46 protein-coding genes, 1 tRNA gene, 2 rRNA genes and 6 pseudogenes (2 of these 55 running past the window's edge) are annotated in these 57,671 nt (G+C 54.2%); 40 read left to right on the forward strand and 15 right to left on the reverse strand.

Annotated features, from left to right (window positions below; genetic code table 11):
- From ACSYTG_RS05005 to ACSYTG_RS05015, 3 genes are all read left to right on the forward strand, one after another.
- Window positions 1–2,719 (forward strand): 23S ribosomal RNA (locus tag ACSYTG_RS05005) (it extends 22 nt beyond the left edge of the window).
- A gap of 112 nt (window positions 2,720–2,831) precedes the next feature.
- Window positions 2,832–2,947, forward strand: a 5S ribosomal RNA gene (gene rrf, locus ACSYTG_RS05010).
- A gap of 54 nt (window positions 2,948–3,001) precedes the next feature.
- A tRNA-Met gene (locus ACSYTG_RS05015) sits at window positions 3,002–3,078 on the forward strand.
- A gap of 381 nt (window positions 3,079–3,459) precedes the next feature.
- Here the strand turns inward: ACSYTG_RS05015 and ACSYTG_RS05020 are convergent.
- Window positions 3,460–3,937, reverse strand: a pseudogene (locus tag ACSYTG_RS05020) (metallophosphoesterase); the annotation flags it as partial.
- A gap of 306 nt (window positions 3,938–4,243) precedes the next feature.
- Here ACSYTG_RS05020 and ACSYTG_RS05025 point away from each other — a divergent pair.
- The 3 genes from ACSYTG_RS05025 to ACSYTG_RS05035 all read left to right on the forward strand — a co-directional run bounded on the left by ACSYTG_RS05025 (window position 4,244) and on the right by ACSYTG_RS05035 (window position 5,948).
- Window positions 4,244–4,705 (forward strand): deaminase, encoded by a 462-nt coding sequence (locus ACSYTG_RS05025; RefSeq protein WP_489784205.1) that lies wholly within the window; start codon window positions 4,244–4,246, stop codon window positions 4,703–4,705.
- A gap of 117 nt (window positions 4,706–4,822) precedes the next feature.
- The gene (locus ACSYTG_RS05030; protein WP_489784206.1) at window positions 4,823–5,242 is read left to right on the forward strand and encodes a hypothetical protein; all 420 of its coding nucleotides are present in this window, start codon (window positions 4,823–4,825) and stop codon (window positions 5,240–5,242) included.
- 37 nt (window positions 5,243–5,279) lie between these two features.
- Window positions 5,280–5,948, forward strand: a complete 669-nt coding sequence (locus ACSYTG_RS05035; protein WP_489784207.1) for a dTMP kinase — start codon at window positions 5,280–5,282, stop codon at window positions 5,946–5,948.
- Here ACSYTG_RS05035 and ACSYTG_RS05040 read toward each other — a convergent pair.
- The 5 genes from ACSYTG_RS05040 to ACSYTG_RS05060 are packed head-to-tail and all read right to left on the reverse strand — an operon-like array spanning window position 5,940 to window position 10,892.
- Complete coding sequence (locus ACSYTG_RS05040; protein WP_489784209.1) at window positions 5,940–6,281, reverse strand: MazG nucleotide pyrophosphohydrolase domain-containing protein; 342 nt, start codon at window positions 6,279–6,281, stop codon at window positions 5,940–5,942. The two genes, ACSYTG_RS05035 and ACSYTG_RS05040, sit on opposite strands and share 9 nt — an antisense overlap.
- Before the next feature lie 4 nt (window positions 6,282–6,285).
- The gene (locus tag ACSYTG_RS05045; RefSeq protein WP_489784210.1) at window positions 6,286–7,602 is read right to left on the reverse strand and encodes a DegT/DnrJ/EryC1/StrS family aminotransferase; all 1,317 of its coding nucleotides are present in this window, start codon (window positions 7,600–7,602) and stop codon (window positions 6,286–6,288) included.
- Entirely contained in the window at window positions 7,593–8,336 is a 744-nt protein-coding gene (locus tag ACSYTG_RS05050; RefSeq protein WP_489784211.1) for an SDR family NAD(P)-dependent oxidoreductase, read from the reverse strand. Before ACSYTG_RS05050 ends, ACSYTG_RS05045 begins: the two co-directional genes overlap by 10 nt.
- Complete coding sequence (locus ACSYTG_RS05055) at window positions 8,329–10,260, reverse strand: patatin-like phospholipase family protein (RefSeq protein WP_491706445.1); 1,932 nt, start codon at window positions 10,258–10,260, stop codon at window positions 8,329–8,331. The genes ACSYTG_RS05050 and ACSYTG_RS05055 overlap by 8 nt, the downstream gene beginning before the upstream one ends.
- Window positions 10,257–10,892 (reverse strand): nucleoside/nucleotide kinase family protein, encoded by a 636-nt coding sequence (locus tag ACSYTG_RS05060; protein WP_489784213.1) that lies wholly within the window; start codon window positions 10,890–10,892, stop codon window positions 10,257–10,259. Before ACSYTG_RS05060 ends, ACSYTG_RS05055 begins: the two co-directional genes overlap by 4 nt.
- A gap of 559 nt (window positions 10,893–11,451) precedes the next feature.
- Here ACSYTG_RS05060 and ACSYTG_RS05065 point away from each other — a divergent pair.
- Window positions 11,452–11,610 (forward strand): annotated as a pseudogene (locus ACSYTG_RS05065) (integrase core domain-containing protein); the annotation flags it as partial.
- Between the two features lie 8 nt (window positions 11,611–11,618).
- Here ACSYTG_RS05065 and ACSYTG_RS05070 read toward each other — a convergent pair.
- The 3 pseudogenes from ACSYTG_RS05070 to ACSYTG_RS05080 form a co-directional block, all read right to left on the reverse strand.
- Window positions 11,619–11,843, reverse strand: a pseudogene (locus ACSYTG_RS05070) (IS630 family transposase); the annotation flags it as partial.
- 226 nt (window positions 11,844–12,069) lie between these two features.
- Window positions 12,070–12,736: pseudogene (locus ACSYTG_RS05075) on the reverse strand (IS256 family transposase); the annotation flags it as partial.
- Between the two features lie 16 nt (window positions 12,737–12,752).
- Window positions 12,753–13,070: pseudogene (locus ACSYTG_RS05080) on the reverse strand (SAM-dependent methyltransferase); the annotation flags it as partial.
- Window positions 13,071–13,154: 84 nt separating this feature from the next.
- On the opposite strand from ACSYTG_RS05080, the gene ACSYTG_RS05085 reads away from it, so the two are divergent.
- On the forward strand, window positions 13,155–13,388 hold the full coding sequence (locus tag ACSYTG_RS05085) for a type II toxin-antitoxin system Phd/YefM family antitoxin (RefSeq protein ID WP_489784214.1): 234 nt from the start codon (window positions 13,155–13,157) through the stop codon (window positions 13,386–13,388).
- A complete protein-coding gene (locus ACSYTG_RS05090) occupies window positions 13,385–13,771 on the forward strand; it encodes a type II toxin-antitoxin system VapC family toxin (RefSeq protein ID WP_489784215.1) in 387 nt (128 codons plus the stop codon). The genes ACSYTG_RS05085 and ACSYTG_RS05090 overlap by 4 nt, the downstream gene beginning before the upstream one ends.
- Before the next feature lie 270 nt (window positions 13,772–14,041).
- Here the strand turns inward: ACSYTG_RS05090 and ACSYTG_RS05095 are convergent, their stop codons facing one another.
- The gene (locus tag ACSYTG_RS05095) at window positions 14,042–14,791 is read right to left on the reverse strand and encodes a hypothetical protein (RefSeq protein WP_489784216.1); all 750 of its coding nucleotides are present in this window, start codon (window positions 14,789–14,791) and stop codon (window positions 14,042–14,044) included.
- A gap of 240 nt (window positions 14,792–15,031) precedes the next feature.
- On the opposite strand from ACSYTG_RS05095, the pseudogene ACSYTG_RS05100 reads away from it, so the two are divergent.
- Window positions 15,032–15,467 (forward strand): annotated as a pseudogene (locus ACSYTG_RS05100) (IS630 family transposase); the annotation flags it as partial.
- 167 nt (window positions 15,468–15,634) lie between these two features.
- On the opposite strand, the gene ACSYTG_RS05105 reads toward ACSYTG_RS05100, so the two are convergent.
- Complete coding sequence (locus ACSYTG_RS05105) at window positions 15,635–16,528, reverse strand: RelA/SpoT-related domain-containing protein (RefSeq protein ID WP_489784218.1); 894 nt, start codon at window positions 16,526–16,528, stop codon at window positions 15,635–15,637.
- Window positions 16,525–18,645 carry an NACHT domain-containing protein gene (locus tag ACSYTG_RS05110; RefSeq protein WP_489784219.1) on the reverse strand — a complete coding sequence of 707 codons (2,121 nt, stop codon included), beginning with the start codon at window positions 18,643–18,645 and terminating at the stop codon, window positions 16,525–16,527. The genes ACSYTG_RS05105 and ACSYTG_RS05110 overlap by 4 nt, the downstream gene beginning before the upstream one ends.
- A gap of 365 nt (window positions 18,646–19,010) precedes the next feature.
- Between ACSYTG_RS05110 and ACSYTG_RS05115 the strand changes: the two genes are divergently transcribed.
- The 13 genes from ACSYTG_RS05115 to ACSYTG_RS05175 all read left to right on the forward strand — a co-directional run bounded on the left by ACSYTG_RS05115 (window position 19,011) and on the right by ACSYTG_RS05175 (window position 34,733).
- A complete protein-coding gene (locus ACSYTG_RS05115; RefSeq protein ID WP_489784220.1) occupies window positions 19,011–19,280 on the forward strand; it encodes a helix-turn-helix transcriptional regulator in 270 nt (89 codons plus the stop codon).
- Window positions 19,281–20,120: a replication initiator protein A gene (locus ACSYTG_RS05120; RefSeq protein ID WP_489784221.1), complete on the forward strand. Its 840-nt coding sequence runs from the start codon at window positions 19,281–19,283 to the stop codon at window positions 20,118–20,120.
- A gap of 1 nt (window position 20,121) precedes the next feature.
- Window positions 20,122–20,484, forward strand: coding sequence for a DUF3363 domain-containing protein (locus tag ACSYTG_RS05125; RefSeq protein ID WP_489784224.1), 363 nt, complete (start codon window positions 20,122–20,124; stop codon window positions 20,482–20,484).
- Between the two features lie 375 nt (window positions 20,485–20,859).
- Window positions 20,860–21,144, forward strand: a complete 285-nt coding sequence (locus ACSYTG_RS05130) for a hypothetical protein (protein ID WP_489784222.1) — start codon at window positions 20,860–20,862, stop codon at window positions 21,142–21,144.
- Window positions 21,145–21,369: 225 nt separating this feature from the next.
- A complete protein-coding gene (locus ACSYTG_RS05135; RefSeq protein WP_489784223.1) occupies window positions 21,370–23,541 on the forward strand; it encodes an AAA family ATPase in 2,172 nt (723 codons plus the stop codon).
- Window positions 23,522–24,496: an HNH endonuclease family protein gene (locus ACSYTG_RS05140; RefSeq protein WP_415574890.1), complete on the forward strand. Its 975-nt coding sequence runs from the start codon at window positions 23,522–23,524 to the stop codon at window positions 24,494–24,496. Before ACSYTG_RS05135 ends, ACSYTG_RS05140 begins: the two co-directional genes overlap by 20 nt.
- A gap of 117 nt (window positions 24,497–24,613) precedes the next feature.
- Window positions 24,614–25,671, forward strand: a protein-coding gene (locus ACSYTG_RS05145) for an IS630 family transposase (protein ID WP_148299137.1) whose coding sequence is annotated in 2 segments (ribosomal slippage) — window positions 24,614–25,106 and window positions 25,106–25,671 — 1,059 coding nt in all. Because the reading frame shifts where the segments join, the coding sequence is not laid out codon by codon here.
- Window positions 25,672–26,144: 473 nt separating this feature from the next.
- On the forward strand, window positions 26,145–26,999 hold the full coding sequence (locus ACSYTG_RS05150; protein WP_489783970.1) for a TolC family protein: 855 nt from the start codon (window positions 26,145–26,147) through the stop codon (window positions 26,997–26,999).
- Between the two features lie 11 nt (window positions 27,000–27,010).
- Window positions 27,011–27,337, forward strand: coding sequence for a hypothetical protein (locus ACSYTG_RS05155; protein WP_491706446.1), 327 nt, complete (start codon window positions 27,011–27,013; stop codon window positions 27,335–27,337).
- Window positions 27,228–28,160: an MFS transporter gene (locus ACSYTG_RS05160; RefSeq protein ID WP_491706447.1), complete on the forward strand. Its 933-nt coding sequence runs from the start codon at window positions 27,228–27,230 to the stop codon at window positions 28,158–28,160. Before ACSYTG_RS05155 ends, ACSYTG_RS05160 begins: the two co-directional genes overlap by 110 nt.
- 536 nt (window positions 28,161–28,696) lie before the next feature.
- A complete protein-coding gene (locus ACSYTG_RS05165; RefSeq protein ID WP_264802378.1) occupies window positions 28,697–31,081 on the forward strand; it encodes a TonB-dependent siderophore receptor in 2,385 nt (794 codons plus the stop codon).
- A gap of 367 nt (window positions 31,082–31,448) precedes the next feature.
- Complete coding sequence (locus ACSYTG_RS05170; RefSeq protein WP_086646422.1) at window positions 31,449–32,231, forward strand: AraC family transcriptional regulator; 783 nt, start codon at window positions 31,449–31,451, stop codon at window positions 32,229–32,231.
- A 282-nt stretch (window positions 32,232–32,513) separates the two neighbouring features.
- Window positions 32,514–34,733, forward strand: coding sequence for a TonB-dependent siderophore receptor (locus ACSYTG_RS05175; protein ID WP_415436884.1), 2,220 nt, complete (start codon window positions 32,514–32,516; stop codon window positions 34,731–34,733).
- A gap of 74 nt (window positions 34,734–34,807) precedes the next feature.
- Here the strand turns inward: ACSYTG_RS05175 and ACSYTG_RS05180 are convergent, their stop codons facing one another.
- Entirely contained in the window at window positions 34,808–35,584 is a 777-nt protein-coding gene (locus ACSYTG_RS05180; protein ID WP_489783972.1) for an acid phosphatase, read from the reverse strand.
- Between the two features lie 221 nt (window positions 35,585–35,805).
- Between ACSYTG_RS05180 and ACSYTG_RS05185 the strand changes: the two genes are divergently transcribed.
- The 3 genes from ACSYTG_RS05185 (at window position 35,806) to ACSYTG_RS05195 (ending at window position 40,609) form a co-directional block, all read left to right on the forward strand.
- On the forward strand, window positions 35,806–36,606 hold the full coding sequence (locus ACSYTG_RS05185; RefSeq protein WP_278741026.1) for a deaminated glutathione amidase: 801 nt from the start codon (window positions 35,806–35,808) through the stop codon (window positions 36,604–36,606).
- 11 nt (window positions 36,607–36,617) lie between these two features.
- Complete coding sequence (locus ACSYTG_RS05190; RefSeq protein ID WP_489783973.1) at window positions 36,618–39,137, forward strand: excinuclease ABC subunit UvrA; 2,520 nt, start codon at window positions 36,618–36,620, stop codon at window positions 39,135–39,137.
- Window positions 39,138–39,412: 275 nt separating this feature from the next.
- A complete protein-coding gene (locus ACSYTG_RS05195; protein WP_489783974.1) occupies window positions 39,413–40,609 on the forward strand; it encodes an MFS transporter in 1,197 nt (398 codons plus the stop codon).
- A 91-nt stretch (window positions 40,610–40,700) separates the two neighbouring features.
- Here ACSYTG_RS05195 and ACSYTG_RS05200 read toward each other — a convergent pair whose 3' ends face one another.
- A complete protein-coding gene (locus ACSYTG_RS05200) occupies window positions 40,701–41,657 on the reverse strand; it encodes a GGDEF domain-containing protein (protein WP_095349790.1) in 957 nt (318 codons plus the stop codon).
- A 534-nt stretch (window positions 41,658–42,191) separates the two neighbouring features.
- The gene (locus tag ACSYTG_RS05205) at window positions 42,192–42,809 is read right to left on the reverse strand and encodes a YceI family protein (protein WP_095349791.1); all 618 of its coding nucleotides are present in this window, start codon (window positions 42,807–42,809) and stop codon (window positions 42,192–42,194) included.
- Between the two features lie 197 nt (window positions 42,810–43,006).
- On the opposite strand from ACSYTG_RS05205, the gene ACSYTG_RS05210 reads away from it, so the two are divergent.
- The 14 genes from ACSYTG_RS05210 to hypA form a co-directional block, all read left to right on the forward strand.
- Window positions 43,007–44,371 carry a sensor histidine kinase gene (locus ACSYTG_RS05210; protein WP_095349792.1) on the forward strand — a complete coding sequence of 455 codons (1,365 nt, stop codon included), beginning with the start codon at window positions 43,007–43,009 and terminating at the stop codon, window positions 44,369–44,371.
- 7 nt (window positions 44,372–44,378) lie between these two features.
- Window positions 44,379–45,377: an NADH-quinone oxidoreductase subunit B family protein gene (locus tag ACSYTG_RS05215; RefSeq protein WP_165925963.1), complete on the forward strand. Its 999-nt coding sequence runs from the start codon at window positions 44,379–44,381 to the stop codon at window positions 45,375–45,377.
- An 8-nt stretch (window positions 45,378–45,385) separates the two neighbouring features.
- Window positions 45,386–46,861 (forward strand): nickel-dependent hydrogenase large subunit, encoded by a 1,476-nt coding sequence (locus tag ACSYTG_RS05220; protein ID WP_489783975.1) that lies wholly within the window; start codon window positions 45,386–45,388, stop codon window positions 46,859–46,861.
- The gene (hypF, locus tag ACSYTG_RS05225; RefSeq protein WP_489783976.1) at window positions 46,861–49,170 is read left to right on the forward strand and encodes a carbamoyltransferase HypF; all 2,310 of its coding nucleotides are present in this window, start codon (window positions 46,861–46,863) and stop codon (window positions 49,168–49,170) included. The genes ACSYTG_RS05220 and hypF overlap by 1 nt, the downstream gene beginning before the upstream one ends.
- A gap of 174 nt (window positions 49,171–49,344) precedes the next feature.
- A complete protein-coding gene (locus tag ACSYTG_RS05230) occupies window positions 49,345–50,424 on the forward strand; it encodes a hydrogenase small subunit (RefSeq protein WP_025825895.1) in 1,080 nt (359 codons plus the stop codon).
- Window positions 50,421–52,241 (forward strand): nickel-dependent hydrogenase large subunit, encoded by a 1,821-nt coding sequence (locus tag ACSYTG_RS05235; protein ID WP_095349795.1) that lies wholly within the window; start codon window positions 50,421–50,423, stop codon window positions 52,239–52,241. Before ACSYTG_RS05230 ends, ACSYTG_RS05235 begins: the two co-directional genes overlap by 4 nt.
- 13 nt (window positions 52,242–52,254) lie before the next feature.
- Window positions 52,255–53,016 (forward strand): Ni/Fe-hydrogenase, b-type cytochrome subunit, encoded by a 762-nt coding sequence (gene cybH, locus ACSYTG_RS05240; RefSeq protein ID WP_086646434.1) that lies wholly within the window; start codon window positions 52,255–52,257, stop codon window positions 53,014–53,016.
- Window positions 53,017–53,234: 218 nt separating this feature from the next.
- A complete protein-coding gene (locus ACSYTG_RS05245) occupies window positions 53,235–53,885 on the forward strand; it encodes a HyaD/HybD family hydrogenase maturation endopeptidase (protein WP_489783977.1) in 651 nt (216 codons plus the stop codon).
- A 3-nt stretch (window positions 53,886–53,888) separates the two neighbouring features.
- Window positions 53,889–54,257, forward strand: a complete 369-nt coding sequence (locus ACSYTG_RS05250) for a HypC/HybG/HupF family hydrogenase formation chaperone (RefSeq protein WP_278741045.1) — start codon at window positions 53,889–53,891, stop codon at window positions 54,255–54,257.
- Between the two features lie 6 nt (window positions 54,258–54,263).
- On the forward strand, window positions 54,264–54,674 hold the full coding sequence (locus ACSYTG_RS05255; RefSeq protein WP_489783978.1) for a thioredoxin domain-containing protein: 411 nt from the start codon (window positions 54,264–54,266) through the stop codon (window positions 54,672–54,674).
- On the forward strand, window positions 54,671–55,561 hold the full coding sequence (locus ACSYTG_RS05260) for a hydrogenase expression/formation protein (protein WP_489783979.1): 891 nt from the start codon (window positions 54,671–54,673) through the stop codon (window positions 55,559–55,561). Before ACSYTG_RS05255 ends, ACSYTG_RS05260 begins: the two co-directional genes overlap by 4 nt.
- Window positions 55,558–56,400 carry a [NiFe]-hydrogenase assembly chaperone HybE gene (gene hybE, locus ACSYTG_RS05265; RefSeq protein ID WP_489783980.1) on the forward strand — a complete coding sequence of 281 codons (843 nt, stop codon included), beginning with the start codon at window positions 55,558–55,560 and terminating at the stop codon, window positions 56,398–56,400. Before ACSYTG_RS05260 ends, hybE begins: the two co-directional genes overlap by 4 nt.
- Before the next feature lie 2 nt (window positions 56,401–56,402).
- Window positions 56,403–57,407, forward strand: coding sequence for a hypothetical protein (locus ACSYTG_RS05270; RefSeq protein ID WP_489783981.1), 1,005 nt, complete (start codon window positions 56,403–56,405; stop codon window positions 57,405–57,407).
- On the forward strand, window positions 57,400–57,671 hold the 5' portion of the coding sequence (hypA, locus tag ACSYTG_RS05275) for a hydrogenase maturation nickel metallochaperone HypA (RefSeq protein ID WP_489783982.1). The gene runs 70 nt beyond the window's last position; the window shows 272 of its 342 coding nt (coding positions 1–272); it begins with the start codon at window positions 57,400–57,402; its stop codon lies off the right edge, out of view. The genes ACSYTG_RS05270 and hypA overlap by 8 nt, the downstream gene beginning before the upstream one ends.

Below are 57,671 nucleotides of genomic sequence, written 5' to 3' on the forward strand. Positions count from 1 at the left end.
CGGTGGATGCCTTGGCACCAGGAGGCGACGAAGGACGTAGCACGCTGCGAAAAGTTGTGGGGAGCCGCGAGCAGGCATTGATCCGCAAATATCCGAATGGGGCAACCCACCCAGCGATGGGTATCATCATCTGAATACATAGGGTGATGAGGCGAACCCGGGGAACTGAAACATCTCAGTACCTGGAGGAAAAGACATCAATTGAGATTCCGCTAGTAGTGGCGAGCGAACGCGGAGCAGGCCAGTGGTCTTTAGAAGAGAAGCAGAACGATCTGGAAAGGTCGGCCATAGTGGGTGATAGTCCCGTATGCGTAGTGCTTTTAAAGATCCTTGAGTAGGGCGGGGCACGTGAAACCCTGTCTGAACATGGGGGGACCACCCTCCAAGCCTAAATACTCCCTGGTGACCGATAGTGAACAAGTACCGTGAGGGAAAGGTGAAAAGCACCCCGACGAGGGGAGTGAAATAGACCTGAAACCGGATGCCTACAAGCAGTCGGAGCCTCTTATGGGGTGACGGCGTACCTTTTGTATAATGGGTCAGCGAGTTTCTGTTTGCAGCGAGCTTAAGCCGATAGGTGTAGGCGTAGCGAAAGCGAGTCTGAATAGGGCGCATAGTTGCTGGCAGAAGACCCGAAACCGAGTGATCTAGCCATGGCCAGGCTGAAGGTGCGGTAACACGCACTGGAGGGCCGAACCCACGCCTGTTGAAAAAGTCGGGGATGAGCTGTGGCTAGGGGTGAAAGGCCAATCAAACTCGGAGATAGCTGGTTCTCCGCGAAATCTATTGAGGTAGACCGTCAGGTGTTGACCCCGGGGGGTAGAGCACTGGATGGGCTAGGGGGGCCCAAAGCCTTACCAAACCCAACCAAACTCCGAATACCCGGAAGTTTAGCCTGGCAGACAGACAGTGGGTGCTAAGGTCCATTGTCGAGAGGGAAACAGCCCAGACCACCAGCTAAGGCCCCTAAATCGTGGCTAAGTGGGAAAGGATGTGGGGATTCCATAACAACCAGGAGGTTGGCTTAGAAGCAGCCATCCTTTAAAGAAAGCGTAATAGCTCACTGGTCTAATAGAAACCCTGCGCCGAAAATGTAACGGGGCTCAAGCCACGTGCCGAAGCTGTGGGTGCATACTATGTATGCGCGGTAGCGGAGCGTTCCGTAGGTCTGTGAAGGAAGCGGGGTGACCCCTTCTGGAGATATCGGAAGTGCGAATGCTGACATGAGTAGCGACAAACAGTGCGAGAAACACTGTCGCCGAAAGTCCAAGGGTTCCTGCGCAAGGTTAATCCACGCAGGGTTAGTCGGCCCCTAAGGCGAGGGCGAAAGCCGTAGTCGATGGGAATCAGGTGAATATTCCTGAACCTGCCAGAAGTGACGAATGCGATATGTTGTTGGTCCTTAACGGATTGGACCGGCTTTTGGAGCATTCCAGGAAATAGCTCTGGCGTATAGACCGTACCCTAAACCGACACAGGTGGACTGGTAGAGCATACCAAGGCGCTTGAGAGAACGATGCTGAAGGAACTAGGCAAATTACTCGTGTAACTTCGGGATAAGCGAGACCCACATTTGGGCAACCATTTGTGGGTGGCACAGACCAGGGGGTAGCGACTGTTTAGTAAAAACACAGGACTCTGCGAAGTCGAAAGACGACGTATAGGGTCTGACGCCTGCCCGGTGCCGGAAGGTTAAGAGGAGGTGTGAGAGCACTGAATTGAAGCCCCGGTAAACGGCGGCCGTAACTATAACGGTCCTAAGGTAGCGAAATTCCTTGTCGGGTAAGTTCCGACCTGCACGAATGGCGTAACGACTTCCCCGCTGTCTCCAGCATCGGCTCAGCGAAATTGAATTCCCCGTGAAGATGCGGGGTATCCGCGGTCAGACGGAAAGACCCTATGAACCTTTACTGTAGCTTTACAGTGGCATCAGAGACATTCTGTGTAGGATAGGTGGGAGGCTTTGAAGCAGGGGCGCCAGTTCCTGTGGAGCCATCCTTGAAATACCACCCTGAATTTTTCTGATGTCTAACCGCGGCCAGTAAGCCTGGTCCGGGACCCTGTATGGTGGGCAGTTTGACTGGGGCGGTCGCCTCCCAAAGTGTAACGGAGGCGCGCGATGGTGGGCTCAGGCCGGTCGGAAACCGGCTGTTGAGTGCAATGGCATAAGCCCGCCTGACTGCGAGAGTGACAGCTCGAGCAGAGACGAAAGTCGGCCATAGTGATCCGGTGGTCCCGCGTGGAAGGGCCATCGCTCAACGGATAAAAGGTACTCTAGGGATAACAGGCTGATCTCCCCCAAGAGTCCACATCGACGGGGAGGTTTGGCACCTCGATGTCGGCTCATCACATCCTGGGGCTGGAGCAGGTCCCAAGGGTTCGGCTGTTCGCCGATTAAAGTGGTACGTGAGCTGGGTTTAGAACGTCGTGAGACAGTTCGGTCCCTATCTGCCGTGGATGTTGGAGATTTGAGAGGATTTGTCCCTAGTACGAGAGGACCGGGATGAACATACCTCTGGTGCACCGGTTGTCGCGCCAGCGGCACAGCCGGGTAGCTAAGTATGGACGGGATAACCGCTGAAAGCATCTAAGCGGGAAACCCACCTCAAAACTAGATCTCCCTGAGGGTCGTGGTAGACCACCACGTTAATAGGCCAGATGTGAAAGCGTGGTAACACGTGCAGCTAACTGGTCCTAATCACCCAATAGGCTCACTCTCACACTATCCTTACGGATAGCCCGTGCACAGAAATCATCCATAACCACGTCACACGCAAAACACCAAAACGCACCAACCGCATCCACACACCCTTATAGGGTAGTCTGGATGACCTGGTGGCCATGGCGGGGAGAGTTCCACCCGATCCCATCCCGAACTCGGCCGTGAAAACCCCCAGCGCCTATGATACTGCGGCTTAAGCCGCGGGAAAGTCGGTCGCCGCCAGGTCTTCCAGTCTACCCTCACAAAACTAAGCCAAAACAAAATCAGCACTCTCTCAACCGCGGGGTGGAGCAGCCCGGTAGCTCGTCAGGCTCATAACCTGAAGGCCGCAGGTTCAAATCCTGCCCCCGCAACCAACGACATATAGAAAACCCCGATAAGTCACTGACTCGGCGGGTTTTTTGTTGCTCCACAAACCAGACGCCCATTGAATACATAATCATTTCAACCACTTGGCATCGGTAGGTTCAAATCGGGGTCCAATGAACCCGCAACCAACTGCTCCAGACACTGGCGTATAAGAGCGTGCTCCGACGTGCCGGGGCCGTACCCGGGCGCAGGAGAAAGAGCGGGGGAGGGGACAGGAGGCAGCCGAGGGGAGCCGAAGCGAATGAATGTCGGAAGACGCTGCATGTATACAGCGATAGCATGCTCCAGCCCGGTCTGCGCAGCAAGTCGGACCGCCGCCTGATCGAGATCGCGCATTGCGCGGCTGATGATCGAGCGGCACGACCGGCGCCCCTGGGGGCCTGCAGCCCTTGCAGCGGCGCGATGTCGGTGCGACGCATGGCCACCGAGCCGCTGCAAATCCGCGATCCTGACCGTCACGTCCCTGATCGGGGGGACGCGCAGCGCATTGGCGACGCCGACGGTGGCAAGCAGGCCAGCGAGGCCGTCAGCCGCTTCACGGGCGCCGTCAGGAATAGGGACCGGCCGCCATCGCGCCAACGCCGTAACCAGGGCGCCGAGATCGAGCGCGATCTGGAACAGGGTCAGAAAAAGGATGGCTCCGAAGGCCCAGTTGAACAGAATGACAAGGGGGCGGGAAAATTCGGGTGCGAACACGGAGCCCGAGGAGAGCCGGGACCAGAAATGATATTGCGAGGCCACAAGCAGCAGAATGGCCGCTGGCATTTTCACCCAGAGGGGAAGGGCCAGCGGCCAGAGCCAGTTCAGGATGACGATCAGGCAGGGAAGAGCGAAGACAAGGCGCAAATGATCAGGTTCCTTGAGGCTGGGTGGCGTCGACGCGACCCTGAGCTTTTCGGCGTCGGCCGGTGTCGCAGGATTGTAGACGAGCAGGGCCAGGTCTGGCTGGCCATCGAGCGAAAATGTCGAGTGTTCGAAGGCGAAGGGGCCACTCTGTGGTCCGGGTCGAGAGTTGGTTTCCAGCCTTGCTGAAATGCCGCTGGCCGATAAAGCCCGCTCGGATGGTGGGCCAAACTCTATATTTCATTATAAGCGATCGAAAACGAGCCTGCCGAGATGGGTGTTTAAATAATCCTGCAGAAAGATCTAAAAATGTCACAGGCCTCAGAAATTAAAAATCTTCCACAAAGCAGTCTGGATTCATATTTTGAATCAGGCAAAGGTATCCTTTTGCACCTTGATCATTTGATACAGCAAGTTTCGTGCAGGCGTCGCAAAGTCGGTGCGATCTTAGCGAGGAATCGCAAAGTTGTCGCCTCTGCTCACAATGGTCCGGCTGCCTATGATCAAAATGACTGTCGTCGCTGCCGTATTTCAGGGATGTCGACAGTCATGCCAGCGTGTTCCTTTGATCACGCCGAGGTTCGATCATGTTCAGGGGCGCTTCCAGGAGACACTCTGCTGACGAGTACTAGCCCATGCCCAGAATGCGCCGCGCTAATTCTCCAGAAAGGAATCAGCACCGTTTTCTACCTCGAAGGGTATCTGGATCTTACACCCGTAACGATGCTGCTAGCTTCTGGTGTCACTGTCTACCATCTCACACAAGGATGAAGGCTTATTGATTTTAGAGAGTATTCGTGTTTGACTGTTAGTGCTCAATAGCATGAGCGGAATGCCGATTATGATCAGGCGGACCGGACAAGTCAAGGTATGTGGAGAGGCGTAGACGTGAGACTTGGAGAGGCAAATCTCGGCGATTTTTGGTCTGACCCGCCTCCATCTCTTGATGAAGCGCTGGTTCTGGCTCCAGATCCCCTTGATCTCATCACTCGCTTGGTGCGTGCGTTGTGTGGATCAGAAGTTCGCCGATCGAAACGCCCGAATGGTGAGGTGAATTTTTCTGCCGAATTGCCGAGTCAACCTGTCGGTATTGACTTGATGCTCACATCAACGAACGAGTTGCGGGGCGTGGGTATTGAGCAGATAAAAAAAGTGTATGCTGTAGTGGTGGCGATTGAGAACGAGCTTAGCACCGCAGTGTATTTTGGCCCGGAAGGACGCCGCAAGAGGGTCGAAGCTGTGTGCAGGAGGCTCAACCTTTCAAAGGAGGAATTCAATAATATCCTTCGACACTGGACTAAATTTTGATTATTCGACACGATAAGAGAACAAGAAAGGTGATCTAGTGCTTATTGCGGTAGAGGGAATTGACGGTAGTGGTAAAGGAACTCAATCTCGAAGAATCATTGATGCATTGACCGCACATGGTTTCTCGGCGTCATTGGTTCAGTTCCCCAGATATTCTGATACCTTTTTCGGTCGCGAGATAGGTCACTATCTCAACGGTGAATTTGGGGCACTCATGGACGTGCATCCGAAATTGGGTGCCTTATTGTATGCCGGAGATCGATTTGAATCGGTCGGCTTTGTTGCAGAAAAACTCGCAAAGTGCGATGTGGTGGTTTGTGATCGGTATTCTCCCTCTAACCAAGCGCACCACGCTGCTAAATTACCTCGAGAGCAATGGTTACAATTCTTTGAGTGGGTCGATAAGCTTGAATATCGTATCTTCCATATAAGAAGGCCTGATATCGTCTTCTTTCTAGATACTGACTCATCCGCTGCGTCCAATCTCATTTCTAAAAAACCACCCCGTAATTATACCGATCGTGCGGCTGATATCCATGAAATTGACACTGACTATCAGTCCAATGTTCATTCCGCGTATCAGTTTCTGGCCGAACAAAATTCTTGGGTTCGTATTTCATGCTCTATCAATGGAGAAATGAAAGGTGAAGATGAAATTTTCGCTTTGATTTGGTCACATCTGAAAGAGAAGCTGAGACTAGTTTGAATCTGACGAAATCGAGCCTTTACTCTCCCATCGATTTTGGTACTTTTCCAAGGCGTTTGATAACGCAGAACCCAAATCTGTTGCCGATTGGTTCGCAAGACATACCAAAGAAAACAGAATGTCACCCAATTCATTTTCCCACTCATATGACGGCGAGAACGGTTTTTTTCCGTATTCAGTCTGACGTAAAGCCTCTTTCGCTAGCTCGCCTACTTCGCTTTGTAGGTCGAGTAACCGTGATGCGATATCGGCATCCAGTGAAAATTTTCTGCAAAATTCGACGACCTTCGCTTGAATACTTGGGAACGTGTCATTTTGAGAAATTATTACCATTTTCTTAGGCGTCTTTCTCTGTCAGAAACATATAGAGCCCAGAACTCAGTTCGGTGAGCCTCGCTTTGCGCAAAAAATCCTCTGCGGCGCTTGCCGCACGATCACTATATAGATCACTTGACGAAAAGACATAGTTCACTATCTCGGCAATTTTTTCTATATCACTCCGACTGAGCTCTGGATAGATTGGGAGAACAAGGTGATCAGAGGAAAATGACGCTGCATTCGTGTAAGTGCTTCCCTGGGAGGCGTAACGACTGAAAATAGGATGGCAGGGCATCAACCTTGGAAAGTGGACACCGACTGGAACACCTTCCGCCAATAGCGCAGCAAGGACGACTTCTCGCGACACTTCGGTCGAGGCCACTCTGATTGGAAATGTCCACCAGACGGTTCTTGCTGCTGGAAGCCTTAAACCAATCGAACCAGAAAGGAGTTCTGTCAGAACTTCCGCATTCGAACGAGTCGCTTCTAATACGCTCTCCATTTCCCGTATTTTCACGCGGCCCAAGGCGGCCGTATAAGCAAGAGGTCGTAGGTTGAGACCGTTGTGAGTGCTTGCAAGAGAATTCAAAACATCCATTGGGCTCAAATCGCTCAAGCTTACACGTGAACTGCCTTTGCCCATCCAAGCTTCTCCCTCATGCCGGAACTGGAGGAAGCTCTCGTTATCTGCGAATGAGTTTGTAACGATGGCTCCGCCTTCTCCTAGGCGAAGAATTTTACTCTCTCCAAAACTGAAGCAGCACGGACCAAACTCAATTAACTTGGCCGTAATCGCATGATTGCCAAGGTATTGAGCGCAATCAAAGACAATCGGAATCTCTCTGGATCTGCAGATTGCCGCGCATTCAAGAGCATCATGCTCACTACCGAAAAGCAGCGGAAGCACGATGGCAGAGAGTTTCCTTCGATCGCAAACGTCCCGCAGGGCCTCAGGGTCAATATTCTGACTTGCACTGGATATATCAATCCAGACCGGCTCCGCACCTGTTTCAACAATAGGCAAACATGTGCCGACATAAGTATAAGCGGGCGCCCCAACTAAGTCACCATTGGATACTCCCAATACTCGAAGTGCAGTGTATATTGCTGTGGTGCAACTATTTACGAAAACTGCATATTCAGCGCCAACATAGTCAGCAAATTCAGCTTCAAATTTTGAAACTTCCGGCGACGTGAACATTGACCATCTCCCAGACTGAAGAGTCGAGGAGACAGCTTCGATTCCCTCCGCCGAGATGGGTGCGCGATCAATCGGCAAGTGGCCATAGGGAATACTCTTGGCACCACCGAGAAGAGCTAAATTCGTCACTGGCATAGGTAGCCTCCATCCACGGGGAAAGCGTGTCCAGTAGTGAATTTCATGTGATGTGCGAAGATCACAGCATCTACCACGTCCTCTATACGACCTAATCTTCCTAAGGGAATATGCTTGGAAAGTTCGGCGACTTTTTTCTCCGAGAGGAGGCTTTCAGTCATTGGCGAGGGAAAGATGGTTGGACAAATAGTGTTTATCCTGATGCCCAATTTGGACCACTTCATAGCAAGCGCTCGCGTGAATGCGATGGCAGCGCCTTTCGATGCTGCGTAAAGGACGTCATGGCTGACGCCGATTTCACACTCTTGACCACCGCTTGCGACAATGCCGTCAGTCGAGCCGATATTGACAACAGATGCTCTGGTCGAGGCACGAAGAAGCGGCTCCAAAGCCAACGTAAAAAGGATCGTTGAAGAGGTATTGTTTCGCAGTAGATACTCGAGTGTATTAGGTATTTCATTGAGTATGGGATCAGGCAAAAATGCCCCTGCGCAATTTACAAGCAGATCGACATGCGGAAAAACATGCGAAATCGCCTGAATTGCATCTCCAACGCTTGAAGGTTGACCGAGATCGCAGCGGTGACTGAAGTTGGCCAAATCTGACGGCATCGGCGATCGTTGATCTATGGAGAATACCTCTGCCCCAATGTCCATCAAACGTGCTACAACGGCACGTCCCAATCCTCCGGTCGCACCAGTTACCACCACCTTCGATCCAGTCATATTAATCATGTATGCGCTCCGAACCCTTTAAATTCAATTTCGTGCGAAGTGAGTCGAGTTCTTTTGACCGGTCTTCTAAAGTTTCACTATCCTGTAATCCTCTGGAGAGAAGAAAATTACAAGCCCCATGCTTCCCTAAGGCAATTAGATAATTTATTTCAGAATCCTGAAGTGCAATGTCGAAAGTTCCCACGGGGTTTGTATCGAGCACAATTATATTGTCTTTGTTTTCGTCAAAAATTGTATCTTCATCCTGATTGGTCGAGATTTTGAATAGGTCTTTGAATGTTGATGGGATCATAGAGTGCCACGCTTTGGGAGTGTTTTTAGCCGTCGAGCGAAGGGCTATTCCAATAAAGGCCGCGTCGGGATTTGATAGTTTGAACTGTCTAAATGGGAAGTTGTTGATCACGCCGCCGTCATAAACGGGCTTCCCGTAAAGCTTTTCAGGCTTAAAAAAGAATGGATAGGATATGCTCGACCGAACAGCGAAAGAGGCAGGAGTATCTTGATTTTCGCCCTCGCTGTCGTAGCGAACAGTCCCCTTGTCGCTTTGACTGCCGAAAACCGTTGTTCGCTTTTTCAAGTGTTTCATAAGGGGCCTGGCATTGGTCCCCAATTTGAATTTAAGTAGCTCGTCGAGCCAAGGTTCAAATTTTGTTCCTGTATGTAATGCGCGATAGCGAACACAATTCCAGATTTTGCGAAATACGCCTCGGTCCAGAAAGCTTTCGAATGATGTCGTTTTGAGTATATTACCGAGTTCTGCAGGTGTATAGCCTGCTCCCAGTAAAACCGCGACGATGCTGCCAGCGGATGTTCCCCAAAAGTGCGTAAAATTATAGTGTTGCCACAGTTCGTCTGTAGCGCTTACCAATGCAATTCCCTTGGCGCCTCCGCCTCCGAGTATCAGATTTACATTGTCACTATTTTCGGGGTCGGTTTTTAAAATATTTTTTAGGAGACCAGCTTTAAGTGCACGTTTTCTATATGTTCTGAGGAGGTTGGTTACGTCTTTCCGGGCATCCTGTTCAGTGATAAAGTCAGGGAACCGCTCAGCCAAAAAATCAATGAAATTTTTGGAGAGCCGTGAAAGCGTGGCCGCATGATTTTTGTATGGCTCATCTAAAAATAGGCATCCCCTACTTTCAGACAAACGCATGAAAGAACTCCCATCAATGCTAGGAACATTAGCACAAAGCTCCAGATTTGGCCAATAATTTTGCGGAATATTTGCACGCTGTCTTGCTTGATCATATAGGAATTTCAGAACCAACCATGGATAAGCATTCCGGTCTGCCTCCAGAATAATGGGTGGACGGGGATCGGTATTGATTTCACCTAATATCGACAACGTGGCGGCTGTTGCTGCAATGTGGTGGCTCTCGAACCAACTGGCGCGGTGCTTGAAAGCGTACAGTGTGGTCAGTAGAGATCGTTCATCACTGCTAAAATGTTTCTGCAACTCCTCTAGGCTGGGTTTTAGTGAAAAAGGCACGCTTTTCGGAGAGCCCGATCTAAATGACGCCAGATCCGACAATGCCTGCGTTGACAGCTGGAGTTCGGATGATAGCGAATTGAATTGCGCAAAGGAAACTAACAGCTCTGCCTCAACGGCCCCATACTTCACTTCATCCCGGGTACGAAAGTCTGCATTTAACTTGCTCAGTAGGTGAACTTCGATGTTTGAGTCACCCACTCTCCGGATGAAATTTTCGATTGTCGTGCGCTGCATTTCTGCGTCGGGGCGCGCTCTGGCTGATAGGATTACGGGTGGATCGCAGATGACTGCGCTGGATCGTCCGCCTGCCAGAATGTTTTTTGCCATTCGCTCCAGCATAGCTACCTGGCCCAAGTGATATCGAAGCTTACCCTCGGCGTAAGGAGGTTCCATGCTCCAGAAGGTAAAGAGGTTTTTGCTCGGTGAGATCACTTTGAACGAGCCTCAGAGACTTCAAGTTTTGCGAGGATTAAGTTCGTTACTTCTTCGGCTACTAAGTTTGGTGGGGCATTGGCTTTGACTTTGATGATTTTCTCAGGGAATCTGTCTGCCAGTGCCGCGTAGTACGCGTGGAAAACACGAAGAACACGGATCTCATCGGCAGTGATTTCCCGACCTTCTCTTTCTCGCAATCGCGGCAGAACTTGCTCCACGGAAGCATCAAGGAACACGATTATTTCAGGGAGAGCTATATCGAGATCTGTAAACAACCCTTCTAAGTGACCAAGCATACGGACGACATCGAAACTGCCAGAGCTCTTGGATGCAAAATATGCTTGGTACATCGAATGGGTTATATGGCATCGGTCAGCAAGGACAACGTCAGCCTGCCCCCACTCAATGGCTTTTGTCGAAATAACTTCAGCGTGTAAAAGATAAAAGAAAGCAGCGGCAGCAGGCATTTCGAGATGCTGCGCTAAGAACAAGCCTTTATCGAGCACTTCTCGAAATTTGGCGTCTAATCGACCGACAGGAAATTCGGGTTTTACAGCCGCCTGTATACCGTAATTCTGTAACGATTCGACGACCAAGGTGATAACAGTCGATTTGCCTGCTCCATCCAATCCTTCGATTGCACAATACATCCTGCTTTTTACCTCTGCGGAATTAGCTGTTCGTCTTGCGATTGTAGAAAAGATGGTTGCTAAAAATATAGCCTATGCCACTAAGAGTGAACTGCCTTCCAGCACAATCTGAAACAGACGTGCTTTCGTGCAAACGAAAGGCGCTGGCAAGAGCCGCGAGGGGCAGTTAGTCAAATTCGGAATTTTAAAGTGTAACTTGCTGAACAAATCTCTTTTCTACGCATATTTGACCAAATATGGAGGTCTTTGTCTAGAGATTGTAGGCTCCCTGTTCCGCAACACAGCAATGCATAGATTAGAAGACCGTCTAGGGAAAGTCCTCTTTACGGTATATTATTGATGTGGTTCCAATTCTCTATGGAGGATAGGAATGAGCAGATTGCCGATGCTGAGCCGCGCGCAGATGCAGGTTCTGCAGCAGTTGTTACCTCGGGCGCGTGGTTTGCGCCGGGGGATGATCGCCGGATTATCAGTGGGATCATTTACGTGATCCGTCATAGATTGCATTGGAAGGATACACCCATAGGGTTTGGACCATGTCACACTGGGCTTCTGCCGTCCCGACAAAACGACGGATGATGCGTTCATCAAGGTCTGCAGCGAACGGCTGCGGGTGGAGCACCTGAACGCCCGTTTATTCCTGACGCTTGCGGATGCACGCGAAAAGTTGGAAGCTGGGCGCAGAAATTACAATGATTCCAGTGGTTATACTCCCTGACCTGTGTGAGCACTATCTGAGTCCAATGGATTGGATGGTTTCAGGCAGGGAGGCAAGGTTGTTCCAAGCGGAATAGACGGCGTCGATGATGTGCTCAATGCCGTCGAAGACGGTGTTGGACAGCCAGTTGGCCGTAGGAACTGCCAGATATTCTCGACCGGGTTCAGTTCGGGAGCGCGGAACGGTAGCAAAATCAGGCTGATATTGCGGGGGGGGGGGGGGCATCTATCGATTTTACAATAATAGGCTAAGTAATTTTGGGCCATTACGCCATGAGGCGATGGTCCTCTGATCCAAGTGACGACTTTGAAACGGACATTCAGCTACTACTGACAATTCGGTCGTTAGAGAAATGCAATGGACCCGATTGCGCAGTCGATCCCGCCAATCCTGGGACTGTCAGGAATTTCGTGTGCGAGGCGTTGTTCACGTTGTTGATCAGACGGTGGCGCGCGCGAAGCGGTCACCGAAGAGAATGGCGAACTGTGCCTTTGTCATGGACCATTCTCTTGGCTGCATAGTCCATTCTTTCTCGGCCCGGTTCAAGGCCAGGAAGAGGAGCTTGAGAGCCGCGTCGTCATTGGGGAAATGCCCTCTGGCCCGGACGGCCTGCCTCAGCTTCGCGTTCAGCACCTCTATGGCATTGGTGGTGTAGACCAATTTCCGGACCTCGGCGGGAAAGGCATAGAACGGAAAGACCTCTTCCCAGGCCCGTTCCCAGGACTGGACGATCGCCGTGTATTTCCGGCCCCAGGAGCTTTCGGCAAAGGCGGCGAGGGCAGCTTTGCCGGACTCGGCGTCCACTGCCCAGTAGATATCCTTCAATGCCGTAGCCACGGATTTGCGATCTTTTCCAGGCGACGAAAACCAGCGAATGGCGCAGCAGATGAACGATGCAGGTTTGCACCAGGGCTTCGGGGAAAACGGCACGGATGGCGTCCGGAAAGCCCTTGAGCCCGTCGACCACGGCCAGCAGGATATCCTCGACACTGCGATGGCGCAGTTCGTTCATGACCCGGAGCCAGAATTTGGTTCTTTCGTTCTGCTCGTTTCACAGGCCGAGGACCTCCTTCGTGCCGTCAGCGCGCACGCCCAGTCGCCTGTGACAATCGCGATTCAGCTCACAACGGCGCCACCTGAAAGCTGCTGACGTCGATCATGAAACTACCATCCGCCTCGATCCCGAAATAACGCACAACACCGTCCGGCGCGGCCTGTTGCAGGGAGCGGATGGCTGCGACCCGTTCAGGGGGTGTTTTCGTCCGCGTCACCCAGCTTTCGAAGTCCATACGCAGACGATGAGTTCCGGCGGTCTGAAGAACGAACCCCGACGGCCCTAGCAGGGTCGCCCATTCGGCCACTCCGTAATTTCGAATATGCGAGATATCGCGCAACAGTTCCATTGACTGAAGCCAGCTATCCCGCAGGGCAGAAGGAGGAGGGCAGTCACATGGCTGGAATGGAAGGCCGCTCTTGCCAAAGTAAGGGTAATTAGCTATACTGGTTAGCTAAGGAGATCCCTCATGGCCCAGTTCTCGGTTCACGATGCCAAGACCAATCTGTCCCGTCTGATCGCCGAAGCACTTGCGGGTGGTGATGTGGTGATTGCGCGTGGTTCAGTACCCGTCGTGCGCCTTGTGCCGGTGGAACCGCAGGGGCGTCGCGTGTTTGGGGCGCTCAAAGGGAGGATCACCCTGGATAAGACCTTCAATGAGACCTTGCCCGACGACGAACTGGACGGGTGGAATCTCGCTTGAGACTACTGCTTGATACGCACGCGCTGATCTGGTGGCTGGCGGGCGACGAACATTTGAGTCATCGCGCTCAGGAAGCCATAGCCGATGAAGATAATGTTATAGCTGTGAGCGCAGCGTCGGCCATGGAGGTCGCAACCAAGTTCCGTATCGGAAAACTGCCGGGGGCGGCCCCGCTGGCACAGGATTTTGAGGCTATTATTGCTGGGCAGGGGTTTGTTGAACTGCCAATCAGCGTTACTCATGCCCGCATCGCGGGCGAGATGAACATCGCTCATAAAGACCCGTTTGACCGTTTCCTGATTGCCCAGGCGCAGGCCGAAGATATGACGCTGATCTCCAACGAGGCCTTGTTTGACAGCTTCGCCGTCAAGCGTCTTTGGTGATCGAAAGGACTATGGTTATGAAAAGATCAAGCGAAGGCAGAAAAGATTTTTTCAAAACAATTATCTAAACCCGCTTTGTTCTCACCTTGCGATTGTCGCAACTTGAGAACCAATCCTGCCCCCGCAACCACTTCCATCATAAATCCCTCACAATCGACGTCTGATCGCCATGAAATGCTGGCTTATCAGACACTTATCCACGTCCCGACCTTCGAAAGAGGGCCGGGCGATTGCGCACGTCTTCATCATGCCATGGCCCACTGGGCCGCCTCAACAGGTTTCTCCGATCCGTTCAGAACGAAACGTAGAAACCCAATGAGGAACATCATCATGCGCGATGAGCAGGAAATGCGGGACGAAATCCGTGCCCGAATGAAGGGCCGGATCCGGTTCAATGTCGCCACAGATCGGATCGAAGTGATCGTCGGTGCGCCGGATGAACTTCTCCGGTGGGAGCCGATCAACCGGCTCACCATGCTCCAGCATCGATGATTGTTCTGATCTTGAACGCCTAATGGCCTCGATCAGCGAGCGGATCACCTCGGCCGCCTCCTGACGTTTCTCGTTCAGTTCGGAATGCAGCATGCCATGCAGGCGCGCGAGTTGCTGGTGATAGAACTCCGCCATCTGGGGATGGAGCAGGGGCGGGGGCGCCTCGGCGGTCGCGAGGAACTCTGTCAGCTCCGCCTTGCGAGCTTCGAGCTTGGATCCGCGCTCCTTGACCGTCGCAATCGAGATCGCTTCGGAAAGATAGAGATCCATCAGCCGCTGGATGTCGCGCTCGACCCGCTTCAGTTCTGATTCCGCTGCGCCGATGTCGGCCGACGCTTCCATGCGTAGTCGGTTCATCTCGGTGGTGAAAGCGGTGCAGAATTCGGCGAACAGGTCCGGGTCCATGAGATGCTGGCGGAGCGCGTTGAGGACGCGCCTTTCCAGTTCCTCGCGGCGCATATTGGTCCGATTGTGGCAGGTGCCCTTGTTGCGCGCCGTCGAGCAGCCGAGCAATGCGCCGGAGATCATCGAATACCATTCGTTCAGAGGTGTGGGTATCACATGAACTGCTAGTGTCCTGATCGAGAAGTTTATATGATTATTCTGATGGCAGGGGTAATCGAATGGGACGTACGGCGGTTGCGATCGAACTGACGACATTGGAGCGTCAAGAACTAGAATCTCTGGCAAGGGCGCGCAAGATGCCAGGCGCTTGCGCGGCGAGCCCGTATTGTCGTTGCCGCAGCCAATGGGCATGAAAACAAAGCGATCTGTGACCTGACGAGCGCGGACATCAACACGGTTGGCAAGTGGCGCCGGCGTTTTGCGACGGACCGTCTGGACGGTCTTTACGATGAGCCCGGGCCAGGGACGCCGCGCTCGATCGGCGACGAGGAGATCGCGGAGACGATCCGCAGGACACTGGAAGAAACACCGCGCGATGCCACCACGCATTGGTCGCTGCGCTCAATGGCGCAGGCCGTGGGATATGCGCCGTCGACGATCCATCGCATCTGGAAAGCGTTTGGTCTACAGCCTCACCGGACAGAGACCTTACAAACTGTCGAACGATCCCTTCTTCGTGGAGAAGGTCCGCGACACCGTTGGCCTGTATATGGCACCGCCGGAGCGTGCGCTGGTGCTGTACGTGGACGAGAAGAGCCAGATCCATGCACTGGATCGCAGTCAGCCCATGCTCCCGATGCGTAACTGCTTCTGTGGTTGCCGTCCGTAGTGCAAGAAGTTTCTGTCTTTTTGAACGAGTGATCGACTGCGGTTGGCGACCTGATATAAGGAAAAATCGATTTTATACTTCATGATCGTGCGTTTATAAGTAATATAGATTTGACAGTCATGCAGGGCAGTATAATTTTATATTACATCAGATGCAGACATATACTCTAATATTATGGGCGGCGTCATATCATTTATATAGTTATCCTTCAAGTATATGGCGTTCCATACGAATATCATATTATCTGACGTTAATGGTATTCGGGGAGATATCTTGCTAAGTGTATAAATTACTTTGGCCCGATCTATTCTGACTAGTTTACGCGCAGAATCAGGATTATTTTTGAAGAAATTACAAAGTGAATCATTCAAAGAACCAGAAAGTCTCATTCTAAGAGTGGAATGTATAAGAGCATCCCAATTCTTTTGTTTGTAATGTTTATAGGATAAATCATCAAGTATTTTCCACATACTCCACTCAGAGGTTTCTAGGGTAGCAAGAACGCCATTTAGATTACGGCTTAAGTCATCAGATCCTTTCCAGTCGTTTTTTCTTTTATAACGAAGATCATGTTCAACTTCATGCCAACCTTCGGATAAAATAGTTCTAATTTGAATTTCGAAAGCCCTATCTACGGGGAATTCTGAAGTTGGCTCACTTATGTCACGAAAATAATCAGGTGGCAGTCTAAATATTAGATTATACCGTGAAACTGAAAATGTATTATTATTTGGTATGTCAATCGTAGAAGAACTTTTATCGTAATCAAACATTTCGCACAGAATTTTGTGAACTATCTTTATATCCTCTACAAAATACAAAATTATACGAATTCCTATGCCATCTTGTATGAGCTTTCCCTCGACTGTGTATTTTCCTGGATTCTCCCTTATTTTCTTCTCTAAAGAACGACTGGTTTTTCCACGCCCAAAAACTCGGCACAGGAATCCGATTGAAATTAGCTCTGTTTCGATTTTTTTACGAATTAGTTCTGCAACCCGGCTAAAGGATTCTGTTTGATATAAGCTCATTGTGCAGCATCCAGTATACCTTGAATTTCATCTATATATTCTATATTTAGCGTTATTAAGTCTGTTCGTGGTTTTTCTATTAGAAAATTTTCTTTAATTAAAGTTTGGATGCAATTATAAACATCAAGTTCTGTATAATCATCCACGGGTGTGATTAGGTGTTTTGTTAATTTATATATAGGACGACTAGGTTTGTACCTTGTAGATTCGCCAATAGGCCAAAATCTCTTTAAAATTGAACGCTTTAAGACTTTATCTTGATCCGTATATTCGTTGATTTCAGAATTCTCCTTACTGGGAACGTTCGTTAATAGATGGCCTATTTCAGGAGCACTAATTCCTCCTAATATGTACACATGACCAGAAAAAGAATCTCCCTCAACTTCGCAGTCGAAAAACTTACAATTTAAAAATGTAACTCCATTCAGGCCAGATTTAACAAACCGACATCGTTTGAATATTGTGTCAGTAAACTGGAAAGATGCAATTGGGGGGGCGCCGATGTCGATATTATTCAATTGTAAATCTTCAGCCGCAGCGTTATTAAGACTATTGGGAAGCGCATGAGTTAGGTCAGCTGATATACCAATTCTGTCTCTGCATGTAAGAAAAGGTAGAGAAGGACCTAATGCATTGTATAATATTTCTCGAGTTAATTCAGTGCGAGGCATATATGATTTTACGGCGGGTTCTATGAATCTCAGATCATCGACAAGCCATTCTTCACTCAATATAATATTTTTTGCGACATAGTTTCCCAAAGAAAACTCGTTCACAAATCCAATTTTATTGGAGTTTGAAATGCTTCTGTCCAATAATGCATGACTAGCTAATTTATTAGCTATTTCATCACGACTGGGGCGATCTGCTGATGTATAATTACTGCGGGCATTTTCTATTTCTTTGCTGCATTTTTCAAGTATAGTTTTTACTATATATTCTCTGTCTTCAGATGTATATTCTTTGCATATCATGTCGTCCGCAATTTTTTGTAATATGTCCTCTTGAGATTCCACCGTCATGCGTAAATCTTGGCGTTCCCGTTCACGGTCCAACATATATTCAAAGTAACTTTGTACTATTTTCTCTGGATAATTCAGCGCTATTTGGAATGATTCTTCGTCAATACATCTCATGTAAGAAAGCAAAACAGGGTTTGCCATCGCGCGTATATCTATTCCAATATGACTTAGACTTTCCATACGCTCATACGGCAACCAGTCGCTGATTTTAGGTTCTTGAATACGGATACGGACAATAGAAAAATCCGTTGAATGACTGTCGAGCCATTGATGAAATTCATCTCCATCAAATAGAACCGTTCGACGAGTCGTAATAATAACTTTTGCCTTCTCTCTGAGTAATTCACTGATAGTTTCTAGCATTGGTTCTTTGTTGTCAAAGTCGTCGCCTTCTTCCCCTTTCCGTAAAAGCTCATCAAATCCATCAAGTATTACAGATATACGCCCTTTTTTGATTTCTGTTTGTACGAGCTTTGAGCTGAGGAGAGGGAATGTTCGATCTATTTCGTCAAGCAAGATATAACGGAAAATTCTTGCCTGTCTGTTGCGTGAGAGTTCCGCATATAAAGGTAAAAAATTTGTTTTTTCAGATATAAATTTAGCTATTTCTTGGGCCGTACACGTTTTTCCAAATCCGGCCGCTGCCTCTACAAGGAAAAGTATGGGCTTATCTTCATATATTCTTTCTAGAACCTCTTCGGGTGGGGTTTTTTCTCCAGTTTTGCCATTTATATTGTATGGCGCATTTATATATTCATATTTTGCTTTGTCACCATATGCTTTCACAAGAGACGATGTGAATCTGTGATATTCATCTATTAAACGTTCTTTTGTGGAATTGACAGAAAAGAAGCCCTTGAAAAGTTCTTCTTCCGTGATCTCGGGTATTTTCGCATCTCTTATTGTGCAAGCATAACCCGCATTTGAAAACTCACCAAAAAGACTATCTACATTTACATCTTTGTTTATTTTTATTATTTCCGCATTGTCAAAATACCCTGTCTTTAAAGTAAATACTAAAACTTCTCCGGTTTGCCTAGCGAGTGCAAAGCCGTATCGTTTATATATATCTATTAAAGAATTATAATTACTCATAATTTACTTTCATATATTATGTAGAAATTAACAGGCAATTTGTCATATTTTTTTGAAAAAGGCAAACCAACAATTTGGTGTCATATCGTGTAGGGGGAAGGGTGAAATATCTCGTCACGATGAATTGGCTATGTATGGACAAATTTAACCCTTTAGCGGGGGGCCCTCTTTAATAGTCATGCCACTTAAAGACCGACGTTTCTGCCGCCCATTATAGCAGCATTTTCCGGTAAACATTCTCTCGTGGGATGCCGGAACTACCTGATGCTGTTTCCGGCACTCTCCAGACCGCCGATCCTCCGCCACGGTTCGCCATGGCCCGCTGTCGTGACCGACAGCCGCCGAACCCAACCGGAGGCCCGATCATGCTCGATCCCAAGACGGGGTTGCCGCCCCGTTTCCTGCGCACGCCCGATGCGGCGCGCTTTCTCGGCATTTCCATCCGCACGCTGGAAAAACATCGCACCTATGGCACCGGTCCGACCTATCGCAAGATCGGCGGCCGCATCGTTTATACCCTCGCAGACCTTCAGGGGTGGACTGAGAACGGCGTCCGCCGTTCCACGACGGACGAGGCACCTTGCCGTGTCTTTCCGGCCCGCCCACTGACCGCAGCCGAGAAGGCGACCCTCTGAATGGCCGGCGTCATGCCGCAGCGCGGCCAGCAGGGACAGGGGAGTGAGCGGCTGCGTCTCGATCCCTTCGTGGTCGCGGGAGGCAATGCCAGTCCCCGCGACCAGCGCGACCTGATGGAGCGGCCGTTCTTCTCGCTTTCCAAGGCGAAGCGGGTCGCGCCGATCCTCTATGAGGCAGGTGGCCAGAGTGTCGAGATTCACGGCCTGGCCGAGCACGGCATGGCAACCATCTGGGACGCCGACGTGCTGATCTGGGCTGCTTCGCAAATTGTCGAGGCCGAGAATGGCGGCCTCAGGACGTCCCGCTTTCTGCGTTTCACCCCATACCAGCTTCTGACAGCCGTTGGCCGTGCCACGGGCGCTCGGGAATACCGTCTGCTCAAAGCCGCGTTCGCCCGGCTGCAATCGACCGTGATCCGCACGACCATCCGCAACGGTGAGCACTGGCGTCGGCACCAGTTCTCCTGGATCAACGAATGGAAGGAGCGGACGACCCGTGATGGGCGTGTCGAGGGTATGGAATGCGTCCTGCCCGACTGGTTCTATCGTGGCGTCATCGATCGCTCGCTGGTCCTGACCATCGATCCCGCCTATTTTCGTCTGACCGGGGGGATCGAACGCTGGCTCTACCGCGTCGCCCGCAAACATGCCGGGCATCAGCCGCAGGGCTGGCTGTTCGAGATCACGCATCTCCATGAAAAATCCGGTAGTCTGGCGCGTGTCTCTGATTTCGCGCTCGATCTGCGGCGAATTGTTGGCCGCCAGTCGCTTCCCGGCTATCGCCTCGTGATCCGGCGCGAGGGCCCGTATCGCGGAGGCACGGATTGGCAGCATCGTTGAGATTGGGCCGCCCGACAGCGTAGGTCGACTTTCTGATCGGGCGATTGCCGGTATCGCAGAGGGCGGCGTTTATCGGTCGCGTCGTCATCTGGAACAGGCCCGGTTCGAGGGGCGGGTGCCGGGCGGTGATTATGACGGTTTTGTCGCCTCCCATGTCCGGCGGCTGGAGGCCCTGCGCAGGGCCGGTATCGTCGAACGGATCGACGCCGACCAGTGGCGTATTCCCGAGGATTTCACTATCCGTGCTGCTGCCCACGATGCGGGGAGAGGCGGCAGGGGGCGGAGAGAAAGAACTTTATACTTCGCCGAAGCGAGGAGACTCAGGCTTGCCACCTGCCCGAGTTCGGGCCGCGCATGCTCATAAGCTTGAACAGGCTATTGGCAATGCGATCTCAGAGGCTCCCGCTTCTTGACCAGCGTTACATGGCTGTTTCCGTTATATTTTTGTGACTAAGCGTCACGACTAAACAGCAAACATTAGTGATTGTCGGTATCGGGGGCTGCGTGCCCCCGTAACCACTTGCAGCTTCTGAAACCCCGCTGAGTCAACTGCTTAGTGGGGTTTTGCTATGCGTAAATTGGGGCCATCTTTTGGAGAACTGTTTAATTCCAGAGGTTTAGGAGAAATAAGTTCAAAGCGGGGGTATCATACCGCGCAACCACTTGCGATTATCTGCATTGACGTGAAACGCTGTTACAATCAGGCTTAGATGTGAACGTAATTTTAGCTTCTGGACTGATGAGCAAATTTATTCGAGGCTTCACTCTTAGCTGGCAGCATGATCCGGCAGGGACCTATCGTTCGCTATTTTCCAATGATCTGGGCGCTCTCGGAGAACTGCGGTTTGATTTCGGGAGCGAACGCTATTCAGCGCCGCCTCTCGACGATGACGAAACAACACGAAAACTATGGGAAGCCGAGCTTCAGCAGGTGACGGAACAGGGCGCAGAAGAGGCTCGGATCCCCGCCGCGGCGCGGGAAACAGATCACACTCATATCGAGATTTGGGGATGGCCTTTCTAAAATAGCGCAAGTCCATATATTTTGAGTCTGGTGCCATTTATACCATTATAAGATGGTTGTTTTGAATGAATGTAATAAAATGACAGCATATTTAAAATTTATAAATTCTATTGAATTTATATTCAATACTTTGATAAGATAGTGGGTCCTTCATTTCGAGTTTTATTTATATTTTTATAGTAAATGTCGTGATATAATGTCTACTTAGAAAAGGAAACATTGGTGATGCGGTTACTTGACAGAAATTCAATTCCTATACCTCCCGTGTTGCTATCAAAACAAGCAATGGTGTTTCGCCAGGAGGTTCGGGACTATCTAGACGGAGGACGTTTCGACATAAGACCACCTAGGGTGCCTTCTATTATTCTTGAAGACAAGGAATTGTACCACAATCTCAGTAGCATGTCTCACGGGGCATGCGCCTACTGCGAGACCCCGATCACCGACCTGGAAGGAGTGGTTGAACAATTTCGTCCACCGGGAGGTGCTGAAAGTGGGGATGGAACGGTCGACTTTCGACACTACAGTTGGATCGCTCTAGATTGGGAAAACCTCTATGTTACATGTCGTGCTTGCAGCCGTTCCAAAGCTAATCGTTTTCCTGTTCGGGAACGAGGCGATGTTGGCGACAGAGTGCATGAGTTAAACAATATTGAAGGTAAATTTCTTCTTGATCCCTGCGTCAGCTTCGATTGTGGCGCTAATCACTTGTTCATTGAACGTGACGGTAGACTTCGCGGCATCAACGAGCGTGGCGTAGTAACGATTGATGTATTGCACCTCAATAGGCCGGACTTATGTCGTGAGCGCAAAGAGGTTAAGAACAAAGTTACAGCCTTCATGCTGCGTGATGATCATCAATCAATATTTACGTTTGTTGATCATCTTTTCGGCGCTCACGCCAAATTTGCAGGTATTGCTTTGATCGCGTTGCTGCAGCAACTTGCTGCAAACCATCCACTCCAGGAGTTGAAAGAGGCTCCGATAGATAGGTCTACTATTGATAAAATTACCGAAGCGGCGGAGTATGAATTGCTTACTCCGGTTCGGCGCCGCAGACGTGCTCGAAGGTCTACTAAATCGGATGGCCTTCCAAGGCGTCCTGAGCAGGTCTACTATGTTCGCAGTATGGACATCCGTAATTTCAGAGGGATTACTGAAGTCAAGATCGATTTTCCTGAACAAGGAAGGAGTGGATTTTCCAAAATCGGTTCACTCGTTATTCTGGGCGAGAATAGTGTCGGCAAAACCTCTATTCTACAGGCATTAGCGCTTGGTGCGCTTGGCCCTACAAAGGCAAATGAGCTTGGAATTACTTCGAACTGGTGCCTGCGAGATGGTGCTGTTAGCGGTGAAATTATCGTTCGCTATTTCGACACCGATAAGAAAAATACTTTGCATTTTTCTCGTAATATTGACCATTTTTATGGTGAGGATAATATTTCTACGGTGGTTTTGGGATACGGCGCTTATCGCTTGCCAGCTCGCGGACCTGTCGCAGAAGATAAGACTAGGTATGACTATCGTGTTCATTCGCTATTTGATGAGCGCAAATTGGTTAATGGACCGTTCGGGCTGCATCAGCATCTTCGTCGTAGCGGCCATGTTGATGAGAGCCGCCTGAAAGATGCCCTGCGCACTCTCAATTCTTTGCTGCTTGGCGCGGCGCAAGCAAGCATTTCACACCGTGATCAATTAGTAATTGAGGATCGTGGCCGGGAACAGCGACTTTCTGAGTTGAGTTCAGGTTACCGGAATATGGTTACAGTAGCTTCGGATATCATGGATGTACTCTACCAAATTTGGCAGGGTATTACTTCAGGACAAGCTCTGGTGTTGATAGATGAAATTGATGCACATCTTCACCCTGAATGGCGTCTAATGGTTGTCAACGCGTTGCGCACAGCCTTTCCCGCGTGTCAGTTTTTGATGACGACTCATGATCCATTAGTATTACGAGGGTTATCGAAGGATGAGGTTATGGTGATGAAGCGCGATTTTAACGGAAGGGCCGAGATTGAAACACCACGGATACCGAAACTTGACGTGCTTAACATTGACCAGTTGCTGACATCGCAATTATTTGGACTCGAGTCTACAATGGACGCCGAGCTCGCTGCGAAATTGTCGCGCTATTATATGCTTGCGTCCAAGCAAAACCGCTCCTCAAGCGAAATAAAAGAGTTTGATTTTTTGAAGGAATCAGTTCCTGCTCAGTTGCCATCAGGCAGCACGCGGCGTGAGCGGTTAATGTATGCAGTGATTGACCGCTTTCTTGCCCGGCCAGAAACCACACGCTCCGTCGATGCTTGGGATGAAGATGCTATCGAGACACTGCTGTCTGATCTGGAAAATGCTGAACGTGAGGCGTTAGCTGATGATCTATCGACGTCGTAAACTTTGCACCGTTCCCTCTTGCCTTGCGGATACAGCTCCAGCCAAAGTTGCCGAAATCCAGAAAGCGACTGATCATTATCGGAAAATACCGCTACCTAAGGCTAATTACGAATTTAAGGTTTATTCAAATGCAGAGATCAAGGATACGCTTAACAAGCTTTTTGGATATAAGTGTGCGTACTGTGAAGGCAGTACTGGTGGTGTGATGCCTGTCGATATTGAGCATTATAGACCTAAAGGGGAGATAGTCGCCGCCGACGAAAGCGTGATCCGACCAGGTTATTGGTGGCTGGCCGCAGATTGGGACAATCTTCTCCCATCGTGTATCGATTGCAATAGAGCGCGCTGGCATAAGACTGGGGTAAGTGACGAGACGAAGTATGGTAAAGAAAATCTTTTCCCGCTGGCCGTCGGAAGTGTTTATGCTAAAGGGCCCGCAGAGGTCGTCGATGAGCAGCCACTGCTGATCAATCCGGCGAATGAGGATCCTGCAGCCCATCTCACTTTTATTCCTGCCCTTGTTGACGGACCAACAGGATGGCCTCCGCGGGACTGGGTTGCGTCTCCGGTGCAAGTCGGTGATGTAGAAGATCATCGCGGGCGCGCGTCGATAGACGTCTATGGTCTCAACAGGCCAGAGGTAGTCCGTCAACGCAATGATCGGCTTAAGGAATTAAGTAATTTACTGCGGAGTGCTGAAGAGCGTTGGTGGGATGCTCAGGAGGAGCCAGATCCCTCACGTCGTAGCAAGGCAATGGCGCGAGTTCGCACAGATTTTCGCGAGGCGATTAGCACCCACCTGCATTGGGATAAGCGGTATGCTGGAGCTTGCCGTGCAATGTTTAAACGATGGCGTGCTGATTTTGTTGAAAAGGTTAAGAACGCTGGTCTCATTGCTCAGTCCGAAGGGGAGGGGGTAGCCTTGTCTGCTTTGGGAGAAGCGCGGGATATATAGTATGATCGACATGGAGAGTAATACCAATTTGTTTTGGCTGTGACTCAGGGGGGGGGGGTACACATAGGCGTTGAATTGTGATTCACAGGATACCGTCATTGAAGGAAGGTATCCCTGATGAGCAAGGCGGTCGCACTCCGAGAAGATTATGATGCAGCGAGCATGCGAGGTCTGGCGCGACGAAGCAGACATGCGGCCCAGTCGCGGCGCCTTCTGGCGCTTGCCGCGATTTATGACGGGGCAACGCGTGGCGAGGCGGCCCGTCTTGCGGGAACGGATCGACAGATCGTTCGGGACTGGGTTTTGCGCTTTAACGCGCAAGGGCCTGCGGGGCTGATTGATCGTCATGGTGGGGGTGCTGCCCGCCGCATCACACCTTCCGTCATGGAGGCTCTGGCGCAGCGGATTGAAGACGGTCCCATTCCTTCGGCTCATGGCGTGGTGCGCTGGCGATTGCGTGATCTGTGCGCCTGGCTTCATGAAGAGCACGGGGTCAGCCTGTCTGTTTCCTGGTTGAGCAGGATTGTCCGCAGTGAGAATTTTCGTCTGCTGACGCCACGCCCCCGGCATTATGCCCAGAACCCGGATGCCCAGGACATTTTTAAAAAGATTTTCCTGATGCCCTTGCCGCAATCAGCGCCTGTCACCCCGGAGAAAATATCGAACTGTGGTGGGCGGATGAAGCAAGGATCGGCCAGAAAACGAAGCTGACACGGCGCTGGGCGAAGCGGGGAACCCGCCCCCGGGCGACAGCCGACCTAAGGACCCGATCCGCCTGGATTTTCGGGGCAATCTGCCCCGCTCAGGGAAAAGGGGCTGCTCTTGTTCTCCCCGTGTGCAACATTCATGCGATGAATTTCCATCTCAAGGAAATCGCCCAGGTCGTTGCACCGCAAAGTCACGCCGTCCTCATCCTGGATCAGGCAGCATGGCATACCAGTCTGAAACTGACGGTTCCCCCCAACATCACCATCATGCCGCTCCCGCCACGCTCTCCCGAACTCAATCCTGTGGAAAACGTCTGGCAGTTTATGCGCAATACATGGCTCTCAAACAGAATCTTCAGAACCTATGACGATATCGTCGATATCGCCTGCCATGCGTGGAACCAGCTCACCGAGCAGCCATGGCGCATTATGTCCCTCGGATTGCGCGACTGGGCTCATGGGTCATAGCAAAAACAAATTGGTATAAGCCGCAGGTCTGCTATTTTTTAGATTTAAGCAAGTTGGCGAGCAATACCTTGGTGCTGAGTACAACCGCCTCAAGTTCGGATCGGGTAGGGCTGCGTTAATGGCATACGTGAAGGAGTTAGGCGTATGCAGAAAAAAGTGCCGAGAAACAGTCTCCTAAACTCGCTTTGTTCTCAAATTGCGATTGTCGCAATTTGAGAGACAATCCTGCCCCCGCAACCACGCATCAAGCGACTGAAAAGACACGACAAACCCGCCCAACCACGGCGGGTTTTTTTGTGGCCAGGGCACAGCAGGAAAAACGGAAAATCATCCCAGTCTCAGCAGTGGAGAGTAAACCTCTAGCCCCGTAAAAAATCTAGACGCAGGGGGCAGAAACCGAGGGATTGTGCCACTCGGGCTGCAAGCTTGTGGAAAAAGGGATACGGGACCGGATTTCCGCCATTTATAGGAATGTGCGGAGTCGTTCCCGTTTTGGTTTATACACATTGCCTACGCTGGATTTTGCGCCGCAGGCCTCGGCATATCGGTTGTCCAATGAAGGGCTGATTGGCCGGATCGCGCATAATTTTCCGGGTTATAACCGTGACCAGCGCGCTTATGATGTGCATGGGGTTGCCAGTTGGGAGCTGGATCTTTTTGGGGGGCTGCGGCGCGGGCATGAAGCCGCGCGGGATGAGGCCGAGGCAGCTGTTGCGCAAAGTGCAGGTGTTCGGGTGAGTGTGGCGGCAGATGCCGCAGATGCCTATTCCCAGATCCGTGGGTATCAGGCCCGGCTACGTGTTGCACAGGATCAGGTTGCAACGGATCAGCATCTGTTTGACCTTGTGCAGCAAAGGCGGGGCCGGGGTGTTGCATCGCAGCGCGAGGTTGATCAGGCGCAGGCGCTCCTCCTGTCTGCGCGGGAGAGCATTCCGGTGCTGCGGGTTGCTTTGGAGGTTCAGCTCAACCGGCTGGATGTTCTTATGGGGGTACAGCCGGGAACCTATGCACAGGAACTGGCACTTTCCGCGCCTGCCGTAACAATTCCGTCTATTGGGTATGTTACGCCCGCAGATGTTTTAAGGCGTCGCCCCGATGTTATTGCGGCAGAGAGGCAGCTTACCGCGTCAAACGCTCGTATTGGACAAGCGTTGGCAGATTATTATCCAAAGCTCTCCTTATCGGGTGCTCTGGGGTTCCAGAGCCTGAGTGTGAACAAAATGTTTACGCCTGCCGGTTTTGGCCCGTCTGCATCCGGGGCACTGCGTTGGAGAATTTTTGACTTTGGCAAGATTGATGCCGAGGTTCAGCAGGCAAAGGGAGCTTAGCGCAAGGTGTATTGGGCGGGCTTACGTTTGTCGGTTTACCAACCATTCTGCGCAACCAGCATGTCTCGTTAGGGAAAATAGGTCTGCTCTCATTGGTTATGCTGATCTGGGCTATAAAATTCCTGTGGGCGCAGCCTGTTGAGAGGCTGCGCATTGCCCCAACTGGTCGCAGGCACTCACGCAAGATCATTCTGGTGGGGGGGGGGTGTTACGGCTGGGGTATTATGTGTGATTGCATTTTGGCCCCCTTGGTTATTTTCCGGCCTGCTAATGCTTCTTTTGTGTGCGGCCGTTTCCGCAACAATCGTGGATATTGCCTGCGATGCATTCCTTATTGAACAGATCCCGGAAAACGAGAGGGGAAAAGGCAATATGGCGCAGGTGGGCGGTGCCTATATTGGCCTGGTATTGGGTGGAAGTGTTTTTGTAAGCCTATATGGTGCCTTGGGGTGGCAGATTGGCTGCTTTGTTATGGCTTTTACTGTTTTAAGCCTTACAGCTCCAATGTTCTTTTATAACCATGAAAACAGAGAGGTTTTTCTGGTCAGACCTCAAGAGTTACGCCCCGGCCTTTTGAATGCACTTAGAAGGGGAGAAATATGGTGTGGCATTGTTCTGACCATGACGTATGAAATGAGTGGTCGGTTAGTGCAGGGTTTGACTGGTCCTTTTTTGATTGATCAGGGTATTCCGCTCAATACTGTTGGAGTTTTTAATGGTATGGGTGGTGTTGTTGCAGGTCTATGCGGCACAGTTATTGGCGGTATTGTGGTGCGCAAAGCCGGTGCAAAAAACGGCATGTATCTTATTGCCATCTGTCAGGCTGCTTTGCTTGCTGTGATTTTTTCCTCGATTAAACTTCAGTTCCTGCACATATCCATTCTGTTCGCCCTCTTTGTGTGTGAGGCAGCCCTTATGGCGGCCAGTTTTGTTGCCAGTTATTCTCGACTAATGGCGTTTACGGCTCCTCATCAACCCGGAATAGATTTTACATTATTTCAAAGTGCAAGCGCTATTGCGGCAGCCTCCCTTGGAGCGACTGGTGCCTTTGTGGCTGGCAGGACAGGATACGAGACAGTTTTTCTAATTTCGGTTGTGTTATCTCTAGTGGCACTGTGTCTCATTCCTTTTATAAATTCTTTTCAGAAGAAATGTTTCTAACAGTATTTATAGCATAATTTTGGGAAATATTATTTAATGGTGTTTAATATATATTTTAAATCCGGATTATTTGTTCAAATAATAAGATATTTATTTCCGAAGCAGGCATAAGAATTTTTGGCCATTGTATTGGGAACGATAAGGATCATGAAGGAGACGCCTAATTGCGACATATTCTCATTTGTGCGGAGCGCGTTTATCCATAGTGCTCTGGTGCTCCTGAAAGCATGGATATGAACAGTTTCCAGATAAAATAAGTGTATACAGCTTTATATGGACCATGCCTGTTAGGGGCATAGTCTCACTAAAGGCTATTGCAGAACACCTACAGAATTCCATTCAGAATACGGGGATTATCTGGCAGGGCGATACCTTTTTGTCTGCGGGAATACCGCCGGGTTCCTTCTATCTGGTATCACAATCACAAGAAATATGAATAAATTGTAATATATTGTCACTTTGGGTGAGGGCGGGAGTCTGCTAGACGCGCTGCTTATGAGAATGACTCGCATTAACCTCTTTGGTAGGACCTTGATGTGACACTCCGTCCCGTAACATCTTTCCGCGTAACCGCTCTTTTGGCCTCGACATTCCTCTCTCTGGGGGGAGCATTGTCTGCACAGGCAGCAGACGCGGCGTATAATAAGAATAACAAGACAACTTCAGACGAAGTGTTGGAAAAAAAAGCGGACGCCCCTAAAACCCCAGCGGTAAAGGCGAATAAAAACCAGAAGACCATCGTCAATGTCGCTTCCAAGGCGGACGAGAGTATTCTGGTTAAGGCCCACAGGTGGGACCGCGGCAGTTACACGGCATCGGAAACCAGCGCATCAACCGGTTTACCGCTAAGCCTGCGAGAAACACCACAGACTGTTACCGTCATGACCCGGCAGGTCATGGATGATCAGCAGATCAATAGCCTTGATGATGTTCTGAACACGACCCCCGGTGTTACCTCTTACGCCAACGATAATGCCGGTCGCACAACCTACCGTGCACGTGGCTTTGATATTACCAACTACAAGATTGATGGCATGCAGATTGATGCCTCAACCAGTTTTGGTGGTGTGGGTTCGTCCATGAACATGGACCTGTACGACAACGTGCAGATTGTCCGTGGTGCCAATGGTCTGCTGGGCGGGACGGGGGATCCATCCGCAACAATTTACCTGCAACGCAAGGCACCGCAGCGCGAATTTTCCGCCAATGGCCTGTTAAGGCTGGGGAACTGGAACGAGCACCGCGTTATGGCGGACCTGAATGCGCCATTAAACCACTCGGGCACCATCCGTAGCCGGTATGTTTTTTCGTGGGATGATACGGATACTTTTCGTGTGCGTGAACACGTTAACCGTATTGGCGCGCTGGCAAACTTTACGGCGGACATATCCTCGCGTGATACCCTTAATTTTGGCTTCCAGTATGAACGAACCCAAAATGATGGCGCATCCTGGGGGACAAACGTGCCAATCTGGTATGCTGATGGGACAAAAACAAACCTCTCCCGTAGCACAAACCCTGCGGCAGACTGGAGCCAGGCCACCCGCGACCAGTACACCGCTTTTATTAACTATGATCATGATTTCTCAGCCGGTTGGCACCTGAAGGCTGGGTACATGCGTACGCAGGGGAGTTCCTATAACAACCTTGGCGTTGCAAAAATTAACAATGCAACACGGAAAACCTATGGTGGTTTCTGGAATCAGGACGGCACAGGCGCTTATCTGAATGCTCTTCATGCCGAGTATGAAGATGCACGCGACAATGCTGATGTGCATGTCTCTGGCCCGGTGCATTTTCTGGGGCATGAGCACCAGCTTGTGTTCGGCTTTAACGGTTATAATGACGAGCTGACGCAATACACATTCAGCAATGCCTTGGGGAACTGCTCCATTGCCGGGGTTACACCGTATTCAGGGTGCCAGTACCGCGCGACCGGGTTGCCCATTGCGAACTGGCAGACATGGGATGGCTCTTACCCCAACTTTGTAACGCATCGCACCCACGCGCGTGAGGTTGATGTTACGCGTAATTATGGTGCCTATACATCCGGGCGTTTTGTGCTGGCCAAGGGGCTGTCGCTTATTCTGGGTGGGCGTATCAGCAGTTATCAGGCTTATACGGGCACTTATAACAAGGCAAACCAGTATTCCGGTTCTTCCAGCACAGGGCAGCAGAACGCAGTGCTAACGCCTTATGCTGGTATGGTTTATGATTTTACCAAAACCATGTCGATTTATGGAAGCTACACAAACGTTTATACGCCTCAGTCAAACCTGCGGGATTCTGATAACAAACCTCTCAACCCGGTTATGGGCAAGAGCTATGAAACGGGTTTGAAAGGGGCATTCTTCAAACAGCGCCTGAATACATCTCTGGCTTTTTATCTTAATCGGCAGAGTAACGTAGCACAGGCAACAGGTGCCACAAACGTTACCACGGGTGAGGCCATTTACGATTCAGTCAACGGCGTGAAAACGGAAGGGATCGACTTTGATGCCTCCGGCGAGCTGCTGCCCGGCTGGAATGTCTTTTTTGGGTATAGCTATCTTTACGAAAAAGGCCTGAGCTATCGTCAGGACCCGCATCACCTTGTACGTTTGACAACGAGCTACACATTCCCCGGAAAACTGCATCATCTTACCATTGGTGGGGGTGTGTCCAGCCAGTCCAGCACGGAATGGACAACCAACCCGGGGCGTCCTCTTGGGGGTGGCAAGTATGATGCATCCAACCTCCGGGTTAAAGGGTATACGCTTATCAATATCATGGCCCGCTATCGTGTTGCGAATTGGCTTGATATTGCAGGCAACATTACAAATCTTACCGATCGCACCTATGTCCGGCAGGCAGGGTTTTACGATGGCATGATTTATGGTGAACCCCGTACGTTCAGCTTTACTCTACGCGGTCATTACTAAGCCTGAATGCAGGTATTGACCCAGCCAGTGTGCGATGTGCGCTGGCTGGGGCATTCTCAGTTTTGAACCTGCAATGCCCGCATGCGTGGCAACACCAGAGTTCGGGAGCGAGGGGTGCCAGACCTTGTGAGCACTCAAAATAATGGACAAATGTTTTTTGTGCCATGCAAGCCGGACGAGAAAGCCCATAATACCGGATGAAGTTTGTGCCGTCGGCTTTGGAGCGGGGGAAGGCGTATTGCCACGCATTGTGGCCTAATAGAACAGACTTGATATTTGGGCTCAAAATCTGAAATAATGCGGCCTGATCAAGCCTGAAGGCAGTCCATTGGGTGGTTTTGTAAAAAATGGACTGGATTATAGCGTCATGAAACGAACTGCCGATTTCCCGCGGCATCCGCCTCCCGTTGTCGGGTTTTCCGATTGTTATACAGGTGGGTTTGTGGATGCGTTCCATGCCCATGAACGGGGGCAGCTCTCGGTTTTTCTGGCCGGGAGCGTAACCGTTAATACACGCAATGAGAGCTTTGTGCTTGGGCCGGGGCAGGCAATCTGGCTACCGGCCAATGTTGTGCATCAGGCAACGTGCCGGACCGATCTGGCTTTTCAGGTTGTATATGTCGCGCCCAGCCTGATCGGGGCGGATACGTTGCCATGCAAGATGTTCGATGCCTCCTCGCTCGTGCGCGGGCTGGTGGACGAAATTGTTGCCATGACATTTAATTTTGACATGGATGAACGCATGTCCGCCATTGCCCGGCTGTTAGTGGATGAAGTTGCCCGCGCGCCGCGTATTGCAGACAGGTTTCTTTTTCCATCAGACCCCCGTCTGCGCCGTGTTTGCGAAGCCATTACCGCTCAGCCGGGGGATTGTCGCGATATTGATTACTGGGCGCGGGAAGCTGGCATGGCGCGGCGCACGTTTACCCGGCTTTTCCAGCAGGAAATGGGTATGGGTTTTGCTGCATGGCGGCGCAGGGTCCGGGTGGTGGAGGCAGCCTCCCGGCTTGCTACAGGGCAATCCATTGCGGAGGTCGCGTTTGACCTTGGTTATGATAATGCCGGTAGCTTCAGCACCATGTTTCATCGCACGTTTGGCGTAGCTCCCAGCACATTGCGGGTTAATTCCCTGCCAACACCTCGCTCGTAAAAGCGATCGCTCTACGCACTCCTGCGCCCATTGCGGCGCTGCGCTTTTTCCCTTCCCACCAGAATAAATCATATCCGTGCGTCATGCCGGGCCCGCTTGTCGGGTATCGGGCAGTCGGGTTTTGGCGTTCAGGCGGAATAGTGTCGCGTTTGGGCCAATGGCACGGGGTGCTGCTTGCTGACTTTTATGAATATGGATAGGAGCGCAATTAAGTCTCATTATTAATAAGAATACCGACAGCTGCCCTCTGTAAGGAGAAGCCGGTAACGAAACGAGTTGGGTATGAAGCGCAGCAAACTTTTTTATACGGTTTTCATCTCGTTTGCTCTGAGTGACGCCGCGTTCGCAGCAGAGCAGGATGCGCAGACGGATAATCGCCCGCAGTCACAAACCGCCACACCTGCACACACCGCAGCCAAGCCAGCCAAAGCCCGCATTGCGCAGGATGAACTGGTGGAGGTCCGTGGCCACGGCCGGTCTTCCGTCATGGCGTCTTCTGCAACCAAAACAAACACACCTCTGGTTGAAACCGCACAATCCGTGACCGTGATCACGCGGGATGAAATGGATACACGCGGCGTTTTAACGCTCAATCAGGCGGTGCGTTATGCGGCGGGGATAACGGCTGATACCCGCGGCGGGGAGGGCACGCGGTATGATCTGTTTGACCTGCGCGGCTTTACCGTCCCCACGTTTTTGGACGGGCTGAAACTGCAGGACAGCCCAATGGGTTTTGCCATTGCCCAGACCGATACATCGCGGTTGGAGCGGGTGGAACTGCTTAAAGGCCCGGCTTCTGCACTGTATGGCCAGTCCAGCCCCGGGGGGCTTACGGCATTGTCCAGCAAGCTGCCAACGGACCAGAAATTTTACGGCAGTGTTAATACAACAGGGGGTATGTTCGACCTTTACCGTGTTGATGCCGATGTCGGCGGGTTTGCAACGGATGATGGTCTTGTGCGCTATCGGTTGTATGGCACGGTCAATGGGCAGCATACCCAGCTTGCCAGAACGGGGAGCAGGCGCTTTAGCATCAGCCCGGCCTTTACGTTTGGGGGGGATGGGCCAACAACCCTGACCCTGCTGGGGAATTACCAGTATGACCCCGAAAATGGATCCTATGGCGGCGCGCCACTTGTGGGGTCGCTCAAACGCGGCACATTTGGCTATCTCCCCCGCAATTTTTATGATGGGGACGCAGCTTTTGAAAAATACAACCGCAGGCAGGGTGGGATTACCTATATCCTGAACCATCGGTTTAATGAGGACTGGAGCTTTAGCACGCGCGGCCGTTACGATGATATTATGACAACGTATCGCAGTGTGCTCAATTCAGGCGATTACGATAGCGCAGACATGACAAGTGGCACCATGCTTGGTCGTTCCTCCTACGGAGCGCATGAGCATAACCGGAATCTGGCATTTGATAGCCAGTTCAAGGGGAATGTTCATACTGGCGCATTGCGGCATACGCTGATGGTTGGCTTGGATTATATGCAGCAGAAATCCCTGGATAATGAAAGTTCGGGCACTGCACCGGACATGGATGTGCTGCACCCTGATTATAATATGGCCATCCCCGACATGAGCCCCTCCGTAGGGTACCGGGTGGATTCACAGCAGATTGGTGTTTACGCGCAGGACGAAATCCGCTGGCGCCGTTTTATTCTAACCGGCAGCCTGCGGAATGACTGGTTCCATGCTCACCGGATTACCTACATTACGCCTGCGGATGACAGGCAGAGCTCCAGCCAGATTACGTGGCGTGCTTCTGGCCTTTATCACTTCGACTTCGGGCTTTCTCCCTATATCAGCTACTCCACCTCCTTTCAGCCGCAGGTTGGGAATGTTGCAACATCTGTCAGCGGGGTGACGCGTCAGGCGTCTCCCTCCATAGGCAAGCAGCTGGAGGGCGGGTTAAAATACCAGCTTCCCGGCAGTTCTCTTTTGCTGAGCGTTGCAGGGTTCCATATTGAGCAGAGCAATGTCCTTGTCGCCATTCCTCCAGCCATGGAGAGCTACACCCAGAGCGGGCTGGTGCATTCGGATGGTTTTGAATTTGAAGCTCACGCAGAACCCTTCCGTAATCTGATGCTGACTGCAGCGGTCAGTGTTCAAAAAATCAAGGATGATTCAACCGGTAAGCCCTTAACCCAGTCTTCCAGAGGGAATGCCTCGCTGTTTGCATTCTACACCATGCCTTCGGGCCGGTTGAAAGGGTTCGGCTTTGGGGGCGGGATGCGCTACACGGCCAAAACATATGGCGGTGAACTGGAAAATGGGAGTGTATGGCTGCCACAATACGCCCTGTTTGATGCGGCCGTGTCGTATGACCTGTCCAATGCTTCCCCCTCTCTGCATGGGTGGAAGATCTCGGCCAATGTCCGCAACCTGTTTGACAAGAACTATATTGGCAACTGCTATGCCGATGGTGGTGTTGGTGGTTATTGCTTCTTTGGGGAGCGCCGCAACGCACAGGCCAGCATAGGGTATAGCTGGTAAAATCCAGCCTGTGGGGCCGCCTCTTTGCTGCCCCATAGGCTACGGCCCCGCGCTGTGGGGCCGGGCGTGTGAGGTTAGTATGCGTTTGTTGCGGCCTCATGCTCAATGGCGCAGGTTGCGGCATCGGGCGCGCCAGGGTGGGTTTGCAACTGCTCCAGTTCGTTACGGATTGCTGCGACCTGTTGTGTAAACCACGGTTGTGCCTGCAATGCGGCAAACATGGTGCTCCCGTTTATGTAGCCAGCCTGCACATCGCTTTTCCAGTGCACCCCGCAAACAATGCGGCTTTCCCCAAAAACCCGGCCACGCTGCATAATCTGGCTGGCGCGCTCAGGCAGGGCGCTGGCCAGAATGGAGGCCACCATCCACCCCCATGTTGTATGGCCGGAGGGATAGGCAAAGCTGCTGGTCAGTCTTGTTCGCGCATCGGGGGTGCAGATATCCTGCGTGGTGCCAACAAAGGGCCGTGTCCTGTGCCAGAAGTTTTTTTCTTCCGTAACGCGTTGTTCAAGTGGTTTGGCCAGTGCGTTCAATAGGGTTAGCAGGGCTGGCAGCCTGTCGGGGATAAGCGCAAATCCTGCGGCACAGGAAAAATCGCGTATGATGTGTTGCGGGTTCAGGTCGGCATCATCATGAGCCAGTTGCCAGCGCGGACTGCCCCGGAGTGCGCGTGTGGCTTCAAAAGCCTGCCTGTCTGCTTCCTGCGCCAGTGAGCCCGCAGTGGGTGGTGGGGGCAGCACGGCCCGTCCATCCGGCAGCGGGGCGGGCTGTGCCCACGTTATCTGCACCAACCCTCCGTGCAGGAGCGCACAGGCTGTTACAGTGCAAAGGGCAAAAGCACGCAGGCGCATGGGGCAGGCCTTTTGTTGGCATGGGCAGAAATACTTCCAATACGCCAAACAGCACCGGGCAAAGTGTGATGATTTGATGATGAATAACCGGGCTGGGATGATCAGGCAGTCAGGTGTCGGGGGTTTGATTTTGCGCCTGATCGGTTATGCTTTTACCCAAGCTGATGCGCTGGTGTGCGTGCCTGCGTCTGCCGCTGGTTTGGCCCCTAAGGATTCCTCGGATGAAAATCGCTCTAGGACAATTTGCCGTTGCACCGGAATGGCGCGTCAATCTTGATCAATGCGTATCCCTGATCGAGCGGGCTGCGGCGGAAGGGGCCGGGCTGCTTATTCTGCCAGAGAGCATTATCGCGGCAGATATGCACGACCCCGGCATTACCGTACGCACGGCGCAAATGCTGGATGGTCCATTTGTCAGCGGGCTGGTTAACGCGCTGGCTGGTAAGGCGCTGAGCGTTATCTGCTGCATTGCCACCCCCGCCGTACCTGCGCTGACCCATAACTGCCAGATTGTGCTTGATGCGACCGGGGTGGTGGCCTGTTACCGTAAGCTGCACTTGTATGATGCCTTTAACATGAAGGAATCAAACGACTATGTGCCCGGCACGGAACTCCCCCCCATTGTGCAGGTGGGGGATATACGTGTGGGGTTGATGACCTGTTACGATGTGCGCTTCCCCGAGGTCGCACGCTCCCTTGTGGTGCGTGGTGCGGACCTGTTGAGCGTGCCAGCCGCATGGGTGCGCGGCCCCGGCAAGGAATGGCACTGGGAGGTTATGGTAACGGCCCGTGCGCTGGAGAACACCTGCTACGTGGCCGCCGTGGGCGAATGCGGCCCCCGCAACATAGGGTGCAGCATGCTGGTGGACCCCATGGGGGTTGCCGTGGTTCGCGCGGGGAGTGGCCCGGACCTGCTCTTTGCCACTGTGGACAAGGAGCGTATGCGCGCAACCCGTGAGGTTCTGCCCGTGCTGGCCAACCGCCGGTTCAAGGACCCGGAACTCAGGGCACCACAGGAGTAAGGTAATCCCCTATGCACAGCAGGCACCCAGTGGAAGAAGCAGGCCGGGAGGCAGATAACGGGTTTGTGCATGTGCGGGGTGCGCGTGAACATAACCTGAAGAATGTTAGCCTGAGCATTCCGCGGGACAGTTTGGTTGTGTTTACGGGGCTTTCAGGTTCGGGCAAGTCCTCGCTGGCATTTGGCACGTTGTACGCAGAGGCCCAGCGCCGTTATTTGGAATCTGTCTCGCCCTATGCCCGACGGCTGTTTCAGCAGATGCCCGTTCCCGATGTGGACGGGGTGGATGGACTGCCCCCGGCCATAGCACTCCAGCAACAGCGCGGAGGGAGTTCGGGCCGTTCGTCCGTGGGGAGTATTACAACACTCTCCAACCTGCTGCGCATGCTGTACTCGCGTGCGGGGGATTATCCTCCGGGGTTGGCTCGGCTGGAGGCGGAATCCTTCTCCCCCAATACGCCTATGGGGGCCTGCAAACGCTGCCACGGGCTGGGCCGTATTCATGATGTTACGGAGGAGAGCATGGTGCCAGACCCATCACGCACACTCCGTGAGCGGGCTGTGGCATCGTGGCCGAGTGCATGGCAGGGGCAGAACCTGCGGGATATTCTGATCACCAGAGGTGTTGATGTTGATATTCCCTGGCGCGACCTGCCCAAAAAAACGCGCGAGTGGATACTTTTTACCGAAGAAACCCCAACACACCCGGTCTATCCCGGCCTCACCCACGCGCAGGTGGTGCAGGCCATGGCGCAGGGTGTGGAGCCAGCATACCAAGGTACATTTACCGGGGCGCGGCGATATATTCTGCAAACATTTGCCAAGTCGCAAAGTGCCATGATGCGCCGCCGGGTCGAGGCATTCATGACCACCACACTCTGCCCGGCCTGCCATGGCCAGCGGCTTAATGCCGATGCCCTGCGTGTAACATTTGGCGGGTACACAATAGCTGCCATGACTGCCTTGCCGCTGGAAACAATAGCCGCAACACTTCGCACGACTATTGGCGCAAAGCCCGCAGCAGATGCAACGGCCATTGCCGCGGAGCGGATTGTGCAGGACATGGCCGCCCGGATTGGTGTGCTCGAAGAACTGGGGCTTGGCTACCTGCAAATGGATCGGGGCGTGCAGACCCTCTCGCCCGGGGAATACCAGCGCCTGCGGCTTGGCACGCAGATTCATTCCAACCTGTTTGGAGTGGTCTATGTGCTGGATGAACCATCAGCCGGGTTGCATCCGGCGGATACACAGGCCCTGCTTACCGCACTGGAGCGCTTGCGCCGCGCAGGGAACTCGCTTTTTCTGGTTGAGCATAATCTGGATATTATCCGCCATGCGCAATGGGTGGTGGATGTAGGGCCGCAGGCGGGCACACGGGGGGGAGAGATACTGTATTCCGGTCCCCTTGCCGGGTTGGAAGGTATTGCTGCGTCCCACACCCGCCATTACGTGTTCGCCCCTTCCGCCCGAGTGGCCTACACGCCCAGAACGCCGCGGGCATGGCTGCGGCTGGATGGTATGACGTGGAATAATCTGGATAATCTTTCTGCGGCTTTTCCTCTTGGCACGCTGGTTGCGGTTACGGGGGTGTCGGGTTCGGGTAAATCCTCTCTGGTCAGTCAGGTGTTAACCAGCATTGTCGCCCGCGCGCTGGGGCAAACCCCGGTGGTGGAGAAGGAAGAGGACCCCATTGTAGCCTCTAACCCCATGGGGGAACCGCAAGGGCATATTGTGGAGGGGCTGGAGCATATCAGGCGTCTGGTGGTCATTGACCAAAAACCCATAGGGCGCACGCCCCGCTCCAACCTTGCGACCTATACGGGTCTGTTTGACATGATCCGTAAACTCTATGCCAGAACGGAGCTGGCACAAAAGCGGGGGTATGATGCGGGGTACTTCTCCTTCAACCTGCCCAAGGGGCGTTGCCCAACCTGTGAAGGGGCCGGGGCAACCATGGTGGAGCTGCTGTTTCTGCCCAGTGTGTACGCGCCATGCCCCACATGCCATGGAGCGCGTTACAAACCGCAGGTGCTTGAGGTTACTTACCGTGGCCGTTCCATTGCCGACCTTCTGGCCATGACGGTGGATGAAGCCTGCCTGTTCCTGGCCGAAGATGCGGGTCCGGCACAGATTTTGGCCACACTGCAACGTGGCGGGCTGGGGCACCTTACTCTGGGGCAGCCTGCAACCGAGCTTTCCGGTGGGGAGGCACAGCGGATCAAGCTGGCAACGGAGTTGCAGAAACAGCGGCGTGGCCACACGCTTTATGTGCTGGACGAGCCCACAACCGGCCTGCACCCGTTTGATGCAGACAGGCTGATGGAACATCTGCATGAGCTGGTGCAGGCCGGTAATACCGTTCTGGTGGCCGAGCACGATATGCGGCTTGTTGCAAGGAGCGACTGGGTTATTGACTTGGGCCCGGGAGCAGGCAGCCGGGGAGGGTGCATTGTGGCGCAGGGTGTGCCGTATGACGTGGCACACACACAAGGCAGCACAACAGGCCCGTTTTTGGCCCGTTATACCGGGTAAGGCTCTGGCCGGTGCGGGGGGTACCCGGAGGCGCACGGCCGGGTGGGGTGCCGGAGTATAGGGTGCAGGCGAGGTTGGTATGGTCTGCTGCCCATGGTTAACGTAGGCAAAATCGGGGCTGGCATGACAGTTTTATAAGATTTCGGAATATAAGAAATAAAGCCAACTCCCTTCGTTTATACAGCATTTAGGTGTTTCGCTTTGGTGCAGGAAGTGCCAGAAGGGCGCCGCACACACGGTATAAATCCGTATTTCTGTCTTTAAAGCAGGTTGTCATGCTTTTTAAAAATCTTCCCCCCGGAGCCAGTATCGGGCTTTGGGCGCTGTTTGCCTGCACCTTTACGGCGCTGACCAGTGAGGTCGCACCCGTTGGCATACTGATAGAAATGGCCGGGACCTTCCATATACAGGAAGGTCAGGCCGGGCTGGCCGTGAGTGCTTTTGCGCTTATGGTGGCCCTTGGTGCCGTGCCCCTGACTATTATGACCGCACATATCGACCGTAAGCGGCTTATGCTTGTTTCTCTCTCGGGCTATGTGGTGTCCAATCTGGTGGTGGCCATGGCACCTACTTTTGTTGTGCTATGCGCAGGCCGCTGTATTGGCGGGCTGGCCCATGCGCTGCTTATGTCCATTGTCTCGGCTTACGCGGCCCGCCTTGTGCCTGCGGGAATGACCGGGCGGGCTATTTCGTTCGTGTATGGCGGTACATCACTCGGGGCTATTCTGGGGGTGCCGGGGACCGCGGCTGTCGGGCATCTGGCCAGTTGGCGCGTGGCTATGTACATCATGACCGGCATTGCCGTTGTGCTCACGCTCTGTATTGCGTTTTTTCTGCCACCCGTCTCTTCTGCCGTGCATGTCAAGGAGAGCCTGCCCAGCATTGTCTCGCGCAAGGTCATGCGCACGTTTCTGGTTGTGGTTCTGGTGGATGCGGTCTTCTTTTTCGCACACAACCTGCTGTACACGTATGTCACGCCGCTCCTGCTTGAGCATGGGCTGTCCAATGGTGTGCTCAGCATTGCTCTGCTGCTTACCGGAGGGCTGAGTATTCTGGGCCTATGGGGTGCAGGTCAGATTGTGGACCGCCGACCGGCTGCGGGTATGCTGGCCAGCGGTATGGCCATGCTTGTGGGCATGGGTCTTCTGTATGGGCATATCCTGTCGGGTTGGATGTCTGTCGCGGCGGTGGGTCTGTGGTGTATTGGTTATTCCGCCATTATTCCGTTTGTTATGTCCGGCGCAATCCGGGCCCGTGCTACCCGGGCGGATGTGGCCGGTGCTGCCATTAACGCCGCAAGCAATGCCGGTATTCTGCTCGGTTCTGCCGCCGGGGGTGTGGTGCTGACACAGGCAGGCTTTGCGGTGCTGACACCTCTGGCTCTTGCGGTTGCACTGTGTGGTATTCTGATCGCGTTTTTCAGCACTTCCGCATTCCCGCACGTGCTGCATCCCGCAGAGCATGAGGAATAAAAGGCTAGTGCTCCTGCCTGCATGGAGCAGTCGGGCTGGTCAGGCGTAGGAGCGTGCCCACTATGTGGCCGGGCGCAGGGGCCGGAGCACCTTAAGGTGCAGGGGGCTTGATGGTGACAAGGGGCTTTTGGGAGCGCTTTCTGGCAGGAATTTTCTTTTTGGTGCTGTACATGGACTGGTCAGCATGGACCATAATGGCAGCAAGGTCCTTGCCGTCCTCGGGGTAAAGCCCGCCGCCAATACTGCCCGACAGGGAGAGTTTGAGCGTATCAACCGTTACCGGGCGGCGCAGGGCAGCCAGCAGTTTGTTGCTGACCGTATCCAGCATGGTTCTGCTCTCAATGCCGGGGAGCAGAATACCAAATTCATCCCCGCCCATACGCACGACATAGTCGCTTTTACGCACGCTTTTGCGCAGCCTGCGGGCCATGCTCCGCAACACGTTATCCCCGGTGGCATGGCCGTATGTGTCATTGATTGGTTTGAACTGGTCCAGATCAATCATGAGGAAGCCTATGGCCTGCGCGGGGTCGTCTTCTATTTCCTCATTCCAGCGTTCCATCAGGCCGCGCCGGTTGCCAACGCCGGTCAGTTCATCTGTAAAGGCATCTTTCTGGAGTGCGCGGTATTTGCGCTTGATGTCTGAAATATCGCGGAAAATCCCAATCGCTATGCCCTGCTTATGGAACATGAGCGCATAGTGCTGCACAATGCGTATTCTGCCATCTGCGCCTTTAAGGTCGAGCACCAGTTCTGGCAGTTCGCTTGTGTCCTCCCGATCCGCCCGGCTTTTGGCATGCCGGACCTGAGCACGGAGCTGTTCCTGCTGCTTGGGGTCCACGCAGCTGGTGTCGATCAGTGCGGACATGGTGGTAATCTTGTCGTCCGCAATATGGCGGAAGGCCGGGTTGCGCAGGAGAATCTGGCTATCGGACAGGCGCACAACGACTGTCCCGATCGGAACTTTCCTGAAAAGTGTTTGCCCCAGAGTCGCCAGATCAGGAAGGGTAGAAAAATCAAACTGACCAGACAGGGGATCGGCGTTCATAGATGGGTATTATCCTGTGCAGCGGTACCGGGCTGGTCTGGCGCCTTGGTAAACGGGGCGCTCAGTCAAAAGTTCAGCCAAAACGAGCATACGGGTTTAATAAAGCCTGTTCAGGCCACAACCATAGTGCCCGAGTGTGAGTTGGCCATGCTTCGACCCTAAATACACCATAGACAATGATATATATCAATCATTCTGTATTATTTACGTTTGGCAGATAAGGCAGGTATGTAAGCCCCGCAGGATTCCATGGCCGACTAAAGGGAGAACTCAGGGGCTGAACAGGCCGTGAGGAGTAATAATAAATCCAAGATTTTTTCTGGATTTTCAATGAATTATGTGCGGGAAATATTGTGTGCTGAATTGATGGATCAGCAGGGAATGGGCTTATTTGTTGTGTGGATGATGATTATTCAGTTGGGTTGCGCCTAACATTATTGTGCTTAGGGGGCAGCCACAAAGGGCCTGCGCGCCACATGGCTGCCACTACATTCTAAAAAAGCAGGGTTGCCATGTGGTGCGCAGGCGGGACGGTTAATTCTGCTTTTCGAACGCACCGGAAATGCGCAGGGTTACGGAATCACTCACATAAGGCACATAGGTCTTGATGCCGAAGTCGCTGCGGTTGAAGGTGCTTGTGGCGTCAAATCCGGTCGTATATTTTTTGTCCATCGGGTTAATGCCAGCCCCTACAAAATGCGCATTCAGGGTAATCGGCTTTGTAACGCCGTGCAGGGTCAGGTTGCCGTGGATTGTCGCATCATTCTGGCCAAGCATTTTAATGCTGGTCGAAACAAAGGTCGCATTCGGGAACTTTGTCGCATCAAACCACTGCGGGCCTTTCAGTTCATCAGTCAGCTGGGAGCTGGTTGTCTGAACGGATGCAACCGGAATGGTCACGGATAATCTGGAAGATGCGGGGGATTGGGCATTCAGCTCCAGTGTGCCCGATGCGTTGGAGAATGCACCGTAGTAGTTGGTAAACCCAAAATGCAGGACGGAAAACCCGATCTGGGTATGGCCGGCTTCCACCGCATAGGTGCCAGACTGGACCTGAGACGCTTTGGTAATGGTCTGGGCGGATACGGGGCTGAGGGTGCTGAAGGCAATGATGGCCGAAGCCGCCGAAAATAAAAGAGAAGCGCGGTTCATGCTGGGAAATGCTCCAAAGCGTAAGGTCAGGATAGACGTGTCCAGATATGAATAGCAGGGCACAAGTGAATTAATGAATAACAATAATATAAATGCTCTGGTTATGTTTTTTGTTTCGTTTTCTGTGGGTAGGCGGCGCTTGGGCCTGTGTTATAATCCCCGCCACGTTCACGTATGAATTAAGGGGAGGGCCGTCAATGCTGACCGGAAAGGCCCCACAGCCCGAGCCTGTTAACGCCTCCGCCGAGGGCGAGCAGATATGGCTGAACGTTATAGGTAAAATGGAAGAAACCTGGGGCCAGCTTATTGGCCAGCAGGTGGAGCTGGAGCGTAAAAATGCCGCTTTGGAAGAAGCGCACGCATTTATGGCCAGCGTGTTTGAATCCATGTCCGATGTGCTGGTGGCGTGCGATACGGCACTGCGCATCGTGCGCACGAATACGGCTGCGGAAAAACTGTTTGCACCAGAAGGGCAAAGCATTGTCGGCGTGCGGCTGGAGGACCTGATAGCTCCCTCATCTGGCTTGAAAGCCGAGGATGTTGCAAGCAGCATGACCCGGCGGCAGGGGCTGGAGGACAGGGAGTTCCAGTTCTCCACCACATCGGGTGCGCTGCCTTTTGCCGTTAATGGCACGCTGTTATACGACCGGCGGCAACGCCTTTCCGGCATTGTGCTGCTTGGTCGGCCCTTGGGGGAGGTCAGGCGCGCTTATTCCGAGCTGGATCAGGCGCACCGTAACCTCAAGGCTGCCCATGTGCAGCTGGTACAGGCCGAAAAAATGGCATCCCTTGGGCGGCTGGTTGCCGGGGTTGCGCATGAGCTGAATAACCCGATCTCGTTCGTGTATGGCAATGCCTATACGCTCAAACGCTTTGTTCCCCGGCTGGTCGCGTATCTGGAGCACATTCACGCCCAGCCCGGCGCAGCCCTGTTTGCGCAGGAGCGGCAGGCATTGCGGGTGGATATGGTTGTCTCCGAACTGGGGGGTACGCTGGACGGTATTGTAGAAGGTGCCGAGCGCGTGCGTGATATTGTGGCCGACCTGCGCCGCTTTTCATCAGACCGGCGGAGTGCTGGGGCTGTGTTCGACATGGCAGGCGTTGTGCGTACGGGGCTGGAATGGGTGCTTGCCAGCGCGGACCGTATTGTGGAAACCCGCATGGATGTGGAAGAGCCGCTGGAGGTTGAAGGCCATGCAGGGCGCATGCAGCAGGTTGTCATGAATCTGGTGCAGAATGCGCTCGATGCCATGGAAGATGTGCCACACCCTGTGCTGTGCGTGACAGCAAAGCGGGATGGCGTGCGCGTGCGCGTGCAGATTGCCGATAACGGGAGCGGTATCCCCCCCGATGTGGCTGGCCATATATTTGATCCGTTTTTTACAACCAAGCCTGTCGGCAAGGGAACGGGGTTAGGGCTTGCCATCTGCTATGGCACCGTATCCGACCATGGGGGGCAGTTTACGGTGCGTAACGGGGCGCAGGGTGGTGCGGTTGTGGCGTTTGACCTGCCCGCATTTGCCCCGGATGGCGGGCCAGCCGTGTTGCCGGAAGAAGGGTAGGGAGAGCATGGCTTTTACTGTTCTGTGGCTTCAGTCCGGCGGGTGCGGCGGGTGCAGCATGTCGCTCCTGTGCGCTGAAACCCCGGACCTTGTGGCCCAGCTACGCGGTGCGGGTGTGGAGTTTTTGTGGCATCCCAGCCTGTCGGAGCAAAGCGGTGCGGAGGTCAAGGCTCTGCTGGCGGACATTCTGGCTGGCCGAGTGCGGATGGATGCCCTGTGTCTGGAAGGGGCCGTGCTGCGTGGGCCAGAAGGCACGGGCCGTTACCATGTTATGGGGGGCACGGACTTGCCCATGATGGAATGGGTCCGCCAGTTGGCCGCAGTTGCGCGTTACGTTGTGGCTGTGGGCAGTTGCTCGGCTTATGGCGGTATGGCTGCGGCGTCCCCCAATATTCTGGATGCCTGTGGGTTGCAGTATGAAGGTGTGCATCCTGGTGGAGCGCTGGGGGCGGATTTTCGGGCGCAATCCGGTTTGCCGGTTGTGAATATCGCAGGCTGCCCGACGCATCCGGGCTGGGTGATTGAGACACTGGCCCTGCTGGCACAGGAAAACCTGCACGCGGAGGATATGGACGCAGTCGGTCGCCCCCGCCTGTATGCTGACCAGCTTGTGCATCAGGGCTGCACGCGGAATGAGTATTACGAATACAAGGCCAGTGCGCGCCAGCCCGCCCAGTTGGGCTGCATGATGGAATATATGGGGTGTGTCGGCACACAGGCCCATGCGGACTGCAACAACCGCCTGTGGAACGGGGAAGGTTCCTGCACACGAGGAGGCTATGCCTGCATTAACTGCACAGCCCCCGAGTTTGAGGAGCCGGGACACCCTTTTGCTCAAACGCCGCGTATAGCCGGTATTCCTGTTGGCTTACCAACCGATATGCCAAAAGCATGGTTCGTTGCGCTCTCCACGCTGGCAAAGGCGGCAACGCCGGAGCGTGTTGCCCGCAACGCGGTAAGCGATCATCTGCTTGTGCCGCCAAGTAGCACGGGGGCGGAGGGGTAGGCGCATATATGGTGGAGCAGACAAAAACCCGGCTGGTGGCAGGCCCTTTCAACCGCGTGGAAGGGGATCTGGAGGTGCGGCTGGATGTTGTGGGGCATCAGGTGGAGCGGGCTTGGGTAAATGCGCCGCTCTTCCGGGGTATAGAGCGGGTGCTGGAAGGCCGCACCCCCATGGATGCACTGGTTATTGCGCCGCGCATCTGTGGCATATGTTCTGTCTCCCAGTCTCATGCTGCCGCACTCGCGTTGGGCGGTGTTATGGGCGTGGTGCCAACCCATAACGGCCAGCTTGCCACCAACCTGATTTTGGCGACTGAAAATCTGGCAGATCACCTCACGCATTTTCACCTGTTCTTCATGCCCGATTTTGCCCGCCCGGATTATGAGGGACGGCCTTGGTACCCCCGTGCGTATGAGCGTTTTGCCGCATTGCGCGGGAGTGCCGTGCGCGGTATTTTGCAAACGCGGGCACTGGCACTGCATGTTATGGGTATTCTGGCAGGGCACTGGCCGCACACGCTGGCCATACAGCCCGGCGGTTTGTCCCGCGGGGTGGAAAAGCAGGAATGCACACGCCTGCTGGGTATTCTGGGGGGTGTACGCGCCGCGCTGGAGGAAAGTCTGTTTGGCGCAAGGCTGGAGGATGTTGCCGCCCTGTCCGCCCCGCAGGACCTCCGCCACTGGAGGGATAAACAGAACGGATCAGATTTTGGGCTGTTTTTACAAATTGCCCAGGACCTTGCCTTGCAGCACAGTGGGCGCAGCTACGATCGGTTTTTAAGTTTTGGAGCGTATCCGGGTTTTGAATCTGATCCCCGGCAACGCCACTGGCGCTCTGGTATTTTTGAATCCGGGGCCGTGCGAGCCTTGAATATTCAAGAGGTGCGGGAAGATCACACCTTCAGCCATATGGCGCAGGCCCCGCAGCCTTTGCCTCCGTTTGAAGGCACGACCGAACCCCATATGCGCGAGGATGCGTCCTACACATGGTGCAAGGCTCCCCGCATGGCGGGGTTGCCGTGCGAGACAGGCGCTCTGGCCCGCCAGCTTATGGCAGGCCAGCCATTGGTGCGTGCACTTGTGGCTGATCATGGTGGGAATGTTCTGTCCCGCGTGGTGGCGCGGCTTGTGGAGGTTGCACGGCTTGTGCCGCTTATGGAGCAATGGGTCCGCGCTTTGCGTCCGGGCGAGCCGTGGTGCCACGCCCAGCCCGGCACCGTGCCCGATGGGCGCGCCATAGGCATGACAGAGGCCGCCCGTGGTGCTCTGGGCCACTGGCTTTGCGTGGAAAAAGGGCTGATCTCGCGCTATCAAATTATAGCCCCGACAACATGGAACTTTTCACCGCGAGACAGCGCCGGGGTGGAAGGCCCGCTTGAATACGCGCTAAGGGGGGCTCCCGTAAAAGAGGGGGAGCAGACCCCGCTTTCCGTGCAGCATATTGTGCGCTCGTTTGACCCATGCATGGCATGTACCGTGCACTAATGCCCGAGTGTGCTGAGGAAATTTTTGTAACAGGTTTGGTGCAGGGGGTTGGTTTTCGGCCTTTTGTATGGCGTCTTGCGCAAAAACTGGGGCTGCGGGGCTATGTGAGCAACAGGGGCGATGGCGTGCGGATTGTCGTGGCCGGGCCAGCAGAGCGGGTGGCGGCACTGGTGGATGCGCTCGCAAGCCCGCCCCCTCGTTCCCGCATTGTGGCGATCAGCCGCAGCACGGCGCAGGACGAAGGCTGGCAGGGTTTTACCATACAGGCCAGCCAGCCTGGTACGGTGCAGGCTGGCATTGTGGCGGATCTGGCTATATGCCCCGCCTGCATTGCGGAAATTGCGGATAAAAAAGACCGCCGCTACCAGTATGCTTTTACAAACTGCACAGATTGCGGACCACGTTTTTCCATTGTCACCGGCATTCCGTATGATCGTGCCCGCACGACCATGGCGGCCTTTGCCATGTGCCCCGCCTGTGGGGCCGAATATGCCAACCCGCAGGACAGGCGCTTCCATGCCCAGCCCGTTGCCTGCCCGGTGTGCGGCCCCCGGTTGACGTTTGTCTCCGGGCAAAAGGGGAGCAATCCTGTTGTGGGGGATGGGGCGCTTGATCAGGCCGTGAGCAGTCTGCTGGCGGGGCAGGTGGTGGCCATAAAGGGGATCGGCGGTTTTCATCTGGCCTGCCTTGCGGGTTCGGAGGTGGCTGTTGCAGCACTGCGGGAGCGCAAAAAACGGCCCACCCGCCCGCTTGCGGTTATGGTGCGGGATATGGCTATGGCGGAAGACTATGCCCATTTCTGTGCTGCGGAGCGTCAGGCGCTGGAGGATGTCTCAGCCCCCGTCGTGCTGGTCCGCCAGCGCAGGGAACGGGCTTTTGCACCCAATGTGGCCCCGGGTATGGAGCGGGTCGGGCTGCTTCTGCCCTATACGCCGCTGCATGTTGTGCTCATGCAAAAAGTTGGTCAGCCGCTGGTCATGAGCAGCGCAAACCGTTCGGGGCAGCCGCAGGTTGTGCATAATGCCGAAGCGCTGGAGAGCTTGCAGGGCGTTGCGGATGCGTGGCTCATGCACAACCGGCCTATTGCCAGGCGGCTGGATGATAGCGTGGTGCGTGTGCTGGCCGGGCAAGCACGGGTTTTGCGCCGGGGCCGGGGGCTGGCACCAGAGCCACTGCCGCTACCGGCTCTTATGGCAAAAGCTCCCCCCGTTCTGGCTATGGGAGGGGATTTAAAAGCCGCGTTCTGTCTGACGCAGGGCGGGCGGGCTCTGCTGTCCCACCATCTGGGGGATATGGCGCAACTGGCTACGGAGCAGGCTATGCTGGCAGCTCTGGCGGATTACAGGGCACTGTTCGGGCAAACGCCCGCCATTGTGGCGGTGGATGCCCACCCCGGTTACCGCAGCCGTGCTATAGGGCAAAAACTGGCGGAAGATCACGGCTGGCAGCTTGAAACAGTCTGGCACCACCATGCTCATATTGCCGCTACTATGGCCGAGAATGGGTGGGAGCAGGGGCCAGTTCTGGGGCTGGCGCTTGATGGTACGGGTTATGGGCCGGATGGCACCTTATGGGGGTGCGAAATACTGATGTGTGATTATGCCCATATGACCCGCTTGGGCCGTTTGGCCACAGTGCCCATGCCGGGGGGAGAAAAAGCTACGCGTGAACCCTGGCGCATGCTTTTGGCACATCTGGACAACGCTTTGGGGGCGGAGGAGGCCTGCAAAGTGCAGGCACAACTCTGCGCGCTAAAGGACAAGCCGGTGGATGCCCTGCGCTCCATGGTACGTGCGGGGGTTAATGCTCCCCTGACCAGCTCCGCCGGGCGCCTGTTTGATGCCATGGCAGCCCTTGTTGGCACGGCCCCAACCCGCCTGAGTTATGAGGGAGAGGCCGCCATGCAACTGGAATCGCTGGCTGAAAGGGCAGAAGGAGCCTGTGAGCCGCTGGAGTTTGGTTTGCATCTGTGCGGCACCTTGCTGGAAATAGATCCCGCTCCCATGTGGCGCGCTGGCCTGCACAGGCTGGCAGAAGGGGTTGCTGCCCCCGAACTGGCCTGGGCGTTCCATGCCGGGCTGGTGCGTGTTCTGGCCAAAGCCGCAGGCCAGCTTGCCCGGCGTACGGGGGTGGGTACGGTGGCGCTGGCGGGCGGGGTTATGCATAACGGTGTGCTTGTGGGCCTGCTAGTGCCGCTTTTGCAGGCCGCCGGGTTGCGCGTGCTCCTGCCCGCGTGTGTACCTGCGGGGGATGGCGGGCTGGCCGTGGGGCAGGCTGCGGTGGCGGCATACCGGCACAGTCAGGCCTGAAATAACAGATAAAAGTGGAAAGCTGGCTGCCAATTCTGTCGGCAGGGCTGTGTCCATTGGCGTGTCTGGGGCGGAGCCGCCTGCCTTTTTGGGGCGTGGCACACTTCTTGCTTTCTCCTTGTAGGTAATTGCGGACCTGTTCTGGTTCGCCGCCTGAGGAGGACGTCTTCATTGATGGCTGGACTTGAAACGTTTTATGACGTGATGCGACGGCAGGGCATTACCCGCCGCTCGTTTATCAAATACTGCTCGCTTACCGCTGCGGCCCTTGGTCTGGGGCCTGAGTTTGTGCCCCAGATTGCCAGCGCGATGGAAACCAAACCCCGCCTGCCCGTATTGTGGCTGCATGGGTTGGAATGCACCTGCTGCTCGGAAAGCTTTATTCGCTCGGCGCATCCGCTGGTCAAGGATGTGGTCCTGTCCATGATCTCGCTGGATTATGATGATACCCTTATGGCGTCTGCCGGGCATCAGGCTGAGGCCATTCTGGACGAGGTCATGGAGAAGTATCACGGCAACTATATTCTGGCCGTGGAGGGGAACCCGCCCCTTAATGAAGATGGCATGTACTGCATTATTGGCGGCAAGCCATTTGTGGAGCAGCTTAAAAAAGTGGCCAGCGGGGCCAAGGCCATTATCTCGTGGGGGTCATGCGCTTCGTATGGCTGCGTGCAGGCGGCTCGGCCCAACCCCACACAGGCAACCCCCGTCCACAAGGTTATCCTGGACAAGCCCATTATCAAGGTGCCCGGTTGCCCGCCCATTGCCGAGGTCATGACCGGCGTTATTACCTACATGCTTACATTTGACCGCCTGCCCGAACTTGACCGGCAGGGGCGGCCCAAAATGTTCTACTCCCAGCGCATTCACGACAAATGCTACCGCCGCCCGCATTTTGATGCAGGCCAGTATGTGGAAAGCTTTGATGATGAAGGGGCCCGCAAGGGGTACTGCCTCTACAAGGTCGGTTGCAAAGGCCCAACCACCTATAACGCCTGTTCTACCGTGCGGTGGAATGATGGCGTGTCCTTCCCCATCCAGTCCGGTCATGGCTGCATTGGCTGCTCTGAAGATGGGTTCTGGGACAAGGGGTCATGGTACGCAAGGCTCCAGAATGTCGGGGGTTTTGGCATAGAAGCCAGTGCGGACAAGGTAGGCATGGTTGCCGCCGGAGCCGTAGGTGCGGGCCTTGCCGCCCACGCCGCCATAAGCGCGCTCAGCCGCGCACGTTACAAAGGGGATGATGCCCAATGACCACGCTCCAGACACCAAACGGTTTTGCGCTTGATAACGGTGGAAAGCGCATTGTGGTGGACCCGCTGACCCGCATTGAAGGGCATATGCGCGTTGAGGTTAATGTGGATGAGCAGAACATCATCCGCAATGCGGTTTCCACCGGCACAATGTGGCGCGGGCTGGAGGTTATTCTGCGTGGGCGCGACCCGCGTGACGCATGGGCTTTTGTGGAGCGTATCTGCGGTGTGTGCACCGGCTGCCATGCTCTGGCCTCCGTGCGTGCGGTGGAAGATGCGCTGGATATTCGCATTCCCACCAATGCATTCCTTATCCGCCAGATCATGGCCAAGGTTCTGGCATGGCATGACCATGTCGTGCATTTTTACCACTTGCATGCGCTGGACTGGGTTAACCCGGTCAATGCCCTGCGGGCGGACCCACGTGCAACATCCATGTTGCAGCAATCGGTTTCTCCTAATCATGCCAAATCTTCTCCTGGTTATTTCCGCGATGTGCAGAACAGGCTGAAAAAATTTGTGGAGAGCGGGCAGCTCGGCATTTTCAAAAACGGGTACTGGGACAGCAAAGCCTATCTGCTCCCGCCCGAAGCCGATCTTATGGCTGTAACGCACTACCTTGAAGCACTGGATTTTCAAAAAGAAATTGTAAAAATCCATACCATTCTGGGGGGGAAGAACCCGCACCCCAACTACATGGTTGGCGGCGTTCCCTGCGCGATCAATATTGATGGGGACATGGCAGCAGGGGCTCCGCTGAACATGGAGCGCCTGAACTTCATCAAGCAAAAGCTGGATGAAGCTTACGAGTTTTCGCAAAACGTGTATGTGCCCGATGTTATCGCGATTGCCAGCTATTACAAAAACTGGCTCTACGGTGGTGGTCTGGCAAACCATAACCTCATGGATTACGGCGATTACCCAACTGTGCAGGGGGATAAATCCACCGACCGTCTGCCCGGTGGTGTAATCCTGAATGGCAACTGGAACGAAATCCACCCGATTGATGCCCGTGACCCGCAACAGGTGCAGGAGTTTGTAACCCATAGCTGGTACAGCTACGGGCAGGGCCGTGAAGATATTGGGCTGCATCCATGGGATGGGGTAACCGACCCGCATTACGCTCTGGGCAGTGGGGCCAAAGGCACGCGCACCAATATTGAAGCAGTGGACGAAAACGCCAAATATTCGTGGGTCAAAGCACCGCGCTGGCGTGGCAATGCGTGCGAGGTCGGGCCTTTGGCGCGCTATATTCTGGCGTATGCAAAAGGCGTGCCCTACGTTAAGGCGCAGGTGGATGATGCACTGGGGCGCTTTAACGCGCTGGCGGGCACCAGCTTTACTCCGCAGCAGGCGCTGCCAACCACCATTGGGCGTACGTTAACCCGCGCGCTGGAAGGGCATTATTGTGCCCAACAGTTGCTGGATGATTACGATGCCCTGATCACAAACATCCGCAATGGTGATCTGGCAACAGCCAACATGTCCCGCTGGGACCCCGCAACATGGCCCAAGGAAGCAAAAGGCGTTGGCCTTGTGGCTGCTCCGCGTGGGGGTCTTGGCCACTGGATTAAAATCAAGGATGGCCGGATAGAAAACTACCAGTGCGTGGTGCCCAGCACATGGAACGCAGGCCCGCGTGATGCCAAGGGCAATATTGGTGCATTCGAAGCCTCGCTTCTGGGCACGCCCATGGCCAACCCCGAACAGCCGGTGGAAATCCTGCGCACCCTCCATTCGTTTGACCCCTGCATGGCCTGCGCCACGCATGTCATGGCACCAGATGGGGATGAACTCGCCCGCGTAACCGTGCGCTAAGGGGGATAGCCCGATGGTTCCATCCAAATCAAACATCCTGACCGACGAGGATTTGCAGGGCACAAACCTGCAAGGGCAAAACGCGCGCGCATTGCGTGCGCGCAAGCTCACCACGATTTATGTGTATGAAGCCCCTGTGCGGCTCTGGCACTGGGTGACTGCGGCCTCTATCGTTGTGCTGGTTATTACCGGGTATTTTATTGGTTCTCCTCCCCCTTCACTGTCGGGGGAGGCCAGTAACCATTTTCTTATGGGCTGGATCCGCTACCTGCATTTTTCTGCGGCGTGGATTTTTGCCGTAGGGTTTGCCGGGCGTATTTTATGGACCTTTATGGGCAATATTTACACGCGGGAGCTTTTTTATATCCCGGTCTGGCGCAAGGATTACTGGAAAGGCCTGCTGGACGAAATACTGGTCTATGCCTTTATCAAAAAGCAGGGCGAAAAAACAATCGGGCATAACCCGCTTGCCCGTACGGCCCTGTTCTTCTGCTTTACCCTGACCGGCCTGTTCATGATTATCAGCGGGTTCGCGCTGTATTCTGATGGCACCGGAATTGATAGCTGGGAAGGCAGGGTTTTTGGCTGGGTCATGCCTTGGCTTGGGGGCAGTCTTGGCACTCACTTCCTGCACCACTGGGGTATGTGGGTTATTATTCTGTTTGTTATGATTCATATCTACACCGTCACGCGGGAGGATATTATGTCCCGCCAGACGTTGCTCTCCGCCATGACCAATGGCTACCGCTCTTACAGGGATGACCGGCCTGAGTGAGAGGATTGTGACCATAAAACTGGTCAATCTGGAAATATAGAGTCCACAAAATCCCGCCATCACATTTACGTGTTGGTGGGATTTTTGTATTTGCCCGGTCGCGTATCTGCCATTCTGGAAGTTGGCATGGTTCTTGCTTCTATTAAATGGCAGGAAAAGCGCGAACCAGTTCAGGCCGGTTCGCTGTTTCCCACGCAGGGTAGCAGGAGGCGGCAGACGTGGCGGCAGACGCGGTTCTATATGGCAATGAGCGGAAAATTCTGGTGCTGGGCATCGGGAATATCCTGTGGGCAGATGAGGGGTTTGGTGTTCGGGCTGTTGAGCACCTTGCCGCGCATTACAGTTTTGGCCCGGATGTGCAGATCATGGATGGTGGCACACAGGGGCTATACCTGCTGCCCGTGCTGGAAGACCTTGAAACCCTGATTATAGTGGATGCCATAGATTTTGGCCTCGCCCCCGCCACCTTGCACCATGTGGAAGGCTCTGCCGTGCCCGCCACAATTGGCGCGCGGAAGATGAGCCTCCACCAGACCGGTTTTCAGGAAGTGCTGGCATTGCTGGAGCTGCGTGGCCATGCACCGCGCGCTATTCATCTGGTGGGCGTACAGCCGGTGACCATGCAGGATTATGGCGGAGGATTGACCGAGGCCGTTGCCCGGCAGGTGCCCCACGCCGTGCATATGGTGCTGGAGCTTCTGGCGCAGCGCTACGGTGTTTGCCCCACGCCCTTGCAACACGTACCAGCGCCGGGGGCAGGGGTAATGACTCAGGCCGTAGCCCGCACAGCGTATGAGCAGGGCCGCCCGTCTGAAGAACTGGCCTGCCGCTATGGTGATGAACGCGTGCTTGCGCGTAGCGGGGTATAAACCATGTGCCTTGGCATCCCCATGAAAGTGCTGCGTTGCGAAGGGAGCTTTGCGCTTTGCGTGGCTGAACCTCCCCCCGGCCAGCAGCAGTCCGCCCGGCAGGAGCAGGTTGATACCATACTGGTGCCCCATGTGCAGGAAGGGGACTATGTGCTGGTTTTTATGGGCATGGCACGTGCACGCATGGAGCCGGATGAGGCCTGCAAACTGCAAGATGCCCTTCAGGCTCTAGCCACACTGGCCGCGGCGCCAGTGGATGCCGGGGCTGCCCAGCAAATTGTAACCCACGGGTTTGCAGACCTGTGCAATGCGCCACCGCGCCTTCCCCCCCACCTTCAGGCTGCATTCGATGCAGGGCTTACGGAGGCCTGAGTAAAAATGTCCGTTCTAGAACTTCCTCTGGTGCAGGGGTTAACAACCCGGCACGGTATGCCCGTTTTGCACACGCTGGAGCAGGCACAGGCAGGCTATGTGCTGCTGTTGCTACCCAGCCACGCCAGAATACATCTGGAAACCCCAGACCTTGCAGCCATTTTGCCGGACCTGTTGCAGTTGGGGGCGACCCATTTGCGGAGCGCGCAACCGATCAGTGGCGCTGTGGCAGATGCCGCGCTGGAGGCCGAACTGGTGCGGAATGAGGGCGATCTTTCCCTCCCCGCATTGGTGGTGCTGGAAAACAGGCAGGTCAAAGCCAGCATTGCGCGCATGCGCGACTGGGATACCTATGTCAGCAGGTTTGGGGCACTTTTTGCTCCCTCCACAACAGCAGACGGGGAGCCGGTGGTATGAGCGCATCTTTTATGTTCCCCCCCGTCGGGTTTGGTCCGGGTTCGCAGATCGGGCAGGAAGATGAGGAACTGAACTATCTGGCCATGCCATCGGGCGTTCATGTGTACGAACCCCATGTGCCCGAGATTGATGACCCGGCTACCATGGTGGCAACGCTTGCCTTTCTGGGCGACCTGCAAAAACAGGCGCAGGCATGGCGGGAGGGAGATGCCCGCATGCTGCCCAGGCACAACCTGAGCCCGGCCGCTGGTGCCGCGGTAAATGATGCTCTGGGGGAGGGGGAAGTCTCCGCTAGGCTGGAAGACACCGCAGGGCTGGTAGAGGTGCAGGAAACGGTTTTTGCAGGCATATGGTCCCTGCGTGCCTATGGTGGTCCGCCGGGGCAGGATGTGCGTGAACAGGTGGAGGTCTCGGCTTTTCCCAAGGCACTTCTGGCGCGTGCGTTTCCGCTCAGGCGTGCCCGCCCCGATATGGCGGCGGGTGTGGCAGATGGGGTTGTGAACGCTCCCGCTATTTTGACCGAACTGTTTGACCGGAGCGAAAACTGGAAGCCCCAGAACAGCCCCCATGTTGTCAACCTGAGCCTGCTACCCCATACGCCGGAGGATATGGCCCTGCTGGAAACCAGTCTGGGCCGGGGGCGGTTGACCATTCTCTCTCGCGGGTATGGCAACTGCCGGATAGAGGCAACAGCAACGCCCCATGTCTGGCGTGTGCGTTATTTTAATTCCATGGATACGCTTATTCTGGACACGATAGAAGTGTCTGCCGTGCCCGAAGTGGCCTGCGCCGCGATCGAGGATATTGCAGATTCTGCCACCCGCCTGCGCGAAATATGCGCCGTGCTGCAAGAGGAAAGTGCCAGCCCGCAGGGAGGGCAGGCATGAGCAGCCTCACCCCACGGTTTGAGGGGTCTTATTTGGGGGATACCGCACGTCTGGCGGATGATGCGGTTATGGAATGCAAGATCTGCTGGAGTGTGTATGACCCCGCAGAAGGGTGCGAAGTATGGCAGGTGCCCCCGCATACACCGTTTTCCAGCCTGCCGGATTACTGGCGCTGTCCTACATGCGATGGCGCAAAAGAGCAGTTTATGGTGGTGTCGGCATCCCCCGTGCCGTCCGTGCCTGCGGGGGAGGTAGCCGCCAGTAATGCCGCCCTTACGCAGGAGGAACCCAAACACACGCCAGACCCGGCCAGCGGCTTTGCCCGTGCGTTGGAAGATGTGTTTGCAGATATTTATGCCAGCAAAATGCGGGGCCTGCCGTTTGTAAACGAAGCGCTTAACGTTAAGGCGGTAGGGTTCTGTTCGTTCGAAGGGCAGTTGGTCGGGGCATTGGTCACACCGTGGTTTATGAACCTGATCGTGCTCCCCGCTGCGGGTACGGATTGGTCTGGCGTGGTTTCGGGACATAAAAAACTGCTGGAGTTCCCCTCCGGAGCCTACGAGTTTACTGCGGCCTTGCGTGATGGAGGGGAAGGCGCACTTCCGGGTTACTGGGCGTGTTCGCTGTTTTCACCCATGTTCAATTTTACCACCATGCTGCAAGCGGTTGATACGGCGCAGGCTGCCGTGCGCGGCTTGCTGGACCCTGCACTCCACCCGCAGCCCGGCACCGCCCAAACCGCAGCATCCGTTCCGCAGGTCGGGCAACCGGCAGAAACGCCGGATATGGGCCGCAGGAGCCTTCTGGTTGGTCAGTCAGCCAAAAGGGCGGGGGATTAGGTATGATTGGCACAATTCTCCTGCGTGGCGAGCAGGCCGGGCAGCCCTGGCAGGTGCAGACACATAATGTGGTTGATGCCGGGCTTTTATGTGCTGGTTTGCCGCCAGAGCAGGCTCTGGCGTTAATCGGCCGGGTTTTTGGCTTGTGCCGGGTCGCCCATATGGCGGCAAGCGCACGGGCCATGGGGCTGGCCGGGCACGCAATGCCGGACCATACCCGCATGCAGGATGAAATTTTGCAGGATCACGCCTTGGCCCTGCTGGTAACTCTTCCCGCCCAACTGAACCTGCCCCCACAGCGCGAGAGCCTGTGCCGGGTTTTGCAGGACCGGCAGGCAGGGCGCGCCATTGCAGGCGAGTTGACAGGCACAAACGTAAGTCTGGCGCACATGAACGCTCAGGCGTTTGAAGCATGGCTTGCCACTGGGCAGACGGAAAACGGTGCTTTTCTGCCTCGGCTGCTCAATCGTTGCCGCAGTGCTCTGCAAGGCGTGGGGGCGGCGGTGGGCATGGCAGGGCTAACCCCACAGGCTGTGCAGGCCCGGCTTGCGCATGAGCAGGGGCAACCTGTTCCCGCCATGGCGTATGATGCCAGCATCTGGCCCGATTATGCACACTACCCCGTTATGCAGGCTCTGGCTGAAGCGGGAGAGGTCACGCCTTTTGCACGGCTGGTGGCCCGGTTGCTGGAGTTTCTGGCCTGTCTGGAAGGGCACGTGGGGGGCATGTTTGCGCGTGTGAACCCCTTTTTGGCCAGCATGGGAGCCGGATTTGGGGTGGCCCGGGCCGCGCGTGGCATACTGGTCCATGCCGTGCAGGTGCGTAACGGACTGGTCACAGATTATCAGATCCTCTCACCCACGTTCTGGCATATGGCAGAAGGGGGGCTTTTCCGGCAGGCCATCTCCCGCCTGCGGCCCGGCTGCGCTAAGTTGTCGGTCGAGTGTGTTCTGGCTGCGCTTAACCCTTGCGTGCCTGTTACGGTGGAGGCAGCGCACCATGCATGAAATGTCCTTATGTGAAAGCCTGCTGGGCGTGATTGAGGAGAGCGCACGGCAGGAGGGGTTTATAAAGGTCACGTGCGTCAGGGTGGAAGTGGGGCGTTTTGCCGGGGTGGAACTGCCCGCCATGCGCTTTGGCTTTGAGGTTGTGGCGCGCGGCACAGTGGCCGAAGGCGCAAGGCTGGACTTTGTGGATGTGCCCGGTAGCGCATGGTGCTTTGACTGCGGGCAGACTGTGGTGCTCGAAAACCGTCTGGACCCATGCCCCCT

It is taken from the genome of Acetobacter sp. ESL1128 (genome assembly GCF_058505085.1).

Excerpts from the sequence above, each read along its gene's own strand:
- ACSYTG_RS05025 (WP_489784205.1), top strand. The coding sequence starts at position 4,244 with ATGTCACAGGCCTCAGAAATTAAAAATCTTCCACAAAGCAGTCTGGAT.
- ACSYTG_RS05040 (WP_489784209.1), bottom strand. The coding sequence starts at position 6,281 with ATGGTAATAATTTCTCAAAATGACACGTTCCCAAGTATTCAAGCGAAG.
- ACSYTG_RS05045 (WP_489784210.1), bottom strand. The coding sequence starts at position 7,602 with ATGCCAGTGACGAATTTAGCTCTTCTCGGTGGTGCCAAGAGTATTCCC.
- ACSYTG_RS05050 (WP_489784211.1), bottom strand. The coding sequence starts at position 8,336 with ATGATTAATATGACTGGATCGAAGGTGGTGGTAACTGGTGCGACCGGA.
- ACSYTG_RS05085 (WP_489784214.1), top strand. The coding sequence starts at position 13,155 with ATGGCCCAGTTCTCGGTTCACGATGCCAAGACCAATCTGTCCCGTCTG.
- ACSYTG_RS05095 (WP_489784216.1), bottom strand. The coding sequence starts at position 14,791 with ATGATCTCCGGCGCATTGCTCGGCTGCTCGACGGCGCGCAACAAGGGC.
- ACSYTG_RS05105 (WP_489784218.1), bottom strand. The coding sequence starts at position 16,528 with ATGAGCTTATATCAAACAGAATCCTTTAGCCGGGTTGCAGAACTAATT.
- ACSYTG_RS05110 (WP_489784219.1), bottom strand. The coding sequence starts at position 18,645 with ATGAGTAATTATAATTCTTTAATAGATATATATAAACGATACGGCTTT.
- ACSYTG_RS05115 (WP_489784220.1), top strand. The coding sequence starts at position 19,011 with ATGCTCGATCCCAAGACGGGGTTGCCGCCCCGTTTCCTGCGCACGCCC.
- ACSYTG_RS05120 (WP_489784221.1), top strand. The coding sequence starts at position 19,281 with ATGGCCGGCGTCATGCCGCAGCGCGGCCAGCAGGGACAGGGGAGTGAG.
- ACSYTG_RS05130 (WP_489784222.1), top strand. The coding sequence starts at position 20,860 with ATGAGCAAATTTATTCGAGGCTTCACTCTTAGCTGGCAGCATGATCCG.
- ACSYTG_RS05135 (WP_489784223.1), top strand. The coding sequence starts at position 21,370 with ATGCGGTTACTTGACAGAAATTCAATTCCTATACCTCCCGTGTTGCTA.
- ACSYTG_RS05140 (WP_415574890.1), top strand. The coding sequence starts at position 23,522 with ATGATCTATCGACGTCGTAAACTTTGCACCGTTCCCTCTTGCCTTGCG.
- ACSYTG_RS05170 (WP_086646422.1), top strand. The coding sequence starts at position 31,449 with ATGAAACGAACTGCCGATTTCCCGCGGCATCCGCCTCCCGTTGTCGGG.
- ACSYTG_RS05175 (WP_415436884.1), top strand. The coding sequence starts at position 32,514 with ATGAAGCGCAGCAAACTTTTTTATACGGTTTTCATCTCGTTTGCTCTG.
- ACSYTG_RS05180 (WP_489783972.1), bottom strand. The coding sequence starts at position 35,584 with ATGCGCCTGCGTGCTTTTGCCCTTTGCACTGTAACAGCCTGTGCGCTC.
- ACSYTG_RS05185 (WP_278741026.1), top strand. The coding sequence starts at position 35,806 with ATGAAAATCGCTCTAGGACAATTTGCCGTTGCACCGGAATGGCGCGTC.
- ACSYTG_RS05190 (WP_489783973.1), top strand. The coding sequence starts at position 36,618 with ATGCACAGCAGGCACCCAGTGGAAGAAGCAGGCCGGGAGGCAGATAAC.
- ACSYTG_RS05195 (WP_489783974.1), top strand. The coding sequence starts at position 39,413 with ATGCTTTTTAAAAATCTTCCCCCCGGAGCCAGTATCGGGCTTTGGGCG.
- ACSYTG_RS05200 (WP_095349790.1), bottom strand. The coding sequence starts at position 41,657 with ATGAACGCCGATCCCCTGTCTGGTCAGTTTGATTTTTCTACCCTTCCT.
- ACSYTG_RS05205 (WP_095349791.1), bottom strand. The coding sequence starts at position 42,809 with ATGAACCGCGCTTCTCTTTTATTTTCGGCGGCTTCGGCCATCATTGCC.
- ACSYTG_RS05210 (WP_095349792.1), top strand. The coding sequence starts at position 43,007 with ATGCTGACCGGAAAGGCCCCACAGCCCGAGCCTGTTAACGCCTCCGCC.
- ACSYTG_RS05215 (WP_165925963.1), top strand. The coding sequence starts at position 44,379 with ATGGCTTTTACTGTTCTGTGGCTTCAGTCCGGCGGGTGCGGCGGGTGC.
- ACSYTG_RS05220 (WP_489783975.1), top strand. The coding sequence starts at position 45,386 with ATGGTGGAGCAGACAAAAACCCGGCTGGTGGCAGGCCCTTTCAACCGC.
- hypF (WP_489783976.1), top strand. The coding sequence starts at position 46,861 with ATGCCCGAGTGTGCTGAGGAAATTTTTGTAACAGGTTTGGTGCAGGGG.
- ACSYTG_RS05230 (WP_025825895.1), top strand. The coding sequence starts at position 49,345 with ATGGCTGGACTTGAAACGTTTTATGACGTGATGCGACGGCAGGGCATT.
- ACSYTG_RS05235 (WP_095349795.1), top strand. The coding sequence starts at position 50,421 with ATGACCACGCTCCAGACACCAAACGGTTTTGCGCTTGATAACGGTGGA.
- cybH (WP_086646434.1), top strand. The coding sequence starts at position 52,255 with ATGGTTCCATCCAAATCAAACATCCTGACCGACGAGGATTTGCAGGGC.
- ACSYTG_RS05250 (WP_278741045.1), top strand. The coding sequence starts at position 53,889 with ATGTGCCTTGGCATCCCCATGAAAGTGCTGCGTTGCGAAGGGAGCTTT.
- ACSYTG_RS05255 (WP_489783978.1), top strand. The coding sequence starts at position 54,264 with ATGTCCGTTCTAGAACTTCCTCTGGTGCAGGGGTTAACAACCCGGCAC.
- ACSYTG_RS05260 (WP_489783979.1), top strand. The coding sequence starts at position 54,671 with ATGAGCGCATCTTTTATGTTCCCCCCCGTCGGGTTTGGTCCGGGTTCG.
- hybE (WP_489783980.1), top strand. The coding sequence starts at position 55,558 with ATGAGCAGCCTCACCCCACGGTTTGAGGGGTCTTATTTGGGGGATACC.
- ACSYTG_RS05270 (WP_489783981.1), top strand. The coding sequence starts at position 56,403 with ATGATTGGCACAATTCTCCTGCGTGGCGAGCAGGCCGGGCAGCCCTGG.